Source organism: Galactobacter sp. (assembly GCF_022712295.1).
Lineage (GTDB): Bacteria > Actinomycetota > Actinomycetes > Actinomycetales > Micrococcaceae > Galactobacter.
In genome coordinates this window covers 1-55493 of sequence record NZ_JALAGT010000088.1, presented here as the reverse complement: position 1 = coordinate 55493, position 55493 = coordinate 1, and the positions used below count along the sequence as shown (strand labels likewise).

General features: G+C 66.8%; 55 protein-coding genes and 1 pseudogene. 24 read left to right on the top strand and 32 right to left on the bottom strand.

Annotation, left to right across the window (positions count from 1 at the left end; genetic code table 11):
* Positions 1 to 17: 17 nt before the first annotated feature.
* A complete protein-coding gene (locus Q0A15_RS06905; RefSeq protein WP_291278789.1) occupies positions 18 to 902 on the bottom strand; it encodes an RNase H family protein in 885 nt (294 codons plus the stop codon).
* Between the two features lie 27 nt (positions 903 to 929).
* Positions 930 to 2033: a glutathione S-transferase C-terminal domain-containing protein gene (locus Q0A15_RS06900; protein WP_291278788.1), complete on the bottom strand. Its 1104-nt coding sequence runs from the start codon at positions 2031 to 2033 to the stop codon at positions 930 to 932.
* Between the two features lie 51 nt (positions 2034 to 2084).
* Here Q0A15_RS06900 and Q0A15_RS06895 point away from each other — a divergent pair, with 51 nt between their 5' ends.
* Positions 2085 to 2567, top strand: a complete 483-nt coding sequence (locus Q0A15_RS06895) for a MarR family transcriptional regulator (protein WP_291278787.1) — start codon at positions 2085 to 2087, stop codon at positions 2565 to 2567.
* A 12-nt stretch (positions 2568 to 2579) separates the two neighbouring features.
* Here the strand turns inward: Q0A15_RS06895 and Q0A15_RS15035 are convergent, their stop codons facing one another.
* From Q0A15_RS15035 to Q0A15_RS06880, 4 genes are all read right to left on the bottom strand, one after another.
* On the bottom strand, positions 2580 to 3083 hold the full coding sequence (locus tag Q0A15_RS15035) for a Dyp-type peroxidase (protein WP_367273365.1): 504 nt from the start codon (positions 3081 to 3083) through the stop codon (positions 2580 to 2582).
* Between the two features lie 12 nt (positions 3084 to 3095).
* A complete protein-coding gene (locus tag Q0A15_RS15030; protein WP_367273364.1) occupies positions 3096 to 3824 on the bottom strand; it encodes a Dyp-type peroxidase in 729 nt (242 codons plus the stop codon).
* Positions 3811 to 4341 carry a copper chaperone PCu(A)C gene (locus Q0A15_RS06885; RefSeq protein WP_291278786.1) on the bottom strand — a complete coding sequence of 177 codons (531 nt, stop codon included), beginning with the start codon at positions 4339 to 4341 and terminating at the stop codon, positions 3811 to 3813. Before Q0A15_RS06885 ends, Q0A15_RS15030 begins: the two co-directional genes overlap by 14 nt.
* A 73-nt stretch (positions 4342 to 4414) precedes the next feature.
* Positions 4415 to 5017, bottom strand: a complete 603-nt coding sequence (locus Q0A15_RS06880) for a hypothetical protein (RefSeq protein ID WP_291278785.1) — start codon at positions 5015 to 5017, stop codon at positions 4415 to 4417.
* A 215-nt stretch (positions 5018 to 5232) separates the two neighbouring features.
* On the opposite strand from Q0A15_RS06880, the gene Q0A15_RS06875 reads away from it, so the two are divergent.
* Complete coding sequence (locus Q0A15_RS06875) at positions 5233 to 6510, top strand: hypothetical protein (RefSeq protein ID WP_291278784.1); 1278 nt, start codon at positions 5233 to 5235, stop codon at positions 6508 to 6510.
* A gap of 151 nt (positions 6511 to 6661) precedes the next feature.
* Here Q0A15_RS06875 and Q0A15_RS06870 read toward each other — a convergent pair whose 3' ends face one another.
* The 6 genes from Q0A15_RS06870 to Q0A15_RS06845 all read right to left on the bottom strand — a co-directional run bounded on the left by Q0A15_RS06870 (position 6662) and on the right by Q0A15_RS06845 (position 15104).
* Positions 6662 to 8350 carry an amino acid ABC transporter ATP-binding/permease protein gene (locus Q0A15_RS06870; RefSeq protein WP_291278783.1) on the bottom strand — a complete coding sequence of 563 codons (1689 nt, stop codon included), beginning with the start codon at positions 8348 to 8350 and terminating at the stop codon, positions 6662 to 6664.
* Positions 8347 to 10074: an ATP-binding cassette domain-containing protein gene (locus Q0A15_RS06865; RefSeq protein ID WP_291278782.1), complete on the bottom strand. Its 1728-nt coding sequence runs from the start codon at positions 10072 to 10074 to the stop codon at positions 8347 to 8349. Before Q0A15_RS06865 ends, Q0A15_RS06870 begins: the two co-directional genes overlap by 4 nt.
* A gap of 161 nt (positions 10075 to 10235) precedes the next feature.
* Positions 10236 to 11759, bottom strand: coding sequence for a hypothetical protein (locus Q0A15_RS06860; protein ID WP_291278781.1), 1524 nt, complete (start codon positions 11757 to 11759; stop codon positions 10236 to 10238).
* Positions 11756 to 12661: an FAD:protein FMN transferase gene (locus Q0A15_RS06855; protein ID WP_291278780.1), complete on the bottom strand. Its 906-nt coding sequence runs from the start codon at positions 12659 to 12661 to the stop codon at positions 11756 to 11758. Before Q0A15_RS06855 ends, Q0A15_RS06860 begins: the two co-directional genes overlap by 4 nt.
* Complete coding sequence (locus Q0A15_RS06850) at positions 12654 to 13151, bottom strand: FMN-binding protein (RefSeq protein WP_291278779.1); 498 nt, start codon at positions 13149 to 13151, stop codon at positions 12654 to 12656. Before Q0A15_RS06850 ends, Q0A15_RS06855 begins: the two co-directional genes overlap by 8 nt.
* 129 nt (positions 13152 to 13280) lie before the next feature.
* Entirely contained in the window at positions 13281 to 15104 is a 1824-nt protein-coding gene (locus Q0A15_RS06845; RefSeq protein ID WP_291278778.1) for an ABC transporter ATP-binding protein, read from the bottom strand.
* A gap of 99 nt (positions 15105 to 15203) precedes the next feature.
* Between Q0A15_RS06845 and Q0A15_RS06840 the strand changes: the two genes are divergently transcribed.
* Positions 15204 to 15704: a MarR family winged helix-turn-helix transcriptional regulator gene (locus Q0A15_RS06840; RefSeq protein WP_291278777.1), complete on the top strand. Its 501-nt coding sequence runs from the start codon at positions 15204 to 15206 to the stop codon at positions 15702 to 15704.
* Here Q0A15_RS06840 and Q0A15_RS06835 read toward each other — a convergent pair.
* Positions 15698 to 16339, bottom strand: coding sequence for a copper resistance CopC family protein (locus Q0A15_RS06835; RefSeq protein ID WP_291278776.1), 642 nt, complete (start codon positions 16337 to 16339; stop codon positions 15698 to 15700). The genes Q0A15_RS06840 and Q0A15_RS06835 overlap by 7 nt on opposite strands.
* Positions 16340 to 16463: 124 nt before the next feature.
* Here Q0A15_RS06835 and Q0A15_RS06830 point away from each other — a divergent pair, with 124 nt between their 5' ends.
* From Q0A15_RS06830 to Q0A15_RS06805, 6 genes are all read left to right on the top strand, one after another.
* Entirely contained in the window at positions 16464 to 17183 is a 720-nt protein-coding gene (locus Q0A15_RS06830) for an MBL fold metallo-hydrolase (protein ID WP_291278775.1), read from the top strand.
* A gap of 14 nt (positions 17184 to 17197) precedes the next feature.
* Entirely contained in the window at positions 17198 to 17980 is a 783-nt protein-coding gene (locus Q0A15_RS06825; RefSeq protein WP_291278774.1) for an SDR family oxidoreductase, read from the top strand.
* Positions 17981 to 18241: 261 nt separating this feature from the next.
* Positions 18242 to 19246: a siderophore ABC transporter substrate-binding protein gene (locus tag Q0A15_RS06820; RefSeq protein WP_291278773.1), complete on the top strand. Its 1005-nt coding sequence runs from the start codon at positions 18242 to 18244 to the stop codon at positions 19244 to 19246.
* Between the two features lie 119 nt (positions 19247 to 19365).
* The gene (locus tag Q0A15_RS06815; RefSeq protein WP_291278772.1) at positions 19366 to 20382 is read left to right on the top strand and encodes an iron chelate uptake ABC transporter family permease subunit; all 1017 of its coding nucleotides are present in this window, start codon (positions 19366 to 19368) and stop codon (positions 20380 to 20382) included.
* Complete coding sequence (locus Q0A15_RS06810) at positions 20372 to 21403, top strand: iron chelate uptake ABC transporter family permease subunit (protein ID WP_291278771.1); 1032 nt, start codon at positions 20372 to 20374, stop codon at positions 21401 to 21403. Before Q0A15_RS06815 ends, Q0A15_RS06810 begins: the two co-directional genes overlap by 11 nt.
* A gap of 32 nt (positions 21404 to 21435) precedes the next feature.
* The gene (locus Q0A15_RS06805; RefSeq protein ID WP_291278792.1) at positions 21436 to 22191 is read left to right on the top strand and encodes an ABC transporter ATP-binding protein; all 756 of its coding nucleotides are present in this window, start codon (positions 21436 to 21438) and stop codon (positions 22189 to 22191) included.
* Positions 22192 to 22203: 12 nt separating this feature from the next.
* Here the strand turns inward: Q0A15_RS06805 and Q0A15_RS06800 are convergent, their stop codons facing one another.
* The 3 genes from Q0A15_RS06800 to Q0A15_RS06790 form a co-directional block, all read right to left on the bottom strand.
* A complete protein-coding gene (locus Q0A15_RS06800; RefSeq protein ID WP_291278770.1) occupies positions 22204 to 23508 on the bottom strand; it encodes an FtsX-like permease family protein in 1305 nt (434 codons plus the stop codon).
* Positions 23505 to 24227, bottom strand: coding sequence for an ABC transporter ATP-binding protein (locus tag Q0A15_RS06795; RefSeq protein WP_291278769.1), 723 nt, complete (start codon positions 24225 to 24227; stop codon positions 23505 to 23507). Before Q0A15_RS06795 ends, Q0A15_RS06800 begins: the two co-directional genes overlap by 4 nt.
* Before the next feature lie 93 nt (positions 24228 to 24320).
* Positions 24321 to 25550, bottom strand: a complete 1230-nt coding sequence (locus Q0A15_RS06790) for a mechanosensitive ion channel domain-containing protein (protein WP_291278768.1) — start codon at positions 25548 to 25550, stop codon at positions 24321 to 24323.
* A gap of 92 nt (positions 25551 to 25642) precedes the next feature.
* Between Q0A15_RS06790 and Q0A15_RS06785 the strand changes: the two genes are divergently transcribed.
* The 3 genes from Q0A15_RS06785 (at position 25643) to Q0A15_RS06775 (ending at position 29302) form a co-directional block, all read left to right on the top strand.
* Entirely contained in the window at positions 25643 to 27247 is a 1605-nt protein-coding gene (locus Q0A15_RS06785; protein WP_291278767.1) for a DHA2 family efflux MFS transporter permease subunit, read from the top strand.
* Complete coding sequence (locus Q0A15_RS06780; protein WP_291278766.1) at positions 27234 to 27932, top strand: TetR/AcrR family transcriptional regulator; 699 nt, start codon at positions 27234 to 27236, stop codon at positions 27930 to 27932. Before Q0A15_RS06785 ends, Q0A15_RS06780 begins: the two co-directional genes overlap by 14 nt.
* 98 nt (positions 27933 to 28030) lie before the next feature.
* The gene (locus Q0A15_RS06775; RefSeq protein WP_276784227.1) at positions 28031 to 29302 is read left to right on the top strand and encodes an acyl-CoA dehydrogenase family protein; all 1272 of its coding nucleotides are present in this window, start codon (positions 28031 to 28033) and stop codon (positions 29300 to 29302) included.
* Between the two features lie 349 nt (positions 29303 to 29651).
* Here Q0A15_RS06775 and Q0A15_RS06770 read toward each other — a convergent pair whose 3' ends face one another.
* Positions 29652 to 30464, bottom strand: coding sequence for an alpha/beta fold hydrolase (locus tag Q0A15_RS06770; protein WP_276784225.1), 813 nt, complete (start codon positions 30462 to 30464; stop codon positions 29652 to 29654).
* 78 nt (positions 30465 to 30542) lie between these two features.
* Positions 30543 to 30746, bottom strand: coding sequence for a family 1 glycosylhydrolase (locus tag Q0A15_RS15025; protein ID WP_367273363.1), 204 nt, complete (start codon positions 30744 to 30746; stop codon positions 30543 to 30545).
* A gap of 208 nt (positions 30747 to 30954) precedes the next feature.
* Between Q0A15_RS15025 and Q0A15_RS15020 the strand changes: the two are divergent.
* Positions 30955 to 31310: pseudogene (locus Q0A15_RS15020) on the top strand (alpha-L-rhamnosidase C-terminal domain-containing protein).
* A gap of 18 nt (positions 31311 to 31328) precedes the next feature.
* Here Q0A15_RS15020 and Q0A15_RS06755 read toward each other — a convergent pair.
* From Q0A15_RS06755 to Q0A15_RS06745, 3 genes are all read right to left on the bottom strand, one after another.
* Positions 31329 to 33506 (bottom strand): efflux RND transporter permease subunit, encoded by a 2178-nt coding sequence (locus Q0A15_RS06755; RefSeq protein WP_291278763.1) that lies wholly within the window; start codon positions 33504 to 33506, stop codon positions 31329 to 31331.
* Between the two features lie 145 nt (positions 33507 to 33651).
* Positions 33652 to 34344, bottom strand: a complete 693-nt coding sequence (locus Q0A15_RS06750) for an SDR family oxidoreductase (RefSeq protein ID WP_291278762.1) — start codon at positions 34342 to 34344, stop codon at positions 33652 to 33654.
* Positions 34345 to 34599: 255 nt separating this feature from the next.
* Positions 34600 to 35058 carry an Hsp20/alpha crystallin family protein gene (locus Q0A15_RS06745; RefSeq protein WP_291278761.1) on the bottom strand — a complete coding sequence of 153 codons (459 nt, stop codon included), beginning with the start codon at positions 35056 to 35058 and terminating at the stop codon, positions 34600 to 34602.
* A gap of 256 nt (positions 35059 to 35314) precedes the next feature.
* Here Q0A15_RS06745 and Q0A15_RS06740 point away from each other — a divergent pair, with 256 nt between their 5' ends.
* Positions 35315 to 36316 (top strand): LacI family DNA-binding transcriptional regulator, encoded by a 1002-nt coding sequence (locus Q0A15_RS06740; protein WP_291278760.1) that lies wholly within the window; start codon positions 35315 to 35317, stop codon positions 36314 to 36316.
* A 37-nt stretch (positions 36317 to 36353) separates the two neighbouring features.
* On the opposite strand, the gene Q0A15_RS06735 is transcribed toward Q0A15_RS06740, so the two are convergent.
* From Q0A15_RS06735 to Q0A15_RS06715, 5 genes are all read right to left on the bottom strand, one after another.
* The gene (locus Q0A15_RS06735) at positions 36354 to 37808 is read right to left on the bottom strand and encodes a rhamnulokinase family protein (RefSeq protein WP_291278759.1); all 1455 of its coding nucleotides are present in this window, start codon (positions 37806 to 37808) and stop codon (positions 36354 to 36356) included.
* On the bottom strand, positions 37805 to 39853 hold the full coding sequence (locus tag Q0A15_RS06730) for a bifunctional aldolase/short-chain dehydrogenase (protein ID WP_291278758.1): 2049 nt from the start codon (positions 39851 to 39853) through the stop codon (positions 37805 to 37807). Before Q0A15_RS06730 ends, Q0A15_RS06735 begins: the two co-directional genes overlap by 4 nt.
* A gap of 136 nt (positions 39854 to 39989) precedes the next feature.
* On the bottom strand, positions 39990 to 41156 hold the full coding sequence (gene rhaI / locus Q0A15_RS06725) for an L-rhamnose isomerase (RefSeq protein ID WP_291278757.1): 1167 nt from the start codon (positions 41154 to 41156) through the stop codon (positions 39990 to 39992).
* A 6-nt stretch (positions 41157 to 41162) separates the two neighbouring features.
* Positions 41163 to 41561 carry an L-rhamnose mutarotase gene (locus Q0A15_RS06720; protein WP_291278756.1) on the bottom strand — a complete coding sequence of 133 codons (399 nt, stop codon included), beginning with the start codon at positions 41559 to 41561 and terminating at the stop codon, positions 41163 to 41165.
* Complete coding sequence (locus Q0A15_RS06715; RefSeq protein ID WP_291278755.1) at positions 41558 to 42856, bottom strand: MFS transporter; 1299 nt, start codon at positions 42854 to 42856, stop codon at positions 41558 to 41560. The genes Q0A15_RS06720 and Q0A15_RS06715 overlap by 4 nt, the downstream gene beginning before the upstream one ends.
* Positions 42857 to 43107: 251 nt before the next feature.
* On the opposite strand from Q0A15_RS06715, the gene Q0A15_RS06710 reads away from it, so the two are divergent.
* Entirely contained in the window at positions 43108 to 44364 is a 1257-nt protein-coding gene (locus Q0A15_RS06710; protein WP_291278754.1) for an AI-2E family transporter, read from the top strand.
* A 26-nt stretch (positions 44365 to 44390) separates the two neighbouring features.
* Positions 44391 to 44894: a hypothetical protein gene (locus tag Q0A15_RS06705; RefSeq protein ID WP_291278753.1), complete on the top strand. Its 504-nt coding sequence runs from the start codon at positions 44391 to 44393 to the stop codon at positions 44892 to 44894.
* Between the two features lie 100 nt (positions 44895 to 44994).
* Here Q0A15_RS06705 and Q0A15_RS06700 read toward each other — a convergent pair whose 3' ends face one another.
* Positions 44995 to 45498: a ferritin gene (locus tag Q0A15_RS06700; RefSeq protein ID WP_291278752.1), complete on the bottom strand. Its 504-nt coding sequence runs from the start codon at positions 45496 to 45498 to the stop codon at positions 44995 to 44997.
* 194 nt (positions 45499 to 45692) lie between these two features.
* Here Q0A15_RS06700 and Q0A15_RS06695 point away from each other — a divergent pair, with 194 nt between their 5' ends.
* From Q0A15_RS06695 to Q0A15_RS06675, 5 genes are all read left to right on the top strand, one after another.
* Positions 45693 to 46490 (top strand): TetR/AcrR family transcriptional regulator, encoded by a 798-nt coding sequence (locus Q0A15_RS06695; RefSeq protein ID WP_291278751.1) that lies wholly within the window; start codon positions 45693 to 45695, stop codon positions 46488 to 46490.
* Positions 46487 to 46882, top strand: a complete 396-nt coding sequence (locus tag Q0A15_RS06690) for an RNA-binding S4 domain-containing protein (protein ID WP_291278750.1) — start codon at positions 46487 to 46489, stop codon at positions 46880 to 46882. The genes Q0A15_RS06695 and Q0A15_RS06690 overlap by 4 nt, the downstream gene beginning before the upstream one ends.
* A 206-nt stretch (positions 46883 to 47088) precedes the next feature.
* Positions 47089 to 47292, top strand: a complete 204-nt coding sequence (locus Q0A15_RS06685; RefSeq protein WP_291278749.1) for a cold-shock protein — start codon at positions 47089 to 47091, stop codon at positions 47290 to 47292.
* 124 nt (positions 47293 to 47416) lie between these two features.
* Positions 47417 to 48427 (top strand): LLM class flavin-dependent oxidoreductase, encoded by a 1011-nt coding sequence (locus tag Q0A15_RS06680; protein WP_291278748.1) that lies wholly within the window; start codon positions 47417 to 47419, stop codon positions 48425 to 48427.
* Positions 48428 to 48486: 59 nt separating this feature from the next.
* Entirely contained in the window at positions 48487 to 48747 is a 261-nt protein-coding gene (locus Q0A15_RS06675; RefSeq protein WP_291278747.1) for a hypothetical protein, read from the top strand.
* Here the strand turns inward: Q0A15_RS06675 and Q0A15_RS06670 are convergent.
* Entirely contained in the window at positions 48707 to 49282 is a 576-nt protein-coding gene (locus tag Q0A15_RS06670) for a DUF1992 domain-containing protein (protein ID WP_291278746.1), read from the bottom strand. The two genes, Q0A15_RS06675 and Q0A15_RS06670, sit on opposite strands and share 41 nt — an antisense overlap.
* Before the next feature lie 70 nt (positions 49283 to 49352).
* Between Q0A15_RS06670 and Q0A15_RS06665 the strand changes: the two genes are divergently transcribed.
* Positions 49353 to 49952: a TetR/AcrR family transcriptional regulator gene (locus Q0A15_RS06665; RefSeq protein ID WP_291278745.1), complete on the top strand. Its 600-nt coding sequence runs from the start codon at positions 49353 to 49355 to the stop codon at positions 49950 to 49952.
* 38 nt (positions 49953 to 49990) lie between these two features.
* Here the strand turns inward: Q0A15_RS06665 and Q0A15_RS06660 are convergent, their stop codons facing one another.
* From Q0A15_RS06660 to Q0A15_RS06645, 4 genes are all read right to left on the bottom strand, one after another.
* On the bottom strand, positions 49991 to 50791 hold the full coding sequence (locus Q0A15_RS06660) for an IclR family transcriptional regulator C-terminal domain-containing protein (protein WP_291278744.1): 801 nt from the start codon (positions 50789 to 50791) through the stop codon (positions 49991 to 49993).
* A 7-nt stretch (positions 50792 to 50798) separates the two neighbouring features.
* Positions 50799 to 51452 carry a 3-oxoacid CoA-transferase subunit B gene (locus Q0A15_RS06655; RefSeq protein ID WP_291278743.1) on the bottom strand — a complete coding sequence of 218 codons (654 nt, stop codon included), beginning with the start codon at positions 51450 to 51452 and terminating at the stop codon, positions 50799 to 50801.
* Between the two features lie 2 nt (positions 51453 to 51454).
* Positions 51455 to 52156, bottom strand: a complete 702-nt coding sequence (locus Q0A15_RS06650; protein ID WP_291278742.1) for a 3-oxoacid CoA-transferase subunit A — start codon at positions 52154 to 52156, stop codon at positions 51455 to 51457.
* Between the two features lie 121 nt (positions 52157 to 52277).
* Positions 52278 to 53504 (bottom strand): thiolase family protein, encoded by a 1227-nt coding sequence (locus tag Q0A15_RS06645; RefSeq protein WP_291278741.1) that lies wholly within the window; start codon positions 53502 to 53504, stop codon positions 52278 to 52280.
* A gap of 206 nt (positions 53505 to 53710) precedes the next feature.
* Here Q0A15_RS06645 and Q0A15_RS06640 point away from each other — a divergent pair, with 206 nt between their 5' ends.
* Both Q0A15_RS06640 and Q0A15_RS06635 read left to right on the top strand, forming a co-directional pair.
* The gene (locus Q0A15_RS06640; protein ID WP_291278740.1) at positions 53711 to 54778 is read left to right on the top strand and encodes a 3-hydroxyisobutyryl-CoA hydrolase; all 1068 of its coding nucleotides are present in this window, start codon (positions 53711 to 53713) and stop codon (positions 54776 to 54778) included.
* On the top strand, positions 54756 to 55493 hold a 738-nt coding region (locus Q0A15_RS06635; RefSeq protein WP_291278739.1), incomplete at its 3' end, for an IclR family transcriptional regulator. The genes Q0A15_RS06640 and Q0A15_RS06635, both read left to right, overlap by 23 nt.

Sequence of the window (55493 nt, the reverse complement as noted above, 5' to 3'; positions counted from 1 at the left end):
CCTGCCCTCAAGAGCCTTCAGGATTCCGGGGTCTCCTGGCGGAAGAAACACTTCCAGGCCGCGTCCTCGCGCCGCCACCAGCTGGTGACCACGGACGAGGAATCGCCGCGATGAATCCGGTAGGCCAGTTGAACAACGGAGGATGAAACTGCCTCCTCCAACAGCCGCTCCACACCGTCGGCCACGGGACGGCCCGACTCCGCATCCACCACCAGTGCGGCATTCACCAACTCACCGCGGTGGCTCACGCCGCGGAACTGAGGGGAGAGCAGGACTTTCAGGGTGGACCGATCGCCGTTCTCGATGGCGTCCATGACCTCGGCCTCGAGCGTCAGGGCCATGTCCACGGGTCCCATGCCCGACGCCTCGTCACCGGTGGGTGCCTCACCGCGCCCAGGCGCGGTGGTGGCGGTACCGGGCGTCACGCCGTCGGGCATTTTGGTGAATCCGGGCCCAGCCTGAGGTGCCTTGCCGGCCTGGTAGGCCTTGGCCGCGCCGTTGGCACGCGTGTCCGCGGCCTCGTTGAGGGGATGCCCGGCGTGGCCCTTGACCCATTCGAAGGTGACGTCGCGGCCGGCGAGCGCAGCATCGAGTTCCTTCAACAGGTCCTGGTTGAGGACCGGCTTACCGTCGGCCTTCTTCCACCCCTTCTTCTTCCAGCCCTTCATCCATTTGGTGAGGCAGTTGATGACGTACTGGGAGTCGCAGAGGATCTGTAGGGGCTGCTCGCGCACGGACTCGGTGGAGTTGAGCAGGTCCAACACGGCCATGAGCTCGCCCATGTTGTTGGTGCCGTGTTTCCACCCGCCGGCGTGCCAGGCGTTCTCGTCGATGTACCAGGCCCATCCGGCAGGCCCGGGGTTGCCGAGCGCGGAGCCGTCCGCTGCAGCGATGATCGTCATGCGTTCAATCGAATCACACGAGGCGGCTCAGGCGGGGTAGAGGGGGTTGTGACCTGCGGCCACTCGCTCCGATTCGCGCACAGGACCGGGTGCCGTCCCGTCCCCGAACGGCGAGCCACCCAGTGCCTCGCGGCCGTGCGGCGTCAGCCAATTGGAGAGGTCCGGTCCCACGGGCACGATCCCCGTCGGATTGATGTCGCGGTGCACGCCGTAGTAGTGCTGCTTGATCTGGGTGAAGTCCACGGTGTCCCCGAAGCCGGGGGTCTGGAACAGGTCGCGGGCGTAGGCCCAGAGGTTGGGCATCTCGGAGAGCTTGTTGCGATTGCACTTGAAGTGCCCGTGGTAGACGGGGTCGAAGCGCACCAGCGTGGTGAAGAGGCGGACGTCGGCCTCGGTGATGGTCTCCCCCATGAGGTATCGCTGGTTCTCCAGCCGGGTTTCGAGCCAGTCCATGGCGTCCCAGAGCCGGGCGTACGCAGCCTCGTAGGCCTCTTGGGAGCCGGCGAACCCGCAACGGTAGACGCCGTTGTTGACCTCGGTGAATACGTGCTTGATGACGGGCCACATCTCCTCCAGCTTGTCATCAGGCAGCAGATCCGGGGCACCCTCACGGTGGAATTCGCGCCATTGGGTCGAGAAGTCCAGGGTGATCTGCGGGTAATTGTTGGTGACCACTGCCCCTGAAGGTACGTCAACCAGCGCCGGGACGGTGATCCCGCGCGGGTAGTCCGGGAAGCGCTTGAAGTAGTTCTCCTGTAACCGCTCGGTCCCGAGCACCGGATCGCGGCCGTCCGGGTCCAGGTCGAATGTCCACGAACGCGCGTCATGCGTTGGCCCGGGCATCCCGAGGGAGATGACATCCTCGAGACCGAGGAGCCGACGGACGATCACGGTGCGGTGAGCCCAAGGGCAGGCGCGTGCAGCGACGAGCCGGTAGCGTCCGGCCTCGACAGGCCACGCCTCTGCACCCTCACTGAGCCCGTAGCCGAGCGCGCCGATCTTGGATTCGATCGGCGCCGGCAGCTCTCTGATCGCGGCAGGATCGGCCACGATCCGGTCCTCGATATAGTTCGTGTCCCGGTTGAATTCCCCGGCCTCGACGTAGCTCCCCTGAGCTGGCTCCTGTTTCATTCCTCCAGCATCCCGCGTTATGATTGACGCGTCAAGCATATGGAGGATGAAATGGCAGACAACGAAGCACCCAGGTGGCTCAACGAGGACGAGCAGACCTTGTGGCGCAGCCTGCGCTCCTTCGTCTGGGCCTTCCCCTCCGCCATGGACCGGCAACTCAGCCATGACAGCGACCTGTCAACGGGTGAATACTCCGTGCTGGCCACCCTCTCCGAGTCGGAGAACGACCAGCTGCGCCCCTCCGACACCGCCTCGGATCTTGGCTGGGAACGCAGCCGCCTCTCCCACCTGCTGCGGCGCATGGAAGCCAAGGGACTCATCGAACGCGTCCCCAGTCTCTGCGACCGGCGCGGACACGACGTCCACCTCACCGCGAAGGGGCGGGCCACCATCGAGGCGGCCGCGCCCCATCACGTCAGATTCGTTCAAGAGACGGTCTTCGACGCCCTGACGCAAGAAGAGCAGGACACCCTCAAGACGGTCCTGGCCAAGATCCACGCCAAGCTGGACCACCACCGACAGCAGGAACTCTAGAACCCAAGAGCTCTAGAACAGCCCCTCCCCGATGGACCCACCGGCCTGTGCGGCGGGCGGGATCCAGAACACTGCGGAACCCACCGGGTGGGTCCACTCGTTCATCATGTCCAGCTCCGCCAGGCGCGCCTGGATGGGGTGGAACTGCTTCACAGGGTCGGCCTGGTAGGCGGCGAAGAGCAGCCCGGCCCGGTCCGTCGAGTCCCCGGCGGCTCCCGGCGCGGCGTAGTTATACGCACGCCGGAAGATCCGCTGCGCGTCGTCCCCGGTCCGGGCACGGCGCACATGGGCGAAGTCGGCGACCTTGGTCACCAGCCCCTGTTTGGCCTCGAAATCCGGCTCGGCATGTTCCTTACCTCCAGTCACCGGACCACCGGTGGACAGGCGACGGCCCACCGCGTCCTCGCGCGCCGAGCGGTCCACCTCGTCCCAAGAGTCCAGGTCCATGAAGATCCGCCGCAGCACCAGGGTGGTGGAGCCGTCCCCGAAGGCATCGGAGCCGGTTCGATAAACCAGAGAGTCTAAGTCCTACGTCCCCGGACGCGGGTTCGTGGTCCCGTCCACCTGGCCGAACAGGTTGCGCATGGTGGTCCCGTCCGGCCGCGAACCGCGGGCGTAGCGGAACCCCTCCTGAACCCAGGCGACCTCACCGAACGGCGCGCACTCACGTTGCAGTACGCGATCCGCGTGGGCCAGGGTCAGCGGATCGTCGCAGGTGATCTGCAAGACCAGATCGGCCTGCCCCCAGCGCTTCTCCAGGCGATCGATCCTGTACTTCGGCAGGGGAGCCAGCCAGGAGGGCACGGATGCGCCGAGCCCCGAAACCATGCCCGGACCGAACCCCAGGGTCACCGTGAGGGACGACGGGTCCGCGCCGAGTTCGGGCTCCACGTCCGCCAACACCGGACGCCCCGACATGAGCCGGGCGATGTCGTCGGAGAGCAGCATCAGCCAGCCTTTGATCTTGGATGCACTCACCCCGTCCTTCAGGTTGTAGGCCCGGAAGATGGCGTGCGCGCCCGGCGCGGTGTCCACCCCGGGTTGCCTGCCGGAGCCGGCCGAGACGGTCTCGGTGCCGAAGGCGCCACTGCCCGACGCCTCGGCGTCACCCGCCGAGGTCCCGGAGGCGCCGACCCGGCCACCGTCGTCGCGCACAAGGGCCGCTCCCCCGGCCACACCCACGGCGGCGCCGGCCGCCGCCCCCGTGGCGGCGATCAGGCCGCCACGGAGGAAGGAACGACGGTCAGTGTCCGTCATGGGTGGATGCCTCTTCGGAGGGAGCGTAGGTCTCCTTGGCGCCGGTGAACGGCTTCACGGGCGCCTCGACATCCAGGGTCGAATCGTCATCGAAAGTGAGCGTCACCGTGACGGTGTCCCCGGCGGCGAGCTTCTTGTCCAGGCTCATCAGCATGACGTGATCGGCGCCGGGTTCCAGCTCCTTGGACTCGCCCGCAGGAAGCGGGAAGCCGTCCTTCTTCTCCTTCATCATGGTGGATCCGGAGCCGTCGGCGACGGTCTCGTGCAGTTCCACCATCCCGGCCACGTCGGAGTCGGCGGAGACGATGGTGCGGTCCTCGTCCGTGCCGTTCTCCACCGTTCCGAACATGGCGGTCATATCCGTGTCGGTGGCCTTGACCCACGCGTCTTCGACGGTGATCTTGCCGGAGGCTGCGGCGTCGGTGGAACCACTGGATTCGCTGGAATTGTTGCCACCGCAGGCGGCCAGGCCTGCGACGAGGGCGAATGCGGACAGGGCAGCAAAGGTCTTCTTCAAGATGTTTTCCTCAACATTGTGTGTGGTCTCTTCGGGACACGTTGGCGCGCCCGAACGACCTCTGCCGAGGCGATCAGGCGTGCGCTGTGAGGAAAGCGGGTGGTCCGCGGCGGGAGACCGGGCCCGGCAGGGCCACGGCGGTGAGAATTGCGGGGGTCCGGTTGGCGACCCAGGCCCGACGCCGGGTGGCGGGCACCCGCGGCAGGCGCGCCGCGCGCGCGAGCCGACACACGACGTCGGCCAGGTGGTTTGCCAGTTCGCGGACCACGTCGAGGCTGCGTTCCGCATAACGGATCGCCGCGACGGAGAGCAGGGCCGAGGCCAGGTGAGCCAGCAGCATCTCGTTGCCTGCTCCACCGTGGGTCGTGGGGCTCAAAGCCGCCGTCAGCTCCGCACCATGCAGGTGACCGGTCGTGTGGTGAGAACCCACGTGAGTGCCGCCGAAGGCCAGGTGATAGATCAGCTGGGCCGGGAGCAGGAGTCCGGCCAAGCGAGCCCCGCTAGGTTTGCGCGTCGCGAACGGCAACGCCACCACGGCGCCGAGGGCCCACGTGACCGCGACCAGGACCGGATTAGGGGTGTGTCCACCTGCCAGGACGTGAGTGAGGACGGCGAGCGCCACCGCCACACCCGAGGCAGCCCAGGCATGACCCAGTGGACGCAGGCGATTCTGCATCGGGGGCCTCCTGGTGGTGCGCGAGTGGGCACGGTCGGGTCCCATTCTACCGAGGGTAGAAGTGGGACCGCCAACTGCGTCCAAGCCCTGGTCTCCGGCGCTCAACGCCCATCCTGGGATCTCAACTTCAGCGGGATATCCAGTTTCAGCGCGGATGCGGTGATTGGGCCGAAGTTAGGAACTGGACTGAAGTTGCGCAAGGGTACGGTGAGCACATGGATGCTGAGACGCTGTTGATGGGCCCGCGCGGGCGCAGGTTGTTGCTGTGCTTCGTCACCTCGTGGCCGGATGAGCAGGACCGCACCGACCCCGAGCTGGATGCCGCGCTGAACGTGGCGGACGAGGCCCTCGACGTGGATGGGTCGTATGGCCCGTTGCAGATGGCCGTGGCCGTTGGCAGCGCGGGGTACGACCATGACGAGCTCATGCGCGAACTGGAACTAGCTCGGAAGGAACGCGCCGAGAAGATCAAAGCAGCCAAGGCAGAGCCCGGCCCGTTGCTGGAATCGATCGCGGCCGGACTTGCACGAACCCCGCTACCGCCGCCCACCGTGTCCGCTTTGATGCAGGCGTTGGAGGACTCCGTGTCCACCGCCAGGTACTGGCAGCATCCCGATGGGCTGGATGTTGCCCTGGCCGACCCCCGAGTGAAGGACGCCCTACTGCGGGTGGCCCAGCACGTGCTGCCCGCATGTGACTGGATGGAACGGCCCATCGACCGGGACCAGAGCTGGGCGGTCAGGGATGGTGCCCCGGTCGAGGTCACGTACGAGGACCACGAAGCCGAGACCGAGAACATCGAGGTGGCGGGCGACTACGGAGATCCAGCCGCTCTCCAGGAAGAGTTTCTCAAGAACTGGAAGTTCATGCCGCTTCCGACCACCGGTGACGACGCTACGTCCGAGTTCGATGATGACGACCCAGAGGTCGGTTGGTGCACCCCAATGGGCGACGGTACGGTCACCACGGGCCTTTCCCCGGATCCCGACCGGCCGGGACCGCTGCAGCTCTACTGCGAGGAGGACGATTATGGGCCCGAGGATCGTCGCGCTACACGGGTGGTGGTCTCGGACTCGGACAGGGTGTTGGAGATCTGTTCCGGCCAGGACTGGGCCGACCTGTGCGCCGAGTTCCCTCGGGACATCACCCGGAACGCCCGGGAGTGGTCGGAGTCGACTGGCCGTCATCCGCGTAGCCCAGGTGACGGAACCGACCCCGGCTGGGTGACGCCTGACATCGCCGCGGCCTCCAGGCATTACGACGGCATCCACCTCACCATCGCCGCCTACCTGGCCTGTTCCGGCACCGCGATCCCGGTTCCGCCCAGCAACGGGCGCGAGAACGGGGCGTCCATGATCGCGGGCTGGCATCCGGATGCCACGGTGTGGCTCAGCGACCGGACCAGCGCGAAGACGGTGCGCTGGCTGTGGCGTGACGAGGACGATTGGCCCGTCTACCGCTACGAGCTCGATCCGGCCTCCGTTTCCGCGTGATGCGGCCCAACGCCACTTCAGCCCGATTTCTGGCTTCAGCGCGAATCCCGCTTTCTCGCTGAAGTTGAGAATCGCGCTGAAGTTGTGTCGGTGTGTGAGGCGCAGGTGGGCGCCATCAGGAGGTGCACTGCGACCTGGGCATGAGGCTGCATCAAGCGCGCAGAGCCAAGCGGGAGAACGGGCCGCCCGCCTGCCGCAGCACGCCGGCCGCACCGGCCTCGACGACGCGGCCACGATCCATCACCACCACAACCCCGTCATCGGGGATCATGTCCGTGCGGTGCGTGATTTCCAGGACCGTCGGGGCCCAATCCAACGCACCGAGCCGGACCCGCACCACCGCGGCCGTCTCGGCGTCCAGCTGGCTCAACGCCTCGTCCAGAATCAGCAATCGCGGCCTCACCACCAGGGCCCGGGCCAGGGCCACGCGCTGCAGCTGGCCGCCGGAGATCCCTGCACCGCGCTCGCCCACCCGCGTCGAGAGTCCATCCGGCAGGGATCCGGATAGGTCCACCACGTCCAGCGCCGCCAACAGCTGGGCATCCGTGGCCTCAGGCGCCCCGAGCCGCAGGTTCTCCGCCACGGTGCCTGGGAAGAGAATGGGCCGCTGGTCCACCGTCACCACCGCCGCACGCAAGGCGCCCAGCGACAGCGAGCCGACCGGCGCTTCACCCACGCGCACCTCACCGGAACCCACGTCCCACCCTCGCGTGAGGAGACCCGCCAGCGTGGACTTCCCGGACCCGGAAACGCCGCACACATAGGTCCACGAGCTAGCAGGTGAGGACAAGGAGACGTTGTCCAAGGTAAGAGCAGATCCAGCACCCGGGTACGCAAAACTCACCTCACTCAAGGACATTGACACCCCGCTGGTGCCTGCCACATCACCGTCGCCGGAATCCGACACCAACGGAGACGCCTCGATCACGGACCGCACCCTGGCACACGAGGCAAGAGCCGCATCCAACGACAGCGAGAACGCCTCGGCCCCGGCATCGGAGGCCCACAGGGAGACGAACAGCGCCACAGCCATCGCGGTGGCCTCCAACGACGAACCGGTCGCCACCAGCGCAACGAGCCCCGCGCACCACACCAGCCGAGCCACCGCGGTGCGCCAGGCGCCGACCCCTCCCAGCCGCGCGCCGGCCGCGGAGACCGACCGTGAGGCCGCACCCAGGGAGGCCAACCGAGGGGTCGAAGCCTGGAAGGCGAGGATCTCGCGTAGGCCCTGCGCGTCGTCGGCCACCTGGACCGCCACCGAGCTCCTGGCCGCCGCCTGATCCTGCGCCGCCGCCCAGGAGAATCGCGCGAACCCGAACGGCAGTACCACGGCGACCAGCAGCACCGCACCCATGACCAGCGCAAGCCCGCCATCCACGGCCAGCCCGAACCACGTCAGCGCCACCGCGGGCACCACCACGGCGGAGATGGCAGGCGGGATGGTGTGGGCGTAGAAGACCTCGATCCGGTCGATGTCGGCGGTGGCGATCTCGGTGATCTCCGAGGACGCCCGGCCCGTGGTCGCGGCCGGCGCCTGCGGGATCAGGCGGGAGAAGAACAGTTCGCGCAGGCGTTGCAGCGCGGCGAAGGCGACCCAGTGCCCGGCGTGGTGCTCAAGGAAGCGCAGCCCGGCCTTGGCCAGGCTCAACCCCACGATCCACCAGATCGAGCTCACCGAGAACGCGCCGGTCAGGGCGGACACCACGGCGTGCGCGGCCAGCACCAGTACTGCTGCGGAGAGCAGGTGCCCCACCACCCGCGCCGCGACGGAAAGAGTCAGCCGCGGTAGCAGCGGTCGCGTGATGCGCAGCATCCACCCGATCAGGGGCAGACGGTTCATGAGCTCGCTCCCAGCGTCACGACCCGGTCGGCCGCCATGATGGCGCCGGGCCGGTGTGCGATCATCAGCACCGCCTTGTCACGGCACAACCGTTCCAGCGCGGCCAGGTAGGCGGCCTCTCCGGCGAGATCCACCTGGGACGTGGGTTCGTCCAACACCAGAACGGGCGCATCCTTGAGGAAGGCCCGAGCCAGTCCCAAACGTTGCGCCTGCCCACCTGAGAGCGTCAGTCCGTGCTCCCCCACCTGCGTTGCGAGGCCCGACGGCATGTCTCTGACCTCCCTGGCCAAGCCGGCGGCCTCCAGCGCCCACCACAGCCTGTCCTCGTCCGCGTTCGCGTCCGCCAGCCGCAAATTCGCGGCGATGCTGTCCTGGAAGAGGTAGGTGCGTTGGTCCACCACGGCCAGCCGCTCACGAATCGCCTGCGCAGACGTTCCCGCGGTGGACTCGCCGAGCACCCTCACCTCGCCCTTGCTGGGCTGCAGGTCTGCCCGGATCAGCGCCGCGACCGTGGACTTGCCGACGCCACTCGGCCCCACGAGCGCCACGTGCTCTCCCCTCTGCACGGTCAGGTCCAGGTCCCGGATCACGGCGCGCGCGGGGTCCCAGCCCGCGGTGACGCCGCTGAGCAGGATCGCGGGGGTTGTGCCCGACGCCGTGTGGTGGGCTTCCGTCGCCGCCGCGGCGGTTGCGCCGGCGACGGTGGCAGCGGTGCCGCCGGTGCCACCTCCGACGTTGGCTGTGGCCCCGGCGCCGGCCGAGTTCAGGTAGCGGGTCAGCGCGGCCTCTGCGGCTCTGCCGCCTATCCCGATGTAGAAGAATTTGCCGACGGAATCGGCGGGTTGCCCGGCCAGGACCGCGATGAGGATGGCGGCGAGTGCGGCTCCGACGCCCATCCGTCCAGCTTGAACGCCTGCCGCGGACACTGCGGTCGTGACGACCAACAATCCCAGGGTGACGCTGAGGTCGAGCACCAGCACCAGTCGTTGGTTCTTGGCCAGCAGCGTCATGAGTCCTTGGCGTTGTTTCTCCCCGAGTTGCTTGAGCTCCCCCTCGGCCCGACCCGCTGCGCGGAAGGCCACGAGCGTGGACAGCCCCTGCACGCTGCGCAGGAAAAGACCGGACAGCGCCGCACGTTGACGACGATTCTCGCCGCCGGCGCCACTCAACAGGCGCTGCCCCACGCCGATCACCAGGGGCACCAACACGATCATGAGGGCCAGCCAGCCGGCCACGACCCAGTCCACGAGCACCCCGAGGAGCAGCACCACCACGAGTGGAGTGGTGAAGGACCCGATGGTGGGCGCCAGGAATCCCGCCCGATAGTGGGCTGCGCGTTCCACGGAGGAGGTGGCCAACGGGATGACCCGAGCATCGCGGGAGGTCCGAGCCGTCTTCTGGGACAAATGTGAGAGGAGAACGGCCCCGCGCAGGCGCCGCTCGGCGGTGTCCTGGGCCCGAGCCACCAGTCTCGCTTCGACGTAAGAACAGGCGGCTGCACCGACACCGCAGACGATCATGGCCACGATCCCCGCGCTGCGGCTCCCGTCACCCTGATCGCCCTGGTCCGTGAGCACAGCCGTTTCAGGCCCAGAGCCCAGGCCTGCGAATTCCACGAAGCCGAAGTCCCAGGCGCCGGAGTCCAGCACCCGGCCCAGCGCCACGAACACGCCCACCAGAAGGGCCGCGTGCAGCCACGCAAGCAGCACCAGGGTCACGGTCACCGGCGGAGAAACGGAACCACGGACCAATGGATGCGGTGGCCCGAACTTGGGGCGTCCGCCCTTCCCATGACCAGCCCTGCCATGGCCGCCGCCATGGGGTGCCCCGCCGTGGGGGCTTCTCTCTGCGCTCGATGTCACGCCTTCGATGCTAGTCGCGGGGTTCAGTAGCCCGCGAACGAGTCCGTCTTGACCTTGGCGACCCCAGCATCCTGGAGTGCGGACTTGGCGCGGGCCACGAAACCGGGTGAACCCGAGACCAAGGCCCTGCGTTGCTGAACATCAGGGCAGATCCGCAGCAGCTCGGGGATCACCAAGGAGGCTTCCGGATCCACCTGGATCAATTTCACGCCCGTTGACACAAGGTTTTCCGAGCCGAGTCGTGCCGCCAGGCGTGAGGTGAGCACCTCGTCACCCGGTGAAGAGACCACGTGGATCAGCACCACGTCGCGGGTGCCCTCGGAGCGGACCACGGCCTCGATCTGTGACAAGAACGGGGTGATCCCGACGCCGCGGGCCACCAGCACCACGGGTTCGTTGCCGTTGCCGAGCGAGAAGTCGCCACGGATGCCTTCGCTGCGAACCTTGAACCCAGGTTGGGCCGCCGCCAGCCGCAGCTTGAACTGGCTGGCCTTGGCAGGAAGCCGGTAGATCACCCGCAATTTCTGGGGGTCCGTGCCCACCAGGGAGAGCACCCGCCGGTTCCCACGGGTTCCCCCACCACCCGGAACCGTGAGTTCCAGTGCCTGGCCGGGCAGGTACTTGCGGGCACGCTTGGAGAAGAACTCGACCTCCACGAGGCTGGGGGCCAGCCGCTCCACGTTGGTCACGGTGAGCTTGCCTCCGGCGCCGGTGGCCCGGCCGTCCACGGCCGCGGCCACGAAGGCCAGAACGGCAGCCACCAGGTTCCCGGCCACCAACGCGAACTCAGGGCCAAGCGTGAAGCCGCTGTCCCCCACCGTCACGTTGATGGGGCGTGAGGCGATCAATCCGGTCACGGCTCCAACCACCACACGTTGCCAGCGGGCGGGCGCCCCACTGAGCGGTTCCGTGACCATGAAGAGGCACAGGAACACCATGGGATAGGACACCAACGCCGTGCGCATGGTGGACAACAACGAGGTGGAGTTGGTGCTCATGAGCCACTGAATGTTCAGCACCAGATACACCAGGAAACAGGCCAGCGCCGCATCCCAGCTTCCGGCCCGCCACAACACCACCAGCCCAAGGATCAGGACAGCCCAGAGCATCCAGCTGGTCGCGACCCACCAGGACGGCGTCCCCAGGCCCAGCACCACGACGGCGAGAGCACCGAAGGCCGCCGGGTTGACGAGGCGTCGGCCGAAGGGCACCAGCAGGAACTTGCCCACCACCGCGATGACCGCTGCAAGGGCCACGGATGTCAGGTCGTCCACCGTGGCCGTGGGCCACATGATGAAGTAGATCAAGAGGCCCGTGGTCAACGCCGAGGAGAAGCGCAGCGGCGCCCTGAGGACGGCGGACACCACCGTGTTGGCGGTCAGCGTCGCCACGACGCTGACCAGCAGCGAGGCCAAGAGGTCGCCGTTGTACTGCGGGATGGTGCGCAGGGTGGCCCCCAGCAGTGACCAGAGCGCCAGCAGCCCCAAGGCCGCTGCCACCACCACGTACATCGGTATCCGGCGCAGGGCCTGACCCAATCCGGTCATGCCCAAACCTCCCATTCTCGCTTTCCAGGTTTCCAGCCGCGCGTCACGCTCCATGCCACCCGGCCGTCGTCGTACACCACGAAAGTCTCCACTCCCAGGGCGTCGGAGACGGTATTGGGGGAGGCAAAGAAAAGGGCCGTGGTCGCGGCATCGGCGGTCATCGCGTCCGGAGCGGACGCGTAGGCGGCGGTGACGCCGCGGACGGGACTCCCCGTCCGCGCGTCGAGCACGTGGTGGAGGTCCTCACTACCCTGCGAGCCGCCGCGCTGCCAGGCCCTGCGGCGCGTGGACGAGCCGCAGAGTGCGCCATCCGTCAGAGTGACCGCGGCGAGGACGCGGGTGGGGTCGGCGGGATCCTCGACGCCGAGTCGGCGAGCACCACCGGCGCAGGCCACGTCGCCGCCGGCGTCGACGGCGACGTCGGAGTGTCCGGCGTCCTTGAGGCAGGCCAGCACCAGATCCGCCAATTGCCCCTTACCCAGCGCGCCGACGTCCAACGTGATGGGTTCCGAGGTGGTCAGCTCCCGGCCGTTGACGGTGCACACGTCCTTGAACTGAGGTGCGGGCAGCGTACCCGGTTGGGCTTCGAGGGTGATGTCGGCTCCGTAGCCCAGATGGGACAGTGAGGCACCGACCAGCGGGTTGACGGCACCGTCCGTGACCGCGGAGACCAATTTGTAGAGTCCGAGCAGGTCGGAGGCGTAGGCGGGTAGTTCCCAGTGTCCTGCGTCCCAGGCCATCCGGCTGACCACGGAGTCGGGCCGGAAGCGCGAGAAGGTCTTGTCGTAGTCCTCGATCACGGCAGAAACGGCGGCGCGATCGGCCTCAGGCAGCGTCTCTGGCGTGTGGATCCGCCAGCGCGTGCCGATCGCGTCGAATTCCCAGACCGCAGTGTCAGGCAACGGCTTCCTCGGCAATCTTGGCGAGGGCCTCGTTGAATCCTTCCGAGGTCAGGGAGGAGGAGGCCACCACGGAGACGTCCGCCTCGTCCAGGGACTTCCCCACCACTTGGTCCGCGACGTTCTCGGCAAAGTCCTTCTGGAAGCGCTGCGACTGCGAGTCCACCGCGCCAGGGGTCACTGTGATGTCGGAGATGGCGCCGTCCTTCAGCGTCAGTTCCACGCTCACGCTCTGCTGGCCTCCGGGCGAGGTGTATTCCCCGTCGGCCGAGTAGGTGCCGTCCTCGTACTCCGCTCCAGTGGCGGTGCTGGAGCCGGCGGTGCTGGAGCTGGCGGAGGACTTGGTGTCCGTGTTGTTCTTGGTGCCCTCAGAGGCTGCGGTGGCACAGCCGGCCGCCATCAGAGCGATCGCGGCGGAGGCGCTGAGCATGGCGGTGTTGCGCAGAACCGGACGCGAACTCGTGCGGCTGCCTGTGCGGTGGTGGACGGTCATGGCGCTCCCTGGTGGTCAGAATTACGAGACGATTCAAAACTACTTCGTATCGAACTTCGTCCAGTCTGACCCCTGAACTTTCCTCCCTCCCAGGTTGCACCTGTCCCTCACCTGTGTAAGTTGCAGCTTCTAGTGTCCGACGGCCGCGTTGCGAGAGAGCCTCGCGAACGCGCCTCCCGCTGCGCGCAGGTCTGGAGCGCTGCCGCGCTCCACGATGCGGCCGCCGTCAAGCACCAGCACCTGGTCAGCGTCCTCGATGGTGGAGAGCCGGTGGGCGATGGTGATGGTGGTACGCCCCTTCGCCAAGCGATCCAGAGCGTTTTGCACCGCGGCCTCTGTGGTGTTGTCGAGTGCCGAGGTGGCCTCGTCCAACACCAGGACCTTCGGATCGTGCAACAGCGTGCGGGCAATGGCGAGCCGCTGCTGCTCCCCGCCGGAGAACCGGTGTCCACGGGCCCCCACCACGGTGTCGAGACCCTGCGGCAGTTCGCTGACGCGGGCCGCGAGTTGGGCGGTCGTCAGGGCCTCCCAGAGCTGCTGGTCCGTGGCCTCCGGTGCCGCGAGCCGAAGGTTCTCCGCCACGGTGGCGTGCATCAGGTAGGTCTCCTGGGATACCTCCCCCACCAGGGAGGCGAGGTCGGCGGAGGCCATGTCCCGTACGTCGACTCCGTCGATGGTGACCCGCCCGCTGGTGGCCTCGTTCAGGCGGGAGACCAGGGAAACCAGGGTGGACTTCCCGGAGCCCGTGGGGCCCACCACGGCCGTACTCGTACCCGCCGGGACGAGGACGTCCACGTCGGTGAGCGTCGCTCCGCCCGAGTCCGGGTACTCGAAGCCGACGCCCTCGAAGCGCACCTCGCCGCGTGAGCGGTCCAGATCCACCTTCACCGGGTGCTCCGGTTCGCGGATCTCCGGGACCAGGTCGAGCCATTCGAAGATGCGGGAGAAGAAGGCCATGGCGGTGACCCACTGGACGCCAACGGACATGAGGCCCAGGACGGGACGGAAGAGGTTGGCCTGCAGTGCGGTGAAGGCCACCACGGTACCGATGGACATGCCACCGCCCACCGGGAAGCCTGCCGCGAGGTAGATGAGGGCGGGGATGGCCGCGAAGATGATCTGCATGGTGGACATCCGCCAGCGGCCTGCCAGCTGGGATTGCACCTCCAGCTCGGCCAGATCCGCTGAGGCTTCGTCGAAGCGGGCCGCGTCACGCTTGGTGGTTCCCATGGTCTTGGCCAGGCGGATGCCTGAGACGGAGAGGCCCTCGTCCACGCCGTTCTGCAGTACGGCCATCTGGGCCTGTTGCTTGGCGGTGACGTCGCGGCGCAGCAGGGCCACGCGGCGGGCCACGAGCACGGCAGGCGGGATCACCAGCAGTGAGATGAGGCTGAGCCAGGGGGAGAGCGCAAGCATGGCCACGATGGTGCCGATGGCGGTGGTCAGGTTGGAGGCCACCCCCGTAGCCGTGTTGGTGACCAGGGTCTGCATGCCGTTGATGTCATTGGTCATGCGGGAGTGGACCTCACCGCCGTGGGTCCGGGTGAAGAAGCCGAGCGACTGGGACTGCAGGTGCTTGAACAAGTCCGTGCGCAGGGCGTGCATCACGCGCTGGCCCACGCGTGTGGAGATGAGGGTCTGGATGACACCCACCACGGCGGTGAGGATCGCGACCACGATCATGGCGATCACCAGCCAGACCAACATCCGTGTGTTCCCGTGCGGCAGGGCATCGTCGATGACGCCCTTGACGAGGAAGGGCTGGCTCAGGTTGATCAGCCCTGAGGCGATGATCAGCACCACCACACCCAGCAGTGCGCGCAGGTGCGGACGGAAGAGAGAGCCGATCCTCCGCAGCTTCACGGGGTGGGCTCTCAATTGGTCCTGGTCGTCGTGATTGACGCGGCGTGGCCCCTGGACCGGGGGCAGGGCTATGGGAGTGGGTGAGGACACGAGGCTTCCTTGATGCCGAGGTCGGGGTGCGCGTACCCCGATGGACATACCGAGGTTACCTCTCTACATCGTATGAAGTACAGAGGTAACCTCTTCATCATGAGCGAAATCGACGCATCCCTCCCCTCCCTGGTCCACGCCGTCTCGAGGGGGCTGCGCCGCAGTTGGATCCAGGAGCTGGAGCCCCACGGCATCACGCCGCACGAGTGGAGGGCGCTGAACATCATCATCCGAAGCACTCGGGCCACCGATGCAGTCACGGATCGGGGTCCGCTGCGACAGCGGGACCTGGCGGAGGCACTGCACATCGCGCCCCGATCGGCCGCGGAGGTGGTGCGGCGACTGGAGGAACTTGGCCTGGTGAGCCGTTCTCCGCACCCGGAGGACAAGCGTGCCATGCTCATCACGGCCACACAGGCCGGACGTGATGTCGAGGCTCATGTCGGCGAGTTACGAGATCAGGCGGGAACCGAGTACTTCGCCTCGCTCTCGCCGCAGGACGCGGCCGATCTGGCCCGCATCCTGGGGAAACTGACCGAGGAACATCCCGTACCCCAGCACGGTCGCCACGGACAGGGTGCTGCGCACACCGGTCAGTGATTCGTCTTCTTCTTGCGGGTCAGCTGCAGGACGATCCCCAGCAGCACGGCCACCACCAGGCAGCCGCCGATGATCCACATGAGCCGGACGGTTCCCGCCGGATCGTCCTTGGTGGCGATCGCCACGGATGAGGACGACTCGGCGGCCTCCGAGTTCGCGGTCGCTTCGCCGGAAGCGGCTGCTTCGCTGGTTTCCGGCGCCTGGCTCGTGGCCGGCGCCTCCTCACCCTCGGTGACCGTGAAGGCGTAGTTCCCGTCGCCGCTGATCCGGTGACCGTCCGCGGACAGCGCGGACCACTGCACGTCATAGGTGCCTGCCGGAAGCTTGCCCAACGACCGGCTCATTTTGGGTCCGTCCACCTCGACGTCCCCGGCGGTGACCTCGTCACCGTCGCGGTTGAGCACCACGATCTGATTGGACTTGGACCCGGGCAGGTCCTGGAGGTCCTCGTTGAAGGTCAGGGTGATGGCTGCGGGTGCCTTCTTCACGGTGGTCCCGTCCCGCGGGTCGCCGTCGATCAGCTGCGAGTGCGCGGACGCGGATCCCACGAACACCGGTGCCATGAACGCAAACGCCAGTGCCAGGATCGCAGCGAGGGTCAGGGGGGACTTCAGGGATTCACGCTTAACGAACACACCTGCGATCCTACCGAGAACCGACCCGTGCATACTGGGGAGCGTGACGAGTCTCCTACCTTCTCCGCTACACCCCACGCCCGTTCCGGGGGTGGGATACCTGTTGCAGAACAACCCGGGACCCATGAGCCTCGAGGGAACCCAGACCTACTTCCTGCCCGGCGCCGACGGTTGGATCGTGGTGGACCCAGGGGACGACGACGCCAGCCACCAGGCCGCGATCGCTGCCGTTGGCCCCATCGAGTCCGTCCTCGTCACCCACCGCCACCACGATCATGTGGGTGGCTTGGCACGGCTGCGCGCGGCCACCGGTGCCGCGTCCCGCGGCCACGATGCCCGGTTCAGCGTGGGCGCGGATCCCCTGTCCGACGGCGCGTCGATCCGTTTGGGCGGCACCCTCGCCTTCGCACGCGTCCTGGCCACTCCTGGGCACACCTCGGACTCCGTGTCGCTGGTGCTCCACGATGAAGGTGGCCCGGTCGGCGTCCTCACCGGGGACACCCTCTTGGGTCATGGCACCACCATCATCGACCATCCCGACGGCCGGCTCGGCGACTATCTGCGGTCCCTGGAGCGGTTGGCCGAGCTGGGGCCCATCCCCGCGCTGCCGGCCCACGGCGGGTTCCCAGGGCCCGTGGACTCTCTGGCTCACAGCTATCGCGCCCACCGGGCGCAGCGCCTCGACCAGGTGCGCCACGCGGTGGCGGAGCTGCGTGCGGCAGACAAGGCCATCGGCGTCGGGCAGGTGACCGACCTGGTCTATGCGGACGTGGATCCGTCCGTGCGCAAGGCCGCCGAACACACCGTGGCGGCCCAGTTGGCCCTCCTGGAGGAGGAGGGCTGACTACTGTAGGTGGCATGTCGACCCCTTCCCCGTCTGACGCCACTGCCCACCGCACCGCCCTCATCACCGGGGCCACCTCCGGGATCGGGGCAGAGTTCGCTTCACAGGTAGCGGCCCAGGGCCGCCACCTGATCCTCGTTGCCCGCGACGCCGAGCGACTGGCGGCCAAGTGCGAGGAAGTGGAATCGCGCTACTCCATCCATGCGGAGGGATTGGTGGCTGACCTGCTCACGGAGGACGGGCAGCAGGCCGTGGAGTCACGACTGCTCTCCCACGTCGATCCGGTGGAGTTGCTGGTCAACAGCGCCGGCTACGGGTTGGGCGAGTCCTTCGACAAGACCACCTGGGATCAGGAGCGCGACCACTGGCGTATCCATACCCAAGTCCCGCTGCGGCTCTGCCATGCCGCGCTCTCCACCATGCTGCAGCGCGGCGGAGGACGGATCATCAACGTGGCCTCTGCCGCGGCCTTCACACCGCGCGGAACCTACTCCGCCGCGAAACTCGCCATGGTCAATTTCTCCGAATGGGCCAACCTTCACTACGCGAGTTCCGGCATAGCAGTCACTGCACTCTGCCCCGGACTGACTCGTACCGAGTTCCACGAGCGCAGCGGCCAGGACACCTCCAAGTTCCCCAGGATCGGCTGGCTGAAGGCGGAGAAGGTGGTGCGCCAGGCGCTCTCGGATTCCGCGGCGGGCAAGTCGCGTTCCACTCCGTCGCTGCGTTACAAGACCGCGCGGGTCGTGGCGAACGTACTGCCCAAGAGCACCGTGGAGCGCGTCGTGGATCGCTGATGACTCCACCAGGCGACATGAACTGCACGCGTGACGCATTTCATGTCGGCATCCCGGGTCCCGCGTGATCTCAGGCAAAACCGCCTCTGCGACCATCCAACACCGTTATCGTCCGACGAAGGTTTGGATTGTGAATAGCTTTTGACCCCTCTTATGCTGGTTCTGTTGCCCATTAGGACACAGCGGTGTCACCTCTTGAAAGTTGACACGCCTACCTCTGCAGGGTGACCGGTCATTTGCCTCCTAACGAAGAGACGATCAATGAAGTCCTCCATTCGTACCCTCGGCGCACTGAGCGCCGCCGCCTCCCTGCTGTTCATCAGCGCCTGCGGCTCCTCCGACTCCGGCGACGACAAGACCGGCGCCTCGGGCTCGTCCTCCACGATCACCATCACGGACAACAGCGGTGAGGTCGAGGTCCCCAACCCGCCGAAGCAGTACGCGGTCACCGACAACCTCTCGATGCGCACCCTGATGGACTGGGATCTCAAGCCCGTTGCCGCCGCTCGTTCCCTGATGCCCAAGGACTGGGAGTGGACTGACGATAAGTCCATCAAGGACACCGGGCTGCACGTGGAGCCGGATCTGGAACAGCTCGTTGCCGCCCAGCCGGACCTGGTCATCAACGGCTACCGCTACGGGCAGTACCAGGACAAGATCGCGAAGCTCCTGCCCGACACCCCTGTGGTCACGTTCGACCGCAAGGACGACGAGAGCCACATCGACAACCTGGTGCGCCACACCGAGCAGCTCGGCAAGATCTTCGAGAAGGAAGATGAGGCCAAGGCCAAGATCAAGGAGTTCGAGGACGCTCAGGCCAAGGCCAAGGAGGCCTATGACGGCAAGGCCACCACGATGGGCATCACCACCTCCGGCGGCGACATCAACTTCTCCGACCCGGCCGAGGGTCGAGGTGCCTCACCGTTGTTCGAGGCCCTGGATCTGAAGCCCGCGCTGGAGGTCAAGGGTGGGGACTCCACCGACAAGGGCAACGACATCTCCGTCGAGGCCATCGCCAAGGCCAACCCGGACTGGATGATCGTGCTCGACCGCGATGCTCCGTTGGCCGCCAAGGGTGGAGAGGCCGCAGAGGATTACACCCCTGCCAAGGATCTGCTGACCAAGTCGGACGCGCTGAAGAACACCACGGCCGTCAAGAACGACCAGATCATCTACCTGCCCGCCGACCTGTACCTGGACGAGGGCATCGAGATGTACACGGACATCTTCAATCAGGCCGAAGAGGCCTTCTCCGCAGCCAAGTGACCCCTGACGCTCCTCTGGATCACCGTCAGTCGACGTCCTGAGTGTGTAGGCGGCATCCCATGGGGTGCCGCCTACACACGTCACGCACCAACGCACTCACACCCCACCGAAGCGGACGCATGAGCACCAGCACCGAACCGTCGCAGGACCCAGAGGCGCCACCAGAGCGACGCCCGCGCAAGAAGCAACGCCTCTTCACCTGGCCCCTGATCATCGGCGTGGCCGTCGTGGCGGGCCTCCTCATCGCCAGCCTCTGTGTAGGCGAGTACAACATTCTCTCCGGGCGGGACGGCTGGGAGATGTTCATGATCACTCGCGTGCCCCGCACCATCGCACTCCTGCTGGCTGGTGCCGCACTGGCCATGGCCGGACTCGTGATGCAGATGGTCACACAGAACCGCTTCGTGGAACCCACCACCACCGGAACCACCGAATGGGCCGGGCTGGGGCTGCTGCTGGTCTACATCATCGATCCGACCGCCCCCGTACTGGCCAAGATGGGCGGCGCCATCGTGGCCTCGTTCATCGGCACCATGCTCTTCTTCGCCTTTGTACGCAGGGTGACCCTGAAATCCTCCGTGGTGGTACCCATCGTCGGCATGATGCTCGGTGCCGTCGTCGGTTCCGTGGCGAACTACGTGGCGCTCAGCTTCGACGCCGTGCAGTCCCTCGAGGTGTGGTTCACCGGCTCGTTCACCTCGGTATTGCGTGGACAGTACGAGCCCATCTGGGCCGTGGCCGTAGTGGTGGTGATCATCTTCATCACCGCGGACCGCTTCACCGTGGCCGGGCTGGGCCGGGACATGGCCACCAGCGTCGGCCTCAACCACGATCGCGTGGTGTTGCTCGGCACCGGCCTGATCGCCGTCACCACCGGCATCATCACCGTGGTGGTCGGCAACCTGCCCTTCCTGGGGCTCGTGGTCCCCAACCTGGTCTCACGTTTCCGCGGCGACGACCTGCGCTCCAACCTTCCCTGGGTGGCCCTCGGCGGAATCGGCATGGTGACCGTGGCCGATCTGCTAGGTCGCACGGTGATCTCCCCGTTCGAGCTCCCGGTCTCCCTGATCCTCGGCGTGGCCGGCTCCGTCGTGTTCATCACCCTGTTGTTGAAGGGGCGCAAAGTTGTCCGCTGAACCGATCTCCCCCGCCCGTCGACACTCGGGGCCCCTCCCCGGCCGCAGTCACCAGCTGCGCTACCTGATCTCCATCATCGCCCTGGTGATCGCCGCCGCCGCGGTGGTGTTCCTGACCATGGCCTGGGACAACCCGCTTCCCTTCGGCACCGAGGGCTTCTGGATCATCTCCAAGATGCGCGTGAGCGCCCTCGGCGTGATCGCCGTGGTCGCTGTGGCCCAGTCAGTGGCCACGATCGCCTTCCAGACCGTGACCAACAACCGCATCCTCACGCCCTCCATCCTGGGCTTCGAGTCGTTGTACCGGGTCATCCAGACCGGCATGGTCTTCCTGCTCGGTGCTGCCGGAGTCACCTTCCTGTCCGGTCAACTCCAATTCGTGCTCCAGGTCCTGATCATGGTGATCTTCGCCTGTCTGCTCTATGGGTTCCTGCTGACCGGCAAACGCGCCGATCTCCATGTGACCCTGCTGGTGGGACTGGTACTGGGTGGAGGTCTGGCCTCCCTGTCCACCTTCATGCAGCGGCTCCTCGATCCTGCCGAGTTCGACCTGCTCCTGGCACGCCAGATCGCCTCGGTGGGCAACGCCGACGTCGGGAAACTGGGTCTCGCGATCCCCGCGGTCGTGGTGTGTTCCGTGGTGCTCTACGCACTCTCCGGACGGCTGAACGTGCTGGCCCTCGGCCGGGACACCGCCGTGAACCTGGGCCTTCATCACCAGCGTTTCACCATCTTGGTGCTGGTGCTCGTGGCCATCTTGGTGTCCGTCTCCACAGCGTTGATCGGCCCCATGACCTTCTTCGGATTCCTGGTTGCCATGTTGACCTACCAGCTGGCAGACACCTACGACCACAAATTGCTCTTCCCCATGGGGGCCCTGTTGGCCTTCGTGGTCTTTGGCGGCGCCTACTTCGTCCTGAAGCACGTCTTCCCGGCGGAGGGCTCGGTCTCCATCATCATCGAACTCGTGGGAGGCATCGCCTTCCTGGTCTACATCCTCCGGAAGGGGCGCCTGGCATGAGTGCCGATACGCGCATTGCAAGCCCGACACACATGATCCGGCTCGACGACGTGATGCGCCGCTACAGCGACGAAGTCACCATCGGGCCCGTGAATCTGTCGATCCCCAGGGGCGGCATCACTGCACTGGTGGGTCCCAATGGTGCCGGCAAGTCCACGCTGCTGACCATGATCGGCCGCCTCATGCAGGCCGACGCCGGCTCCATCACCGTGGATGGCCTTGACGTCTCGAGGACGCCTTCCAAGCGCATGGCCAAGGTGGTCTCCATCCTGCGGCAGGAAAACCACTTCGTGACCCGCCTGACCGTACGCCAGCTGGTGGGCTTCGGCCGCTTCCCCTACTCCAAGGGGCACCTCACCTCGGAGGACGAGGACAAGATCTCCGAGGCCATCGACTTCATGGGTCTCTCGGAACGGGAGAGCCGCTACCTCGACCAGCTCTCCGGCGGTCAGCGCCAGCGCGCCTACGTCGCCATGGTCTTGGCCCAGGACACGGATTGCATCCTGTTGGACGAGCCGTTGAACAACCTGGACATGGAACATTCAGCCGCCATGATGCGCCGGCTGGACACCTTCGTGAAGGAACAGGGCAAGACCGTGGTGATCGTGCTGCACGACATCAACTTCGCCGCCCGCTACGCCTCACATATCTGCGCCATGAAGAACGGCCAGGTGGCCCACTTCGGAACGGCGGAGGAGGTCATGGACCCCGAGATCCTCACCGAGGTGTTCAACACTCAAGTGGACGTGGTCTCCACCGAGCGTGGGCGGATCGCGGTCTACTACTGAGCGGCGTCCGGCCTACCGGGTAGCCACCCGGCCCGCCACCACCGCCGCCACCCTGACCGTCAGGACGCCGAGCACACAGACCAGTGCAACCACCAACAGTGTCACGGGGTCCGTGATCAGGCTCATCCCCACCAACGGGAACAGCAGCGTCGCGGAGGCCACCACCGCCACCAGCAGCGTCAGCACCAGTGGCCCCATGAGCCCCTGCACCCTGGCCTTGCCGGGGATCTCCGGCGGAACGCCCATCATCCACAGCGAGTGGTCCAGGTCCTCGCGGTCCAGGACCGTGGCGGCCTGGGAGACCAGGGTTGTGCTGGCGACGCCCACGAAGGCGATCACGAGCGTCACGATCACGCCTGTGCGCACGTCCACACCGCTGACGACGTCGGTGGAGGGCTCAGAATCCAGGCCCTTGCTCAGGGCGGCGCCCGCGCCGCCCACCACCGCGACGAAGCCGGCCATCGCGGCACCGGACACCTGCCGCCAGGTGGCGGCCGCGTCGTCGAGCACCGAACGGGCCGAAAGCAGCGATGCTGCGTTCGAGGCGGAGCGGAGCTTGCGCCGCGCCCACACACCGAGCACCCAGGGGCCAACGGCATTCAGTGCCACGAAGCCGCCAAGGAACACCCCGAGGATCGCGATGACCACTCCGGCCACGCCCACCACCTGGCCCAACGTGGAGGTCGAGGACGTCACCATCATGCCCAGCACCACGAGGCCGGCAGCAATCACGAGGCGCAGCCACCCCGGCACCGGGCGTGCCGCCCGAGTCCGCACGCCGAGTGGAGTCACCAGCACGCGCCGCATCCCTACCAGCGCGGAGACCGCGGCCACGATCACCACGGCCACCATCACGAGTGCGGCCAACCACCACGGCATCCAGATGGCCGTGCCGATCGCCTCACCGCGGAAGTGGATCAGCCCGACGGCGGGTGCCAGCGCCGCGCCCGCGACCAGTCCAGCAACGGCGCCGAGCGCGGCCTCCGCCGCTGCGCCGAGGACCGTCACGCCCGCCACCTGCTGGCCGGTGGCCCCCACCAACCGCAACGTGGAGAGCCTGCGGTCCTGGGCCCGGGCCGAGAGTCGTGCCGCGGCAGCCCCGAGATAGACCAAGGGGACCACCAGCAACACGAGCGCCAACGCTGCCAGTCCTTGGAGGCCCGCACCGACGTCGTCGTCCCAGCGCAAGAACGAATGGGCGCCCGCCATGGTCAGCGCTACCAGCGTCGTGACGAGCGCATAGGCGCCCGAGCCGAGCGACGCGGCACGTCGATCGGTGCTGCGGCGCAGCAGCCATGAGATCCGAATCGGGGTCATCCCACCAACCGCCCGTCCTGCATCGTCACGGTGCGGTCGCACCGAGCCGCCACCTGCGCGTCGTGTGTCACCACGATCAGGGTGGCCCCTCGACCCACGGTGGAGGTCAGCAGGACGTCCATGACCTCTGACGAGGTGCGGGAGTCCAGAGCGCCCGTCGGCTCGTCCGCGAAGACCACGCGGGCGCCACCCACCTGAGCCCGGGCGATGGCCACTCGTTGTGCCTGGCCACCCGAGAGTTCGTTGAGCCGGCGGGTCTCCATGCCGGCCAGACCGAGTTGTGCCAGCCAGCCGGCCGCCTGGGTCTCCGCGCTCAGGCGTGGACTACCTGCCACCATGAGCGGCAGGGCCACGTTCTCCACCGCGGTCAGTTCGGGGATCAACAGGCCCTCCTGGAAGACGAAGCCGAACTCGGCGCGACGCAGCTTGGACCTTTCGCCCTCATTCAGGGCAGCGATGTCCATGTTCCTGCCGCCGGAGCCGTTGTAATCGACCTGGCCGGCATCCGGGCGTTCGATTCCAGCCAGCGTCAGCAGCAGCGTGGACTTGCCGGAGCCGGAGGTGCCCATCACGGCGAGCGCCTCCCCCGGAGCCACGTCAAGGTCCACGCCGGCCAGGGCGTGGGTGGTGCCATAGGTCTTCAGCAGGCCGCGGGCCGCGATTCGAGTGGGCGTCTGGTTCTGGGACGGTGGCTGCTGCCACGGGGCTTGATGCGTCATGATCCAAGCTTGGTGGCGGGCAGGGTGGCGCCGCGTCGGAGCAGGGTCTGGATTCAGCGGCCTCCGGGTCAGACCAGAGGATGAACCGGCGGCTCAGGCCTGGGGTGGACGCTGGATCTGCGGCACCGGTAGGGAACTCGGGTACTTCTGCTTCAGCTCGGTGATGAGCTTCTCCCTGACCAGATTGCGCAAGGTCCAGAGGTCCCCGGCATTGCGTGCCGAGAGCACGATGTTGATCCGCATCAGTCCCCCCTCGGCATTACTGACCGACGTGTCCACGCTGCGCCCGTCCCACAACTCTGAGGCGTCCACGAGCTGTTCCACGCGGTGGCGGATCCAGTCCACGGGTGCGTCCCAGGTCAGGTCCAAGATCACCGTGCCATTGAGCTCCCTCGATTCGCGAGACCAGTTCTCGAAGGGGGTGGTGGTGAAGTAGGTGCTCGGCAGGATCATGCTGCGGCCGTCCGCCATCGCGATCACCACATAGGTGAGGGTGATCTCGTGGACCTTGCCCTGCTGACCCTCCACGAAGACCACGTCGTCCACGCGGATGGAACTCGTGAAGGCCACCTGCAACCCGGCGAAGACGTTGGCGAGCACACCCTGGACGGCGAGGCCGACCACCACGGAGACCAGACCGGCGGAGGCCAGGATGGTGGTTCCCAGCCGTTGCACCGCTGGGATCATCAACAGGACTCCGCCGATACCGAGCACCAGCACCACGGCGGTGGCCACACGCTTGAGCAACGTGACCTGGGTGCGCATCTTGGCCAGCTTGGAGGTGACGTCCGCCGGGTCGTCCACATGCTGGGCCAGGACCGAACGCTCGAAGACGGAGATCAGCGTGACCACGGTCCACGTGATGCACACGATCATGGTGACCTTCAGGATGGCCTGGACCACCTGGTTCCCGGTGTCATTCGAGATCAACCCGTCGGTACCGATCACCAGGCCGAGCGAGAGCATCAGGCAGAACACGGGCAGCAGCATGCGTTTGGCCTGCGTCTGAACGGCGGGGACCTTCCGCAGCAGCCGCATCATGATGTACCCGGCGACCACCGTGATCAGCGCTGCCGCGCCCACCGGGATCAGGATGGAGAGGACGGGACGAAGGTAGTCCGGCGCGTCGGAGACCACTTCCTTGAGCTCCGGCGTGAGCGGAATGACCGGGTCCGTGCTCGGGTCGGTCGGGTACCCGCTTGGATCGGTGCTGGTGGCGCCGCTCGGGTCGGTGGAGGACTCACCCGACCCGGTGGGGTCGTCCGTGGTGGCATCCGGGGTGGGTGTCGGCGTCTTGGCGAGAGAAAGGAACGCGGACTGCATGAACTCAAGGGTGGCACATCCACCCCGGATGAGTACCAACCGCGCGCTGTGTACTCGCTCTCCACTCACCGGACACGCACTAGAGTTGACCGGTGAGTTCCTCATCCCCCGCCGCAGCGTCTCCTTGGCTTCCCGCTTCCCAGGCGTGGAAGGCCATGGTGGGGCTCCTGCTCGGCTTCTTCATGCTCCTGGTCGACACCACCATCGTGGTGACGGCGCTGCCGCGGATGATGACCGAGTTGGACGCCGATCTCAACGCGGGCGTGTGGATCACGAGCGCGTACCTGCTCACCTATGCAGTGCCCCTGCTGGTCTCCGGCAGGCTCGGCGACAGATTCGGAGCCAAGAACATCTTCGTGTTGGGGCTGGTGATCTTCACCGGGGCCTCGTTGTGGTGTGGGCTCTCCTCCTCGGTGGCCTGGTTGATCGCCGCCCGCGCCGTTCAGGGTCTGGGTGCCGCATTGTTGAGTCCTCAATCCATGACCCTCATCACCCGCATGTTCGCGCCTGAGAAGCGTGGCGCGCCGATGGCGGTCTGGGGCGCCACCGCAGGCGTGGCCACGCTCGCGGGCCCGCTGCTCGGCGGTGTCCTGGTCGATGCCCTGGGTTGGGAGTGGATCTTCTTCGTCAACCTGCCGGTGGGCGTGCTCTGCTTCATCATGGTCGCCATCTGGATTCCCAAGTTGCCCGTGCATTCCCACAGCTTCGACCTGCTCGGGGTTGTTCTCTCCTCGGTGGGGCTGTTCCTCCTGGTCTTCGGGATCCAGCAGGGTGAGAGCCACGATTGGAGCCGCATCTGGGGGCCGTTCACGGCCTGGGAGTTCATCGTGGCCGGCTGCGTGATTCTTGGCGTGTTCATCTGGTGGCAGTCCGTGAACTCGAAGGAACCACTGCTACCGCTGCATCTCTTCCGTTCCCGGAATGTGTCCCTGGCCAACCTCACTGCCACCTGTATGGGGATCGCCGTGACGACCTTCGGGTTGCCCGTGGTGCTGTATCTGCAAACCGTGGACGGTTTCTCACCCACCCAGGCGGCCTTGGTCATGGCGCCCATGTCCGTGGTCTCGATCCTGGCCTCCCCGCTGGCCGGTTCCATGGTTTCCCGGGTGGACACCAAGTGGATGGCCGCTCCGGGCTTCGCGATCTTCGCCGCGGGAATGTTCGCGTCCTCCTGGTGCTTGGTCCAGCAGGCCGACCTCATCTGGCTCTTGTTGTCCTCCGCCGTCATGGGCATCGGCTCTGCCGCCGTGTGGCCCTCGATCTCCCTGACCAACAACCGCGACCTCACCCAAGCGGATGCCGGAGCCGGTTCCGGCGTTTTCAACACCACCAGACAGGTGGGCTCCGTGATCGGTTCCGCCGTCATCGCCTGGGTCATGCAAGCCCAGATCGAGTCCGAGGTGCGCGGCGCTACCGCTGGCTTGCCTTCAGCGGCCAAGCGGGAGGCCCAGCACCTCACGGCTCAAGGCAGCAGCGGCGGAACCGACGTGCCAGACTTCCTGCATCATGCCTTTGCCTCGGCCTACGGGGTCTCGGTCCTGGTGCCGGCCTGCGCGGCCCTGCTCGGGGCCCTCGTGGCCCTGTGCTTTGCCCCACGCGCTTCCACCCGGGCCGAGGCCGCGCGGGCGCAGGACGATCCAGAAGCGCGCAACCATGCTCACCCAGAAGAACAGGAGACCACCCATGGCACGCACTGATCTGGTCCCCGTTGCGGCGCTCCGGCTGTTGCTGCAGCGCGGATTCGATACCACCAGCGTGGACGATCTCGCCGCCGCCGCCGGCCTGAGCCGTTCCACCTTCTTCCGGCGCTTCCACTCCAAGGAAGGCATGGTCTTCGCCGATCAGGAGGAACGACTCGCGGCGGCCTCGCTGGCTCTGAAGGTCCATGCGGACGATGGCCCGCACGCCTTGATTCCCGCAGCACTGAGCGTCTTCGATCACCACACCGCACACCCTGACCTGGCCGAGGTCCGGTGGGATCTGCTGCATGAGGTCCCTGCCCTGCGTGACCGTGAACTGGTCACCACGCATCGCTTCGAGCGTCTCTTCCGCGATTTTCTGCTCAACGATTCCCCCGTGCCGGAGGGTCTGGGACCCCACGCTCGCGGGCCGATCCCCGATTCGACCCGTACCTGGGCCGTAGGCCTGGCGGCCTCCACGGTAGCGGTCCACAATGATCATCTGAGAGCGTGGACCAGAGAGCCCGACGACGCCGTTCGGGGCGCGCTGAAGGCGGCCCTGACCGACGTGATCAATCGTTCGCTCCCCAGCCCGGCTGCGGAGGCGCCGGTGGTCGTGGTGGTGGCAGGCTCCGGCGACCCGGCCGAGGTCGGTTCGCAGGTGGAGCAGGCGCTGCGCGCCCACGGAGGCGGGCGCGCCTGAGGCGAGCACCACCGTCGGGCAGTGAAACTGGGTTTCGCTTTTTGGTACCGAGTTCCATTAGGCTGCTTGCAGTAATCGCGACGCGCAGAGGAGACGTCATGACGCAGGACCAGCAGAGCCAATACAACGAGACCTTCCCCGACGGCGTGACCGAGCCCGAGTACGAGCTCTACGGGCGCGGCGAGCACGCGGTGGATGTGGACCCGGCCGGGGTTTTCGCCGACGTGCCGGACGAGGACGCCGAGTACCGGCAGCGCGCCAGGGAGTTCTCACTCACCGAGGTGGCCCCCATCATCGACGACTACTGGGACCGCGCCGATTACCCCCTGCAGCTGGTGCGCCGCCTCGGCGAACTCGACCTGCTGCGCGACGGCGTGAACCTGGATGGTTTCCCACACCAGTCCCGCCTGGCCGCCGGCCTGGTGAACATGGAATTGGCGCGCGTGGACGCCTCGGTCGCCACCATCGTCGGTGTCCAGGGCGCCCTTGCGCTGCGGTCCGTGGCCGACAAGGGCTCGCAGGAGCAGGTGGAACGCTGGGCCCGCCCCATGGCGACCGGTGAACTCCCCGGCGCCTTCGCACTCACCGAACCCACCCACGGCTCCGACTCCGTGGGGCTCGGGACCCGCGCCACCCGGGTGAGCGGCGGATGGGTACTCAACGGTGAGAAGAAGTGGATCGGCAACGGTTCGCTCGGACCTCAGCTGGGACTCGAGGCGGCCTCCGTGGTCTGGGCCAGGGACGACGACGGCGACGTGCGCGGCTTCGTGGTGGACCAGGCCTCCCCCGGTTACTCGGCGGAGACAATCACGGGCAAGCTGGCGCTGCGCGCCATCTGGCAGGCCCACATCACCCTGAAGAACATGTTTGTGCCCGACGACGCGTTGCTGGCCGATGCGCGTTCCTTCAAGGACACCTCGCAGGTGCTTTTCGCGACCCGCCTCGGCGTTGCCTGGTCCGCTGTGGGTGCAGCGATGGGTGCCTACGAGACCGCCGTGGCGTACGCCAAGCAGCGTGAACAGTTCGGCCGCCCTCTCGCCTCATCGCAGATCGTGAACGAACGCCTGGCCCGCATGCAGTCAGAGATGGTGCAGATCCAGCTGCTTGCACGTCATTGCGAACGCCTGGAGGCAGCCGGTGCCTTGACCGGGCCGCAGGCGTCGCTGGCGAAGTACTCCTCCACCCGCGCGGCACGTTCCATCGCCGCGAACGCCCGCGACCTGCTGGGTGGCAACGGCATCCTGATCGGCAACCGCGCCGCACGGCACTTCGCGGATGTGGAGGCGCTGCACACCTACGAGGGAACGGAGACGGTGCAGGCGCTGCTGATCGGACGCTCGGTGACCGGGAAATCCACCTTCACGGGCTGACCGGCCCAACATCTATTGCGCGGGGTGCACACTTTCCCCGTACTCGAAGGCCAGGTGCGTGCTCCGACCCGAGCCGCCCTGGCCTTCTGTATGTGCCTGCACCTGTAGTAGCACCCCCGGACGACATCGGACCGCCAGCGGTGATCTTCCACCCGGCCGCCTGCGGCACCGCCGCTGAAGTCGTAGTTGCCATTGGCGTCGCAGCACCAGGTGTCCTTGCCATCGCCTGCACAGTCCGGCACCAGCTACCGAGAAAGACGGTGCGTGTCGGTAATGCGGTGCGTCCTGGTGTTCAGCCAGGGGAACTCGGCGACCCATTCCTGCCCGGCGGCCGCCGCGGCGAGCGCCATCAGCGTCCGGAGACCGTCTCCACGAACGGAGCAAGGCCTTTCAGGACCTCCGGCGCCCGGGCCAGCGTGGCCGAGTGGGTCGCGCCTGGCAGGCCGAGGAAACGCCCGTGCGGCAACAGTCGCACGGCGTCGAGCGAGTCCTGGTAGCGCTGTTCGTCGCGCGTACCCGCCACCAGTAGCGCCGGCTGCCGGACCTTGCGCACGGCGAGGTCAGGCATCCCCGTGTCATAGGTGGACGTCGCACGGAACCACGCCGCCAGTGCCAATGGGTCGTTGCGTCTGAAGGCCGCGGCAGTGTTGGTGTCCAGACCGGGACCGAATCCCCTCACGAACCCGTCGATGTCCCCCTGTTCCAGGACGTCGAGGTAGCCGGGGAAGAAGATGTGTTCGATCTCCTCCGCCTGCTGCGCGCGGTGCGAGCCGCCCAGCGCCGCAAAGGCGATGACCCGCTCCGGGTGCTGTTCCACCAGCTGCCAGGCCACTCGCGCGCCCATCGAATAGCCCACGATGATGGCGCACTTGATTCCCACGGCATCCATGCAGGCGAGCACGTCGGAGACCATCAGCTCCGGGCGATAGGACTCCGCTTCATGGGGTTTGTCGCTGCGGCCGTGTCCGCGGGCATCCGGTCGAAGGTGCTTGTGCCCAGGGAACGCGGACATGTAGCTCAAACCCCGCCACGGCACACGGGAGAGCGCCGAACCGTGCAACCAGACGATGGCCGGTGAGTCCTCGCCGCCGGCCGCCGATTTAGCCGGGGTCAGGTCGAAGGAGAGCGTGGTGCCGTCGATGGGGTTGTGGGTCTGGGGCATGGTCCCCATTCTCTCGCGTCGGTGACGGGAATACGGCAAGAAGCCACAACGACGGTGCCGACCGGTCAGTCGGCCCCGTCACTGTGGCTTTTCACCGTTCACATGGGCGGGTTCACACGCGGGCGGCGCGATCCTCCCTGACAGCGGCCGCATACGCACCGCACTGGGCTTGAGGGTCCGCCGGAAACTGGTTCGATCCACCGAGGCCAACCCCAGCTTCGGCCGGTAACCGAAGATCCACTCGAAGTTGTTCATGAGGGTCCAGTGGCAATAGCCGAGCACGAGCGTGCCCCGGGGCGGTCTCCTCCGCTAGCGCCGCGAGCGCGGCCGGGATGAAGTCCTCCCGGAGCCCGTCGTCGTCCGATTGCATACCGTGCTCGGTCACCAGGACGGGGACACCTGAGCGCTGGTGCGCACACCGTACGGCGCCGGCCAGCGATCCGGGCTCGATGGCCGGACCCATCCCGTTCAGGGTCCCAACCCAGGAGAGATGACCTCCTTCAACCACTACGCCTTCGGGGCCGTGGCCGACTTCCTGCATCGGCGCGTCGGCAGGCTGGCCCCTGCCGAGCCCGGGTACCGGAAGCTCCGCGTTGCCCCGCTTCCCACGCCGGAACTGGCCTGGGCCAGGGCCACCCACGAGACCCCTACGGCCCTGCCGAGGTCTCGTGGACGTTGGAAGACAGTGAGTTCGCCCTGACCGTCACCGTCCCGGCCTCCACCCGAGAAGAGGTCCTCTTGCCCGACGGTTCGGCAGCCCGGGAGGTCGGGGCGGGAGTGCACCGCTTCTCCTGTACGTTCCAGCCGGGGATATCTGCCTCCGTGGCACCGGCCTTCACCGACTGAACCCCGGCCCGGCTCGCGTCACCGGCTCTTCGCAGGGGCCTTCGGTTCACGCGACAGCTTCGCGGGCCACCACAGGGAACGCCCGAGGTCGTACCCCAGTGCCGGCACCAGCAGGGTGCGCACCACAAAGGTGTCCAGCAGGACACCGAAGGCCACGGTCACGGCCAGCTGCACCAGGAACAGGATCGGGAGCACGGCGAGCGCCGCGAAGGTCGCGGCCAGGACCAGGCCTGCCGAGGTGATGACACCGCCGGTGACCACGCTCCCACGGAAGAGGCCATCGTGGGTGCCATGGACCAGGGCTTCCTCCCGGACACGGCTCATCAGGAAGATGTTGTAGTCCACGCCCAGGGCCACGAGGAAGACGAAGCCGAACAACGGAACGGCCGGATCCGCTCCGGGGAACCCGAACAGGTCGTTGAAGACCAGTGCCGAGACACCCATGGCCGTTGCGAAGGACAACACGGTGGTCAGCAGCAGCATCAGCGGCGCCACCACCGCGCGCAACAGAAGCATCAGGATCAGCGTGATCACCGCGAGCACCACCGGGATGATCAGCGTGCGGTCGTGGATGGAGGCAGTGTTGGTGTCCACGGCGGTGGCCGTCACCCCTCCCACCATGGCGCTCGATGCGCTCTCCGCCAGCGACTGACGCAGGTCACGAACGGTGTACCCTGCGGCGTCGGAGTCCGCGGCATCGGACAAGGTGGCCTCCAGCAGCACCTTGCCCTGGACCACCGTGTGATCCACTCCCAGGTCGGTCGAACCGGCTGCGCCTTCCAAGGTCTGCTCGGTGATCGCCGTGGTTCCGCTCCGGGATGCCGAGGAGACGACCGAGACCGCTTCCACTCCAGAGTTCTCCAGCAAGGTGCCGGCAGCTTCCACGCTCTGCTCCTGGTCTACGATGACGAGCGCCGGGCTCCCGCTGCCTCCCGGGAAGTGCTTCTCGAGGGCCTCCTGCCCGTCGCGTGCCTGCGAGGTCCCGAGTACCAGATCGGATTGAGCCACACCCGAGGCGTTCAGCTGCAAGATCCCGAGCCCACCGAGCAACAACAGTGCTGCAGTGATGATCCAGGTCCTACGCGGACGCCGACGGATCCCGCCCTGCCACCTGGCCCAGAATCCCTCACCGGAGATGTCACCGGAACCGCGCGTCGTCGGGCTCTGGAGCGCGGGCATCCGCGGCCAGAAGGCGGCCCGACCGAAGCAGAACAGCACGGCGGGGAGGAACGTGAGCGCCGAGAGCATCGCGAACGCGATGCCGATCGCGGCGACCGGCCCCAGGGTGCTGTTGGACTTGAGATCGCTCAACAACAGACACAGCAGCCCGGCAATCACCGTGGCGCCAGAGGCCACGATGGGTTCGAACGAGCCGCGTACCGCCTTCCACACGGCGGCCCACTTGTCCTGGCTGAACCTCAGTTCCTCACGGAAACGGGCCACGAGCAGCAGGGAGTAATCGGTGGCGGCGCCGATCACGAGGATGAAGAGGATCCCCTGGGTCTGTCCGCTCAGGAGCAGGATGTCCCATTTGGCCAACCACCACACCACGAACAGCGCGGCGCACAGCGCGAACATGCTGGTGCCGAGGACGGCGATCGGCAAGAGGAAGGACCGGTAGACCACGATCAGGATGACGAGCACGGCTGCGAGCGCCACACCGAGCAGCAGTCCGTCGATCCCTGAGAACGCAGCACTCAGATCCGCGCTGAAGCCCGCGGGCCCGGTGATGTAGCTCTGAACGCCGTCCGGGAGCGAGTCCCGCAGCAAAGCCCGCAAGTCGGAGACCACGTCCCCGACGTCCGCGTCGGCCGCGATCGAGACGAAGGCTTGAGCAGCGCGGCCGTCGTCCGATGGAACGATCGGGGAGCCCTCATCGACACCAGCGGTCGCGCCGACGGCGCTGTCCAACGCGTCGCCCAGCTCCGTCAGCCGATCCTTCGTGAGATCGTCATCGCTGGCGAACACCAGGATGGCGGGGACCCCATCCGATTCCTCGAACTCGCCGCGCAGGGCCTGTACCTTAGTTGCCTCTGCGGAGTCAGGCAGGTAAGCGCTCGAGTCGTTGGAAGAGACCTCGCTGACCTTGCCGAAGTATGGTCCACCGGTCCCGCCCAGGGCCAGCCACACCACGATCAGGACGGCCGGAAGCAGGATCCGCAGCCACTTCGGAGCCCCGCCAAGAGGTCGCGCCACTCCCCCGGGACGACGTCTCGACGAGGATCTGTGGTCATGCCGCGCCGACGGGCGCTCTGGTGCCATAGCCCGACCTTATCCGCCCTGTCGGGACCGGACAACGTCTCCGTCCACAACAGGCACTGTGTCGGCGCGATCGTACCGCTCAGGCCTGCGCGCCGGGAATCCTCCCGGCGGCCACGCCCCCGATCCACTCGTCGAGCCCTAGTGACCCGTCGCTGAAGTCCAGGGTCTGCCCCACGCTTTGAGGGTTGGCCAGAGAAGCGGCGACGACCTCGGCGACCAACGCGCGCGACGTCTCCCGACCACCCGTCCTGGCCTCGGCTGGAGCCCCCGCCGGGCTCACTCCGTGCGGCGACTCCCCCAGAGTCAGGGTTCCCGGCCCCACGATGGTCCAGTCCAGGCTCGTGGTGCGCAGATGAGTGTCCGCCGCCAGCTTCGCCTCCTGATACGTGTAGAAGGAGTTGGACTCGTCCACACGGTTGACGCGTCCTGCGCCCATGTAGCTGACCATGACGTAACGCTTCACGCCGGCGGCCGAGGCCGCATCCATCGAGCGGATGGCAGCGTCGCGGTCAACGGCGACGGTCCGAGCCGGGCTCCCTCCCCCGGCACCTGCGGACCAGACGATGGCGTCCTGGCCCTCGAAGGCGTGTGCCAGGGCGTCGGTGGATGCCTCGTCCACCGAGAGCACCAAGGGCTTCGCCCCCGCGGCGGTGATGTCCTCGGCCTGTGCCGGGTCACGGATCACCGACGTGACCTGATGCCCTGCATCCACGAGCAGAGGGGTCAGAAGCAGCGCGACTTTGCCGTGGCCGCCGATCAAGGTGATGTTCATAGGGCCATCGCACACCAGTGGCCTGGGTAGAGCAAGGGAATCAGCGCAGCGCGAAAGATGACTCCGGAGGGTCGCAGGAACGCGGGGCGCACAAGAATGGCCAACGGTCGGCACCCAACCGGGTGCCGACCGTCGGCCATCGATGTCCCGAGCGCGGTTTCCGCACTCGGCGCCCTCCAACGACACGATCCGGAGATTCGCTCCCCGGTCCGGGTGGGTACCTCCGGACACGGTCGGTGTGGGAGGGCCAGCGGGTCACTCGGCGGCTGGTTCCACCTGCTCCGACTCGGCGGACTCGGCTGCCTTCACGGTCTCCGGAGTGCCGGTCGCCACGGCGATCTTGCGGGGCTTGGCGGATTCGCGCACCGGGATGGTCACGGTGAGGACGCCACGGTCGTAGCGGGCCGTGATGTTCTCGGTGTCCACGCCCTGACCCAGATTGAGCTGGCGGACGAAGTCACCGTCTCGGCGTTCGCGGGTGATCCACTGGACCTCACCGGCGTCGGCGATGCGGCGCTGGGCACGGATGGTGAGCAGCTGACCGTCCACGTCCAGGTCCACGCTGTCCGGGTCGATTCCGGGCAGGTCGGCTTCGAGCAGGTAGCGGTCGCCATCGCGGTAGAGGTCCATGGGCATCTTCTCCGGGGAGTTCCCGGGGCGGACCGCCTGCACCACGCGGTCGAATTCGCGGAACGGATCAAAGATGCTGGCCATTTCACATCACTCCATCTTGTGTGGGTCTGAGCCGGTGGGCCCAGGTTGAGGTTCTGGTACCGGTCCCGATGACCGGTTCACTTGTATTGAGCGCACCCGACTCAAGTTTTATTCCATGCCCGCTCGGCTGGCAAGCACATACGTGATTCTCACGGGTTGCCTTCAGCCAAGCCACCGGTCCGCGGTCACGTGACCGCAACCGAACGCCGCTAGTCTTGAGCAGGAAGCAATTCGGATGCGTAAGGTGAGGACGACGGTGCCCAGAGTCAGCGTCAAACAGGTGGCCGCCCGCGCGGGAGTCTCCCTCGGCACCGTCTCCAACGTGCTCAACCGTCCGGAACGGGTCAAAGCGGAAACCCGCGAACGTGTGCAGGCCGCCATCAAGGACCTCGGTTTCGTCCGCAACGACGCCGCACGCCAGCTGCGTGCCGGCAGTTCACGCTCCATCGGCCTTCTGGTCCTGGACACCACCAACCCGTTCTTCATGGATCTGGCGCGTGGCGCCGATCGGGCCGCGCTGAGCCATGGGTACACCGTGGTGCTCGGCAACACCGACGGATCGGCGGAACGCGAGGACGCATACCTCGACCTGTTCATGCAGCAGCAGGTGGCTGGCATCCTCATCACCCCGGTCAGCACGTCTGCCGACCATCTCACGGCCTTGGCCGCCCGCAAGTTACCCACCGTTCTGGTGGACCAGTCCCCCGGAGAGATCCCAGGGCTCTCCTCGGTCTCCGTCGACGATCGGCTCGGCGCCCGTCTCGCGGTGGAACACCTGTTGAGCCTGGGCCGCCGCGACCTCCTGTTCCTGGGAGGTCCGGACTCCATTCCGCAGGTCCGTGACCGCACCGACGGGGCACGCGAAGCGGTCCAGGCCGTTCCGGGGGCACACCTACGGGTCGTCAACACCGAGCACCTGGGCATCGAGGACGGGCTCGCTGCGGGCTCCAAGCTCCTGCTCGGCACCCCACCGGATGCCGTCTTTGCAGCCAACGACCTTCTGGCCATCGGCTTCATGCGTGCCGTCCAGGCCCACGGCGGGTTCAGCATCCCCGAGGACATCGCCGTGGTGGGCTACGACGACATCCCCTACGCCGAGATGCTGCAGATCCCGTTGACCTCCATCCATCAGCCGGCCGAGGAGATCGGCGAGGCCGCCGTGGAGATGCTGCTGGGTGGTCACCTGGATGACAACCCTCACCAACTGTTCGAGCCCGGGTTGACGGTGCGCAATTCCACCGTCAACCCGGGCTCGTGAACGGCCGGCTCGGACCGGGACTCACCCGGTCGCAGACTCAGCGCGGCAGGTAGGTCACCGTCTCGAAGGAATCGATCACCAAGGAGCGCAGATCCTCCAAGGATCCCGGCGTCAGACCCGCGGCACGGGTCTGGACCAGGACGTTGCCGATGGCCGTGGCCTCCACAGGTCCGGCCACGACCGGCAATCCGGTGGCATCCGCAGTGAGCTGACACAACAGGACGTTCTGCGAACCACCGCCCACCACGTGCACGGTCTCCACGGGCACCCCGGAGAGCCTCGTTGCCTCGGAGAGTGTCTCCGCATACGCGGAGGCAAGGGAGCGGAGGATGGAGAGCACGAACTCCGGACGCGTGCGGGGAGCACTCTGCCCGTGTTCCTCGCACCAGGAGGCGATTCTCGAGGGCATGTCCCCCGGAGGAACGAAGCGGGCATCGGCCGCATCGAACACAGCGACGTCCGCGGTCACTGCCCCCGCGGCCGCCAACAGCGACTGCAGGTCGGAGCTGCGCTGTTCACCCGTGGCGGCCACGCCGTCCTCGAGCTCCCACTGCTTCATGGACTCCGTCAGGATCCACAGCCCGGAGACGTTCTTCAGGAACCGCGTCCGCCCGTCCACGCCACCCTCATTGGTGAAGTTGGCTTCCCTGGAGGCCTCGGTGATGACCGGAGCATCCAGTTCCTGCCCCACCAGGGACCAGGTGCCGGAGGAGATGAAGGCGCTGTTGCGGGAGGTCATCGGGACCCCGACCACGGCGGAGGCGGTGTCGTGCGACCCGACCGCGACCAGGGGGACTCCGGACGGGGCCCCGACGCGTTCGGCGACGCCGGGGAGCAGGGTTCCCACCCGCTCACCGGGGCGCACCAAAGGCGCGAAGAGACCGTGATCCAATCCCAATGCGTCGAACAATGCGGTGGACCACTGCCCGGTGCGCGGATCCAACAGCCCCGTGGTGGAGGCGTTGGTGATCTCGGTACGGCTTTCCCCCGTGAGCCAATAGCCCAACAGATCCGGCACCATCAGAGCAGAATCGGCCAGCGACAACACCCCGTTGAGGGCGTCGACCCGCAATTGGAACAGGGTGTTGAAATCAAGATGCTGCAGGCCGTTGGCCCGGTACAGCGACGCCGCGTCCACGTCGGCGTGCACGGAGGCCACACCGGCGCCCGTGCGGGCATCCCGATAGTTGTACGGCAACCCGAGAACACGACCGGAACGCATCAGCGCGTAGTCCACCGCCCAGGAATCGATCCCGACGGAGACCACATCCGACCCCGTCCGGAACGCGGCGGCCAGGCCGGCCGCCGCGTTCCGAAACAGTTCCGGCAGGTCCCAGTGCAGCCCCTCGGCCTCCCCCTCATGCAGGGGGATGATGTGGTTGGGGAAGCGGGCAACGTGACTCAAGCGGATCCGGCCGCCCTCGACACCACCCAGGATCACCCGACCGCTGGTGGCGCCGAGGTCGACCGCCGCGACCTGCTGAGAACTCATCGCAGGAAGGCCGCCGCGACGCCGGCGTCCACGGGGACGTGCAGCCCGGTGGTGTGGGAGAAGTCGGAGGTGCACAGCGCGTAGACCGCGTTGGCGACGTTCTCCGGGACAACCTCACGCTTGAGGATGGTGCGCTGGGCGTAGAACTTGCCCAGATCCTCTTCCTCCACGCCGTAGGTCTTGGCACGGTTGGCGCCCCAGCCGGACGCGAAGATGCCGGAACCCCGGACCACGCCGTCAGGGTTGATGCCGTTGACACGCACGCCATAGGCACCCAACTCGGCGGCCAGCAGGCGCACCTGGTGGGCCTGGTCCGCCTTGGTGGCGGAGTAGGCGATGTTGTTGGGACCGGCGAAGACCGAGTTCTTGGAGGAGATGTAGATGATGTCCCCGCCAAGACCCTGGTCCACCAGGATCTGCGCCGCGTTCTTGGAGACCAGGAAGGACCCCTTCGCCATGACGTTGTGCTGCAGGTCCCAGTCGGCCTCCGTGGTCTCGAAGAGGGACTTGGACAGGGACAGACCGGCGTTGTTCACGATCAGGTCCAGTCCGCCGAAGGCCAGTACGGCCTCGTCCAGGGCAGCCTTCACCGCGGCCTCGTCCGCCACGTTGGCTGCAACGCCGACGGCGACGTCGGTGGAGCCCAGTTCGGCGGCCACGGCCTGCGCCTTCTCACGGTCCAGGTCCGCGATGACCACGCAGGCACCCTCCGCCACCAGACGGGTGGTGATGGCCTTGCCGATGCCGCTTGCTGCGCCGGTCACGAACGCGATACGCGTGGCCAACGGCTTGGGCTTGGGCTTGCGCGCCAGCTTGGCTTCCTCCAACGCCCAGTACTCGATGCGGAACTTCTGCTCCTCGTCGATGGGCGCGTAGGTGGACAGACCCTCCGCGCCACGCATCACGTTGATCGCGTTGACGTAGAACTCGCCTGCCACGCGGGCGGTGGACTTGTCTGCACCGTAGGAGAACATGCCGACGCCGGGCACCAGGATGATCAGCGGGTCGGCACCACGCATGGCCGGGGAATCAGCGGTGGCGTAACGCTCGTAGTAGGCGGCGTAGTCGGCACGGTAGGCCTCGTGCAGCGCCGGGAGCGCCTCCACGATCTCCTCCACGGTGGCGGAGGAGGGCAGGTTCACCACCAGCGGCTTGACCTTGGTGCGCAGGAAGTGATCGGGGCAGGACGTGCCCAACTCGGCCAGACGGGGGTGCTCGGTGGAGGCCAGGAAGTCCAGCACCGCAGCGTCGTCGTTGAAGTGGCCCACCATGGGGTGGTCGTGGGAGGCGATGTTGCGCAGGTGCGGGGCCAGAGCCGCCGCCTTGGCCCGCCGCTCGTCCTCCGGCAGTGCTTCGAAGCCGGCCAGTGCTGCGCCGAACGGCCGGGCCTTGGAGTTGGCCTCGATGTACTCGGCTGCGGTCTTGATGATCCACAACGAGTTGGCCTCGGCCTCGTCGCTGGTCTCACCCCACGCGGTGATGCCGTGGCCGCCAAGGATGGCACCGATGACGTCAGGGTTGGCAGCCTTGATCTCGGAGATGTCCAGGCCAAGCTGGAAGCCGGGGCGACGCCACGGGACCCACGCGACCTTGCCACCGAAGATGGTCTTGGTCAGTTCCTCGCCGTCCACTGCGGTCGCGATGGCGATCCCGGAGTCGGGGTGCAGATGATCCACATGGTTCGCGTCCACCAACCCGTGCATGGCGGTGTCGACGGAGGGGGCTGCGCCGCCGTGGCCAAAGAGGGTGTGGTCGAACGCTGCGACCATCTCGTCCTCGCGATCGACTCCCGGGTAGACGTTCTTCAGCGCCCGCAGGCGATCCACGCGCAGCACGGCCAGGCCCTCGGGCTTCAGGGTGCCGAGGTCACCGCCGGAGCCCTTCACCCACATCAGTTCCACGTCCTCACCCGTGACCGGGTCGGTGGTGATGCCCTTGGCGGACGTGTTGCCGCCTGCATAGTTGGTGTTGGTGGGGTCCGCCCCGAGGCGGTGGGAACGGTCCAGGAGTTCCTGGGCGGTGGGGTGAATGGCTGGCTCGGCCATGACATGTCCTTACGTGTCTGGGTACTGACGCTGCGGCCGCCGTCACGGCCGCGATGTGAAAGGTGAGTGGCGCGGCCCGACGGGTGGGCACCGGTTGGTGCCCACCCGTCGGGCATCGCGCTGCGGGCGAGGGCGCTCAGGCGCCCCAGGAGGACTGGGAGCCACCAACGCGCTCGGCGTTGATGCGCTCCTGGTAGCCGGACTCTGCGTAGGCCTTCATCGGGTCGGCAGGCAATCCACGGGACTCGCGCCAGGCCGCGAGGTCGCCGCGAACGTCCGTGTAGAAGGCATCCATCAGGATGGCGTTGGCTCCCAGCACGTCGCCGGCCTGTTGCGCGGCGGTGAGGGCCTCGCGGTCCACGAGCAGCGCACGCGCCGTCATCTCCTGGACGTTGAGCACCGACCGGATCTGGCCCGGGATCTTCTCCTCGATGTTGTGGCACTGATCCAACATCAGCGACACCGGCGAGTCCACGTCCAAGCCGCCACCGCGGTGAACCTCCGCCATGATGCGGAAGAGCTGGAACGGGTCGGCCGCGCCCACGATCAGGTCGTCATCGGCGTAGAAACGGGAGTTGAAGTCGAAGGAGCCCAGCTTCCCGAGCCGCAGCAGCTGCGCCACGATGAACTCGATGTTGGTGCCGGGGGCGTGATGGCCCGTGTCCAGGCAGACGAAGGCCTTCTCACCGAGGGCGTTCACATGGGCGTAGGAGGTGCCCCAGTCCGGGACGTCCGTGTGGTAGAACGCCGGCTCGAAGAACTTGTACTCCAGCACCATGCGCTGGTCATCGTCCAGCTCGGCGTAGATCTTCTGGAGTCCCTCGTGCAGCCAGTCCTGACGAGAACGGATGTCGCCCTGACCCGGGTAGTTGGTGCCGTCGGCCAACCAGATCTTCAGGTCCTGGGATCCGGTGGCGCGCATGATGTCGATGCACTCGAGGTGGTGGTCGATGGCCTTGGCACGCACGGAGGCGTCCGAGTGGGTCAGGGAACCCAGCTTGTAGGCGTCGTCCTGGAAGGTGTTGGAGTTGACCGTTCCGAGCTCGACTCCCTGGTCCTGCGCGTAGGCGGACAGTGCTGCGTAGTCATCGACCTTGTCCCACGGGATGTGAATGGCCACCTTCGGCGCCAGACCGGTGAACTTGTGCACCTGGGCGGCGTCCGTGATCTTCTCCTCGACGCTGCGCGGGGTACCGGGGGTACCGAAGACGCGGAAGCGGGTTCCGGAGTTGCCGTAGGCCCAGGAGGGCACCTCGATCGCAAGGCGATCCAGGACGGGGGTGATGTCATTGAAGTTCGTCATCTTTGCTCACTTCACTTTCTGGTTCTGCTTGATCTGTCCGTTGCCGCCGAGGTTTTCGGCCGTCTCACGTGCTGCGTCCAGCTGGGTCTCGAGGTGGAAGGCCTCGTCCAGGCGGTCCATGTCCTCGTCCGGTCCGGAGTCCGCGAAGAAGCGGCCCATGCTCTCCTGCCAGCGGGCGTTGATCTCGGTGGCGCCCATGGCGGCCTCCGTGGCGGCGAGATCGTCCACCTCGGCGTAGCCGACCACGAGCCCGTCGGGTGCCGTGAAGATGGAGTAGTTGTTCCAGCCGGCGGCCTTGAGAGCCTCCAGCATCTGCGGCCACACGGCGGCGTGTGCCTCGCGATATTCGTCCAGGAGCTCAGGGCGGACCTGGAAACGGAACATCACGCGGTTCGAGTCGCTCATGCCGATGCCTTCTCGCCGTAGCGCTCGGCCTCGATCTGCTCCAGGGTCTTGCCCTGGGTCCGGGGGGCGAAGATGGTGCCGATCAGCATCGCGAGGATCAGCAGGCCCACGATCAGGTAGCCCAGCTTGGCCAGGCCGATGGTACCCAGCAGGACGGGGAAGACGGAGCTGAGCAGGCCGACCATGACGCGGGCGGCGAAGAACAGGACGCCCTGCGCACTGGCCCGGTACTTGGTGGCGAAGAGCTCGGAGGCCCAAAGACCGTAGAAGGCCTGAGCGCCCACACCGGAGGAGATACCCCAGCCGATGGCGAAGATCAGCATGGAGGTCATGCCCGGCTCCGCGTAGATCAGCACGATCCATGCCGCGACGCCCAGAGCGGCTCCGCCGAAGTACAGCCAGCGGCGGGAGACCTTGTCTGCCAGCAGCATGAAGCCGAAGTAGGTGGCAAGCACCGTGCAGCCCCACACCAGGACCTGCAACCAGTTCTGTGCGGTGGCATCCTCGAGACCGGCCGCGGAGTAGACGCGCGGCTGGAAGATCCCGGCCTGACCGGCCACCATGTTCCACAGCGCGTACACGCCGAAGAGGAAGAGCAGCGGCAGCAGGTTCTTGGGGTTCTTGAACAGGCCGATGATGCCGGAGAAGAAATTCACCTTGATGCCGGAGGCGAGCTCGGACTCGCGCTGTTCCTTCCAGCGCCGGGACTCGGGCAGGCCACGGCGGACCCACCAGGTGATGGCGGCGATCACGCCGAGGTGCAGGAAGATCAGGCGATTGCCGAAGAGGCCGAGGGGCTCCACGAGGATGGCCAGAAGGAATCCGATCATGGGGCCGACGGACCAGGCGAGCTGGGCTGTGCCCACGTGTTTTGCCCGCTTTTCGTGCGGAGCCTCCTCCGCGATGTAGGTCCAGGAGGCGGGAACGCCTGCGCCCACCGCGATGCCCATCATGACGACGCCCACCAGCAGTGCGCTGAAGTTGAAGCTGAAGGTCACGACCAGTGAACCGAGAAGGAACAGCAGTAGGTCGTAGGTGTAGATGAACTTGCGACCGTAGCGATCGCAGAGCGGCCCGCCGATCGCTGCACCGATGGCTGCGCCGAAGGCGTTGGCGGAGAGCGCGGCCAGCAGGCCGAGTGCGCCGTCTCCGAAACCGAATTCGTTCTGCCAGGCGGTGGATGAGGTGGCGATGGCGATGATGGCGCCGGCCTCGATGTAGTTGGACATGGCGACTGCGATCGTCGCCTTCCAACCCGTCACGCTCTTCTTGGGAGCGAGTGTGCGTGTGGTCATGCTCGGGTCTCCTTTGCCCTCAAGCTGTGCCGTCAAGGTCTTGGAACCTTGCCGCGAAATGAAACGATTCAATCCATTCGGGCTGTCACCTTACCCCCACAAGGTGACCTCGGCAACACCGGGAGCCGGAAACCCCGGATCCGCGACACAGCGACCGGCCTGTGCAACGATGGTGCTCCACCCGGGTTCCCTCCGATCCACGCCCTCATCGCGCATGGTCAAGGGACCCGCACCCGGAAGGTGAACACCACTTGATCTCACGCAGACGCCAGTACTCGGAAGGGCAACCGCCCACGGGCTCCATGCCCGTCGTCGCACGCCGCGACGCCTCGCGCGCCGGCGAGAACGAGGACCAGGCTTCCCAGCCCCTGACGCCCGGCCGCGAGCGCGTGGCTCACCTGTGGTCAGACAACCTGGGAACCCTGGGAACGCGGTCGCTGCAGATCATCCTGCTCATCATCTTGGTGACGGGCATCTTCATCGGCATCTCCACCCTGTCCGTGGTGGTCATCCCGGTGATGATCTCCACGATCCTGGCCTGTGCCTTGTGGCCGCTGGTGAAGCTCCTGCGCAAGAAACTCTCGCCACTGTTGACCGCGTGGACCGTCCTCATCGGCGCCTTCGTGGTCCTCGGCGGCATCGTCACGGGCATCGTTGCCACGGTCGTCAACGAGTGGGACGGGCTGGCCAAGAAGGCGGTGGAGGGGTTCGAACAACTCCAGAAGTGGGTTGCCCACCTTCCCATCAGCATCACTCAGGACCAGGTCGACTCCGCCTTGAGTTCTGCGGGTGACTTCCTCACCAGCGCCAGTTTCGGTTCCAGCGCCCTTTCCGGGCTCTCCACCGCAGGCAACTTCGTCACCGGCCTGGTGTTGGCCCTCGTGGTGATGTTCTTCTTCCTGAAGGACGGCGACAAGATCTGGCAGTTCCTGGTCTCCTGGGTGCCGGAACGCCACCGCTCCACGTGGCAGAAGGCAGGCTCCCGCGCCCGCGACTCATTCGGCGGCTACCTGCGCGGCACCACCATCGTGGCCGCCGTCGACGCCCTCGGCATCGGCCTCGTCATGCTCTTCTGCGGCGTCCCCCTGGCCTTCCCTCTGGCCATCCTGGTCTTCCTCGGCGCGTACATCCCCATGGTCGGCGCCACCGTGGCCGGCATCCTCTGCGTGCTGGTCACCCTGGTGTCCTCCGGTTTCTGGCCGGCCGTGGTCGTGTTGATCGGCACCATCGTGGTGCAGCAGTTGGAAGGCAACCTGCTGCAGCCCGTGGTCATGGCCAACACCCTGAGCCTGCACGGGCTTGTGGTGCTGCTCGGCCTGACCGGCGGCACCGTGCTCGGCGGCATCGTGGGTGCTCTGATCTCCGTTCCGCTCATCGCCGCAGGCTGGGCCATGGTCAAGGTGATCAGCGACCGCGAGGGTCCCCTGGACGATCCCGAGGCGCGCAAACGACACAAGTCGGTCAGGAAACAGGCCAAGAAGCGCCTCAAGTCCACCAAGCGGGCCTGACCGACCAGCATGCTTCCGAGGAGCCGATGACGATGCCCCAGCGTGTCTCCCTGCGACGTTGCACAGCAACTCTGTTCATCGCCGCCGCCCTCCTGGCAACGTCGGCGTGCACCGAGAAGAAGCTGGCGCCCGACCCCACCAGCACCGCGGCATCGACACGCTCGGCCGATCCCGAGGCAGGCATCCCCACTCGATCGGCCCGCTCGGGGTCGGTCACTCTCGACGTCGGCGACCAGGTCTTGTTGGATATCGGAAAGTACAACGGCACCGTCGGCGACTCTTGGGGAGTCCTGGAATCCACGGATCCTGGCGTCGTGGACACGCAGACCAAGAACCGTTATCTGGGTGAGAAGGATTCCGACGGCAGCCCGAGCCAGTTCGGCCTCCTCGTCACGGGCAAGCTCGCCGGAAGCACCGAACTGACCCTCAGGTACTGCTTCCGCGACCGGCTCAGCGCCACGTGCGATCAGAGCCTCAGCGGCGACAAGAACGAGGTCCCAGACATCAAGATCAAGGTGAGAGTCGAATAGCAGGAAAACCACAAGGCCCGACGGTTGGTCCCCACCCGAGTGGGAACCAACCGTCGGGCCTTGGTCCACGGCGCCTACGGCGCCGTACTGAAGCCGACGATCAGTCCTCGTCGCCGCCGCGGGAGCCGAGCTCGCGATCGAGTGCGAGGATGCCGGAGCCATCGTTGCCGATGCGCTTCACGCGGCCGATGATCTCGCCCACGGTTGCCTCTTCCTCGACCTGTTCGTCCACGAACCAGTTCAGCAGCGGGATCGAGTCGATGTCCCCGGCCTCCAGGGACAGGCGGTAGATGTCACGGATGGCCTCGGAGACCTTGATCTCGTGAGCCAGCGAGGCCTCGAACGCGTCCAGCACGGACTCGATCTTCAGCTCGTTGGCGGGAATGGCCTGGAAGACGGGGCGGGCGCCGCGATCGGTCATGTGATCGATGAACTTGTCGCGGTGCTCCAGCTCCTCTTCGGCCTGAGCGCGGAACCAGGATGCGATACCGGGCAGATCGGCCAATTCCATCTCCACCGCGAGCTGGCGATAGGTGATGGAGGCTTCCTGCTCCATAGTGACCTGGCGGTTGAATGCTTCTTCGAGCTTCCCTGTAAGTTCCATGGCTTCAGAGTAGGCAGCTTTCGTGAATTACGCACCCAAGGACAGGCGTAACTATCCCCGGCCCGATGCCACGCGCGTCACGGAACCCGATCAGGGAAGCCTTCCCTTCAGATTCATGGGCCGATGCACGACTCGTTGAGTCCATTTGCCGGATGAACTGGTAACAGGGGCTAAGTGCTGCGAGACTAAAGCACATGCCACGCCCACGCCGTTATGACGCCGCAGTCAGGAATCGACTGCTGCAGGATGCCGCTCTGATCAGCGCAACAGAAGGCCCTTCAGCACTGTCCGCTCGCCGGCTCGCCACTCAGTCAGGGACCACCACCGCTGCCATCTACACGCTCTTCGGCGGCATGAACTCCCTGCGCGCTGCACTGACAGCTCAGGCGTTGTCCGACCTCAAGGATGCACTGAACGCGGTTCCGGCCAACACCGACCCGGTGCAGCAGCTCTTCAATCTCTCCAGCGCCTACCGCGACTGGGCCGTTGAGCACCCGCACGAGTACCGATCTGTGTTCAACGATGCCCTCGGCAAGGCCGTTCGCCACAGTTCCGAACCGCCGCGCGCCACCAATGGCCCGGCCTCGCGCCCACGCCAGAACGTGTTCATGGCTCAACCCACCGAGGCCAACTCCGAGTTCGTGGCGTTCACGACCCCCGGGGTCTACCTCGACAGCGTGCACGAGGCATGGCACGCCGTTCTGGAGCCCATCCACACCGTGATCGAAGCGGGCCTTGAGTCCGGCGCGTTCCGCGGCACCCCCGACCAGGCGGGGCCGCTGACGCTGGCTGTGGTCTCCCTGCTCCACGGTGGGGTGTCCTTGGAGGTCATTGCGGTTCTGGACACCACCCTGTCGGGGTTCGGCACCTCCATGACCACGCCTGGATTCTTCGAACTCGCCACCCAGCGGCTGGTGGCCGGACTCGTCTCCGGCGGCTTCACCGATAGCGGCGCTCCGGTGTCGGCGGGCAACGGCTCCAACACACAGTGACTCCCACGGCCTCCGCCAAGGTCCGCTTGGATGCCTGGCTGTGGTCGGTGCGGATCTACAAGACTCGCTCGGAGGCCACTGCTGCCGTCCGAGCCGGGCATGTGCGCCTCAACGGAAACCCGGTCAAGGCCGCCCAAGCCGTGGTGATCGGAGATCGCATCCGTGTACGCAAGGCAGGCCACGAGTTCGACCTCGAGGTCACCCAGCTGTTGTCCAAACGTGTCTCCGCGCAAGTGGCTCGCGCGGCCTACGTTGACCATGCCCCACCCCGCGTGCGCACGGCGATCCCGATGGTTCCTGTGCGCGATCGCGGAGCAGGGCGGCCCACCAAGAAGGACCGACGCGAACTGGACCGTCTGAAGTCTTCTTGGGCACAAGTTGATGAAGACTGACTCGCTCTGACTAGCCAAGGGCCGTCCAGTCCCGTAGCGTGTAACCCGTAGTTCCCAGTTCTTCACCACGCTGGTCCGGCAGTCCCGGTCCTTGAGGCAAGATCAGGACCGACTGCACGTGGGCCACAATGGCTCACGTCCAACACCCCAGTGTCCGGGCCTGATCGTCCGATCGTCTCCGGACCGAAGAAAGGATCAGCAGCTTCATGGCTACTGGAACCGTCAAGTGGTTCAACCCTGACAAGGGCTTCGGCTTCATCGCTCCCGATGACTCCTCCGATGATCTGTTCGCACACTTCTCCGCCATCCAGTCCAACGGGTTCCGCACCCTGGACGAGGGTCAGCGCGTCGAGTTCGAGGTTGCTCAGGGCCCCAAGGGCCTGCAGGCACAGGACATCCGCGCCATCTGATTTTTCAGACGGCGAGTTGTCCGCGGGTACCACCCGCGTGACTCGATGAGAAGGGGAGGCCTTTTGGCCTCCCCTTCTTGCGTCCCCGGGAATAGGGGAAACCCGGCGACGGTTGTCACTTGTCGTGACTTCCTCGCCCGCTCTGTCCCTGCTCGACCTCGCCCCCCGTAACGCTCAGGACCCGCCCGGTCAGGCGTTCAGCGATGCGGTCCGATTGGCGCAGGCCGCCGAAGCATCAGGGTTGGACGCGGTGTACTACGCGGAGCACCACAACATGGCGACCATCGCTTCGTCCGCCACCTCGGTGCTGATGGGCCACGTCGCCGATCACACTTCATCGATCAAGGTCGGGGCGGCGGGCGTCATGCTGCCAAACCATGCACCACTGGTGATCGCGGAACAGTACGGAACCCTTGAGGCCATGCACCCTGGGCGCATCCGGCTGGGCCTTGGCCGGGCACCTGGTACGGATCCCAACACGCTGCGCGCCCTCCGCCGCTCCCCCAACGACGCCGAGCACTTCCCCCAGGACGTCACCGAACTCCTGGGCTACCTCGCTGGAGAATCCTCGATCCCCGGCGTCAGCGCCTATCCCGGCAATGCTTCCCATGTCCCGGTCACCATCCTCGGCTCAAGTCTCTTCGGCGCCCACCTCGCCGCGCAGCTGGGCCTCTCCTATGCCTTTGCTTCCCACTTCGCCCCGGCCGCGCTACGGGATGCAGCTCATGTCTACCTGGACGAATTCCGCCCATCCGAGTACCTGGACGCCCCGCACTTGGCGATCGGTGTCGGCGTGGGAGTAGCGGAGACTCAGGACGAGGCCGAGGAACGATTCCGGCTGGTGGGCCGCGACCGGGTCCGCCAGATGCTCTCTCGCGGGAACCACACCTTCACCGAGGAGGAGCTGGACCTGGTGATGGACCATCCGACCGGCCGCCAGATCCTACAGATGCTGGACTTCTCCATCGTTGGGACGGCAGCTTCCGTGCCGGCGCAGCTGGCGGCGCTGGCCGAGGAGTACGGCGCACATGAGTTGATCACCGTGACGCATGCCCCGGACGCAGCTGGTCGCGTGGATTCGGTCCAGAGGCTGGGCAAGGCATGGTCGCAGTGGCAGGATCAGGAGCAGAACTAAGCAGTCCGTCGGCACCCGCGGCGCTGGAGCCCACCGACGGCTCAAGCCGAGGAGGAGTCATGGCCAACCGCGACAAGCCCCAGTCCGTCAGGCGGGACAAGGACTTCGAGGACAAGGACATGCGTCTCGAGGAACCGTTCATGGATGAGAACGATGGCCGCGATGGGACGCCCGGCCCCAGTTCCGACGACCCGGATTCGTTGGATCTCATGGACCCGTTGAAGCGCACCCGCAACAACGTTCGTGAGGCCTACGACGGCATGGACGGGGAAGCCAGCGTCACGGATCTGACCGAGAAGGACGACTCCCCGCGCTGGTGAGCAGCCTACGTAACCACCCCATGCGGCTGCGCTCCTCCTTCCACGCCTCCTCGCGTGCTCTGGCCTGATCCTCCGCCCTTTGGCGAGCTTGCCTCCTGCGCTCCGTCCTGCGCTCTGCCCACGCGGCAACCGTGGCTTCGACGTCGCGTGGCATGGTGATCAGAGGAGGACCTACCGGGAGCGAGTAGCGCGCCCGGATCACCCTCTGGTTGAACTGCTCGATCTCACGACGTACATCAGCCTCGATCCACTGCTGATCAAGGAGTTCGTCCAACCCTGCGTCATCCTGACGGAGTTGGATGGACGGCGGCAGTACGGCCAGACCCTCCCGCTTCATGAGGGCCTTGAACCACCAGTCCGGATCGTCGCTGTCAGAGAGATCCAGCGGTTTACCAGCACCCGGGAGGTTGTCGAAGTCCCCACGCTCGATGGCCTTGCGGATCTGGACGTCGGCGATGAGTGAGATCATCATGCCGGGGTCGAACGAGATGGCACAGGGGTCGTAGAACGCGGCGGGCACCTGCCATTGAGGCATGGCTCCTCCTCCGAGCGGGGATTACAAGTCACCTGTATTATGTCACGTGTATCGAAACCGAGGAGTCCGAATGCCCAAACAGGTTGATCACCGTCGACGTCGCGATGACATCGCCCGTGCCATGTGGACGGTGGTGGACCAACGGGGCTGGGCCGGAGCCTCTTTGCGTGAAGTCGCCGCAGAGGCCGGGATGTCACTGGGACAGGTGCAGCACTATTTCGCCTCGCGCAATGAGTTGCTGGAGTTCGCGGTGCAAGCCGCCTCAGATCAGACCTCGCGTCGGGTCGCTCGAGGGATGGAAGAGCTCGGAGAGTCTCCACACCCACGCGACGTGGTGCGGCTGATTCTGGTGGAGATGCTCCCCCTGCATCCCGACGCGCGACCGACCAGCCGCATCCACGCCGCGTGCGTGCTCGAGGCCCTGCACAACGAATCGATGCGTGAGCAGATCGGATCAGGGATGCGGGACGGACGGGACGGACTCAAGCAACTCGTGACTCAGGCGCAGGCCAACGCTCAGATTGACCCCGATCGCGACCCGGACACCGAAACCGACTTGCTCTTGGCGCTGACCGGCTTCACGCCGCTGTTGGAACTCGGCGTCGTCCCACCCTCCGACGTGATTGCGGCCATCGAGACGCACCTCGACAACCTCTTCGCGACCACCTGACCCATGCACCCCTGTGGGCCCTCGGCACAGGCGAGAGGTCAGCGGCGGGCCAGAGCCGCCTCGATGTCCGATGCACACTTGAGCAGCGGCGCAAGGACGCGTTCGGCGGCGGCCGCGGCATCGTCGTCGGGGCCTGCAACGGACAGCGAGACGTTCACGGCGCAGACCACTGTGCCGTCCGGCCCGTGCACGGGTGCGGCCACGGAACGAAGGCCCGCCTCGAGTTCCTGGTCCACCAGACACCAACCCTGTTCACGCACGCGGTCCAGCTCGGTCGCGACCGCCTCGGGTGACGTCAACGTACGCTCCGTGAGCGCAGGGATGGGTGTGGCCCGCATCCGATGCAGCGCCTCCTCCGGCGGCAAGCCGGCCAAGAGCACCCGGCCCATGGACGTGGTCGCCGCAGGAAAGCGCGTTCCGACGCCGATGGCAACGTGCATGATCCGCCGCGTCTGTACGCGAGCAACGTAGACCACCTCGGAACCATCCAGCTCCGAGGCGGAAACGGACTCGCCCACCTGGTCGGAGAGTTCCTGAAGGTATGGCCCCACCAGCCCGGGCAGCGGCTGGGATGCCAGGTAGGCATAGCCCAGCCGCAGGACCCGCGGCGTGAGGCGGAACAAGCGGCCGTCGGTGGCCGCGAACCCCAAGTCCACCAGGGTGTGCAGGAAGCGCCGGGCGCTGGCCCTGGAGACCCCGGAACGCGTGGCGACCTCGGAGAGCGTGAGCTCCGGGTGCTGGGCGTCGAAGGCCTCGATGGTCGCAAGACCGCGGGCCAGGGACTGAACGAAGAGTTCCGACTCCTTGGCTGCGGCCTTCACCTCGGTGGACGTGGTCACGATGGAATCAGGCCTTGACCAGGGTGACCGGGAGCCGCTCAGCGAGCTCCTCGAAGGTGATGCCGTGCGTGGAACGCACCACCACGGACTCCGCCCCGAGTTCGAACACGGCGGACTCGGTGTAGACGCGAGTGACGCAGCCCAGGCCGGTCACGGGGTAGGTCAGTGCCTCGACGAGCTTGGATTCACCCGCACGGGTGAACAGGCCCATCATGACCCAGGTCTGCTTGGCGCCGATGGCGAGGTCCATGGCACCACCCACGGCCGGGATGGCGTCAGGAGCGCCGGTGGACCAGTTGGCGAGGTCGCCGTTGCCCGCCACCTGGAAGGCACCGAGGACACAGACGTCCAGGTGGCCGCCGCGCATCATTGCGAAGGAATCTGCATGGTGGAAGTAGCTTGCGCCGGGCAGCTCGGTCACCGGGATCTTGCCCGCGTTGATGAGGTCGGGATCCACGTCGTCACCGTGAGCGGCCGGGCCCATGCCCAGCATGCCGTTCTCGGTGTGGAGGGTGACATCCTGCTCTGCGGTGAGGTGGTCGGCCACCAGGGTGGGCTGACCGATCCCGAGGTTCACGAAGGAACCTGGCGTGATGTCGGCGGCGACGACGGCTGCGAGTTCCGGCTTGCTCAGGGCAGCATCGGTGTGGGTGTAGGCCATGATCACTTGTCCTTCTTCTGCTGTGAGACCGGGGTGGCGGGGTTGGCGATCTCTACGAGGGTGTCCACGTAGATGCCGTTGGTCACCACGTTCTCGGGGTCCAACTGGCCGGCCGGCACGATGCTCTTCACCTGGGCGATGGTCTGCGCGGCGGCAGCGGCCATGATGGGACCGAAGTTGCGGGCCGTCTTGCGGTAGACCAGGTTGCCCTTGGTGTCTGCGGTCAGCGCCTTGATGATCGCGACGTCACCCTTGATGGGGTACTCCAGCACGTAGTGCTTGCCGTCGATCTCGCGGGTCTCCTTACCCTCGGCCAGCTGCGTGCCGTAACCGGTGGGCGTGAAGAAGGCCCCGATGCCCGCGCCCGCGGCGCGCAAGCGCTCGGCCAGGTTGCCCTGCGGTACGAGCTCCAGCTCGATCTCGCCTGCACGGTAGGCCCCGTCGAAGTGCCACGAATCGGACTGGCGTGGGAACGAGCAGATGATCTTGGAGACGCGACGTTCCTTGATCAGCAGCGCGAGGCCCTCGTCGGCCTGACCGGCGTTGTTGTTGACGACCGTCAGGTCGGTGGCGCCGCCCTGGAGCAGGGCGTCGATGAGTTCCATGGGCTGGCCGGCGTTGCCGAACCCGCCGATGAGGACGGTGGAGCCGTCGGCGATGCCCGCCACGGCCTCGGCCGCGGAGGCGGCGATACGGGGTGCCATGAGCATTCCCTTCCTTGAATTGTTCAAAAAGTCGGTTTCAGGTGTCCGACGGCGATGCCCGCCGCTCGCGCGGGAGGCGGGTACCGCCGTCGGGCCTTTCATCGCGGCGCTACGCGCCGGATCAGTGGGCGCCGGTGTTCGTGTTCTCGATGACCACGGCGAGGCCCTGGCCCACTCCGATGCAGAGCGAGGCGACGCCGTAGCGTCCGCCGGTGGCGCGTAGGCGAGCGGCCAGGGTGCCGAGGACACGCAGGCCGGAGGCACCCAACGGGTGGCCGATGGCGATGGCACCGCCCCAGGCGTTGACGATCTCGGGATCCAGGTCGCGCCCGAAACCCCACTGGTCCAGGCAGGCCAGCGACTGAGCGGCGAAGGCCTCATTGAGTTCCACGGCGTCGATGTCGGCCCAGGTCAGGCCCGCGCGGGCGATGGCCTGGTTGGCGGCCTCGACCGGAGCCTCACCGAAGTACTGCGGCTCGTTGGCATGGGCTCCACGGGAGACGATGCGGGCCAACGGGGCCTTGCCGAGCAGCTCGGCCGCCTTCTCCGAACCGATCCAGGCGGCGGACGCGCCGTCATTCATGGGGGAGGCGTTGCCTGCAGTGACGGTGGCGTCGTCGCCTGTGCGGAAGACGGTGCGCAACCCGGAGAGGGTCTCGGCGGTGGACTCGGGACGGATGGTCTCGTCGCGCTCCAGGAGCACGCCGCGCTTGCCCACCGGAGCCACGGTGGTGACGAGGTCGTCGTAGCGTCCCTCGTCCCAGGCCTTGGCTGCCAACTGGTGGGAGCGGGCGGCGAACTCGTCCTGGCGCGCGCGGCTGATCTGGTGCTTCTCCACCAGGCGCTCGGTCGCCTCACCCAAGGACACGGTCCAGTCTGCGTCCATCTTGGGGTTGACGAGGCGCCAACCGAGGGTGGTGTTGGCGGCCTTGAGGTCTCCCATGGGGAAGGCACGCTCGGTCTTGGGCAGCACCCAGGGGGCACGGGACATGGACTCGACGCCACCGACCAGAACCAGGTCCGCGTCGCCCACGGCCACCTGGCGGGAGGCCATCATGGCCGCGTCCAGGGAGGAGCCACAGAGTCGGTTCACGGTGGAGCCGGGAACGGAGAGCGGCAGGCCTGCCAGTAGCGTGGCCATGCGGGCCACGTTGCGGTTCTCCTCGCCCGCGCCGTTGGCGTTGCCGAAGGTGACCTCGTCGATGGTGGTGGGGTCCAGCTGCGGTACGCGGGAGACCAGCGTGGAAACCACGTGGGCCGCCAGGTCGTCCGGTCGGTGACCGGCGAGTGCACCGCCGACCTTGCCGAAGGGGGTGCGTACGGCGTCGTAGACGAACGCTTCCTGCATGAGTCTCCTCGTTTCACGATGCTGAATCGTTGAACTGTGTTCGCTGTGCGAACGTGTGTTCGCAGCATGAACATTCTGACCGATGGTGGTCACCTGCGCAAGAGGCAGGCCCTTCGTGGACCACCTTCCACCGGAAGCCGACATGACGACGCCGGGCCACCACTGAGGTACGGTCATTGCGGACGCATATCGAAGAGGATGTACCCGTGAATCCGCACCTCGCCGTCGAGATCCATGCAGGGCTCGGCATCATCACACTGAACCGACCGGAGAAGATCAACGCCCTCACCCCGGGCATGGTCTCCGAGCTCGGTGCAACCCTGCGCGCCTGGCGCTATGCCCCGGAGGTGAACGCCGTGGTGCTGCGCGGTGCGGGCGAGCGCGGCTTCTGCGCAGGCGGCGACCTCACCGACTTCCACCAGGCCCAGTCAGGCGGGGACCAGGGCGGTTTCCTGGACATCCTGGTTGAGCAATTCGAGCTGGCCGCATTGGTGGGCACCTATCCCAAACCGATCATGAGCATCATGTCCGGGCTGACCTTGGGCGCGGGCCTCGGCATGGCCGGAGTCGCCTCGATCCGGGTGGTCACACCCGATGCCAGGCTCGGCATGCCGGAGACCCGGATCGGTTACTCCCCCGATGCCGGCGGCTCACTGCTGTTGGGCCGCGCCCCCGGCCGGCTCGGAGAGCACCTGGCGGCTACCGGGGACACCATCGGTGCGGGTGACGCGGTGGAGGCCGGGCTCGCCGATTTCTGCATCGCGGCGGAGACTCAAGAGGACCTCATCTCCACCTTCGCGGACCTTGCCACCTTGCGTGCGGGCGAGATCTCCATCGGCCTCGAGGTCATGCACGGCACCCGACCTCCTGCCCCCGCGGTCGCCAGGGAACGAGCATGGATGGACCACTGCTACGCCGCGGAGGACCTGCCAGCCATCCTCACCGAGCTCGAAGCCGCACCGTGGCCCACAGCGCGGGCGGCGGCAGAACGGATCCGCAGGAACTCCCCGCTGGCCGTCGCCACCGCACTCGAGGTGGTCCGAGCCGCACGCGACGAGGACGAGCTGCGGGGGTCCTTGGAACGCGAGCACCGTGCTGCGGCCTTCCTCATGGACCACCCCGACGTCGCCGAGGGAATCCGTGCGCGCATCGTCGACAAGGACGATGCGCCTCGCTGGGACCCCGCCTCCCCGGAGGACCTGGATCGAGACCTCATCATCAATGCCCTGTACGCCGAGGAGGACGACGCCCATGGCGAATTCGAACTCGGGTGATGCCCTGCTGGACCGCGCAGTGCGGGTCCTACGCTGCTTCGATGCCGAGCGCCCCCACCTCTCGGTGGCACAGATCGCGGAACGTGCGGGCCTGCCCCGCACCACATCCTACCGGCTCGTGTCCCAGATGACCGACCTCGGCCTGCTCTCCCACCGCCCCGACGGGACCTTCCGGTTGGGCATCATGCTCTGGGAACTCGTCACGGCCTCGTCCGACACGCAAGACCTCGCCACTGTCGCGCTGCCGTACATGGAGGACGTGAACCAGGTGGTACGCCACTCCGTCCAGTTCTCCATCCTGGACCAGGGCGACGTCCTGGTTCTGGAACGCCTCTCCCGCCCCGGACACGCCGTGAACCAGGCCCGCCGCGCCTCCCGCATGCCCGTCCACCTGACCTCCATGGGCATGGTGCTCCTGGCCCACTCGGCCACCCCTGTCCTGGACTCCTACCTCAGACGGCACGGACCGGAGGTCCGCCAACGTCACCCCAACCTGGTCAACGAACTGGACCATATCCGCCGCACCGGATTCGCGACCTTCGACGGTTTCATCGACCCCGACACCACCGGCATCTCCGTGCCCGTCCTGGATTCCCGCGGCAGCGCCATCGCGGCGCTCAGCGTGGTGGTCCCCACAGGGTACGACGCCACCAACGCGGCCGTGATGAGCCTGCGGACCGCCGCTCGCGGCATCTCCCGCACGCTGTCCACGCGC

Excerpts from the sequence above, each read along its gene's own strand:
- Q0A15_RS06905 (WP_291278789.1), bottom strand. The coding sequence starts at position 902 with ATGACGATCATCGCTGCAGCGGACGGCTCCGCGCTCGGCAACCCCGGG.
- Q0A15_RS06900 (WP_291278788.1), bottom strand. The coding sequence starts at position 2,033 with ATGAAACAGGAGCCAGCTCAGGGGAGCTACGTCGAGGCCGGGGAATTC.
- Q0A15_RS06895 (WP_291278787.1), top strand. The coding sequence starts at position 2,085 with ATGGCAGACAACGAAGCACCCAGGTGGCTCAACGAGGACGAGCAGACC.
- Q0A15_RS15030 (WP_367273364.1), bottom strand. The coding sequence starts at position 3,824 with ATGACGGACACTGACCGTCGTTCCTTCCTCCGTGGCGGCCTGATCGCC.
- Q0A15_RS06880 (WP_291278785.1), bottom strand. The coding sequence starts at position 5,017 with ATGCAGAATCGCCTGCGTCCACTGGGTCATGCCTGGGCTGCCTCGGGT.
- Q0A15_RS06875 (WP_291278784.1), top strand. The coding sequence starts at position 5,233 with ATGGATGCTGAGACGCTGTTGATGGGCCCGCGCGGGCGCAGGTTGTTG.
- Q0A15_RS06870 (WP_291278783.1), bottom strand. The coding sequence starts at position 8,350 with ATGAACCGTCTGCCCCTGATCGGGTGGATGCTGCGCATCACGCGACCG.
- Q0A15_RS06860 (WP_291278781.1), bottom strand. The coding sequence starts at position 11,759 with ATGACCGGATTGGGTCAGGCCCTGCGCCGGATACCGATGTACGTGGTG.
- Q0A15_RS06850 (WP_291278779.1), bottom strand. The coding sequence starts at position 13,151 with ATGACCGTCCACCACCGCACAGGCAGCCGCACGAGTTCGCGTCCGGTT.
- Q0A15_RS06840 (WP_291278777.1), top strand. The coding sequence starts at position 15,204 with ATGAGCGAAATCGACGCATCCCTCCCCTCCCTGGTCCACGCCGTCTCG.
- Q0A15_RS06830 (WP_291278775.1), top strand. The coding sequence starts at position 16,464 with ATGAGCCTCGAGGGAACCCAGACCTACTTCCTGCCCGGCGCCGACGGT.
- Q0A15_RS06825 (WP_291278774.1), top strand. The coding sequence starts at position 17,198 with ATGTCGACCCCTTCCCCGTCTGACGCCACTGCCCACCGCACCGCCCTC.
- Q0A15_RS06820 (WP_291278773.1), top strand. The coding sequence starts at position 18,242 with ATGAAGTCCTCCATTCGTACCCTCGGCGCACTGAGCGCCGCCGCCTCC.
- Q0A15_RS06815 (WP_291278772.1), top strand. The coding sequence starts at position 19,366 with ATGAGCACCAGCACCGAACCGTCGCAGGACCCAGAGGCGCCACCAGAG.
- Q0A15_RS06805 (WP_291278792.1), top strand. The coding sequence starts at position 21,436 with ATGATCCGGCTCGACGACGTGATGCGCCGCTACAGCGACGAAGTCACC.
- Q0A15_RS06800 (WP_291278770.1), bottom strand. The coding sequence starts at position 23,508 with ATGACCCCGATTCGGATCTCATGGCTGCTGCGCCGCAGCACCGATCGA.
- Q0A15_RS06795 (WP_291278769.1), bottom strand. The coding sequence starts at position 24,227 with ATGACGCATCAAGCCCCGTGGCAGCAGCCACCGTCCCAGAACCAGACG.
- Q0A15_RS06790 (WP_291278768.1), bottom strand. The coding sequence starts at position 25,550 with ATGCAGTCCGCGTTCCTTTCTCTCGCCAAGACGCCGACACCCACCCCG.
- Q0A15_RS06780 (WP_291278766.1), top strand. The coding sequence starts at position 27,234 with ATGGCACGCACTGATCTGGTCCCCGTTGCGGCGCTCCGGCTGTTGCTG.
- Q0A15_RS06775 (WP_276784227.1), top strand. The coding sequence starts at position 28,031 with ATGACGCAGGACCAGCAGAGCCAATACAACGAGACCTTCCCCGACGGC.
- Q0A15_RS06770 (WP_276784225.1), bottom strand. The coding sequence starts at position 30,464 with ATGCCCCAGACCCACAACCCCATCGACGGCACCACGCTCTCCTTCGAC.
- Q0A15_RS06750 (WP_291278762.1), bottom strand. The coding sequence starts at position 34,344 with ATGAACATCACCTTGATCGGCGGCCACGGCAAAGTCGCGCTGCTTCTG.
- Q0A15_RS06745 (WP_291278761.1), bottom strand. The coding sequence starts at position 35,058 with ATGGCCAGCATCTTTGATCCGTTCCGCGAATTCGACCGCGTGGTGCAG.
- Q0A15_RS06735 (WP_291278759.1), bottom strand. The coding sequence starts at position 37,808 with ATGAGTTCTCAGCAGGTCGCGGCGGTCGACCTCGGCGCCACCAGCGGT.
- Q0A15_RS06730 (WP_291278758.1), bottom strand. The coding sequence starts at position 39,853 with ATGGCCGAGCCAGCCATTCACCCCACCGCCCAGGAACTCCTGGACCGT.
- rhaI (WP_291278757.1), bottom strand. The coding sequence starts at position 41,156 with ATGACGAACTTCAATGACATCACCCCCGTCCTGGATCGCCTTGCGATC.
- Q0A15_RS06720 (WP_291278756.1), bottom strand. The coding sequence starts at position 41,561 with ATGAGCGACTCGAACCGCGTGATGTTCCGTTTCCAGGTCCGCCCTGAG.
- Q0A15_RS06715 (WP_291278755.1), bottom strand. The coding sequence starts at position 42,856 with ATGACCACACGCACACTCGCTCCCAAGAAGAGCGTGACGGGTTGGAAG.
- Q0A15_RS06705 (WP_291278753.1), top strand. The coding sequence starts at position 44,391 with ATGACGATGCCCCAGCGTGTCTCCCTGCGACGTTGCACAGCAACTCTG.
- Q0A15_RS06700 (WP_291278752.1), bottom strand. The coding sequence starts at position 45,498 with ATGGAACTTACAGGGAAGCTCGAAGAAGCATTCAACCGCCAGGTCACT.
- Q0A15_RS06695 (WP_291278751.1), top strand. The coding sequence starts at position 45,693 with ATGCCACGCCCACGCCGTTATGACGCCGCAGTCAGGAATCGACTGCTG.
- Q0A15_RS06685 (WP_291278749.1), top strand. The coding sequence starts at position 47,089 with ATGGCTACTGGAACCGTCAAGTGGTTCAACCCTGACAAGGGCTTCGGC.
- Q0A15_RS06675 (WP_291278747.1), top strand. The coding sequence starts at position 48,487 with ATGGCCAACCGCGACAAGCCCCAGTCCGTCAGGCGGGACAAGGACTTC.
- Q0A15_RS06670 (WP_291278746.1), bottom strand. The coding sequence starts at position 49,282 with ATGCCTCAATGGCAGGTGCCCGCCGCGTTCTACGACCCCTGTGCCATC.
- Q0A15_RS06665 (WP_291278745.1), top strand. The coding sequence starts at position 49,353 with ATGCCCAAACAGGTTGATCACCGTCGACGTCGCGATGACATCGCCCGT.
- Q0A15_RS06655 (WP_291278743.1), bottom strand. The coding sequence starts at position 51,452 with ATGGCCTACACCCACACCGATGCTGCCCTGAGCAAGCCGGAACTCGCA.
- Q0A15_RS06650 (WP_291278742.1), bottom strand. The coding sequence starts at position 52,156 with ATGGCACCCCGTATCGCCGCCTCCGCGGCCGAGGCCGTGGCGGGCATC.
- Q0A15_RS06645 (WP_291278741.1), bottom strand. The coding sequence starts at position 53,504 with ATGCAGGAAGCGTTCGTCTACGACGCCGTACGCACCCCCTTCGGCAAG.